Here is a 57,671-nt window from a genome sequence, read left to right as displayed (position 1 = left end):
AAGTCTCAGGGAAACGGATTTTGTTAGCACCCATTTCCTGTTGAAGGAACTGGATCACTTTTTTCACTTCTTCAGAACCTTCAGCATACTCGATTCCTGCATAGATATCTTCCGTATTCTCACGGAAAATGACCATGTCTACCAACTCAGGACGTTTAACCGGAGAAGGTACACCGTCGAAATAACGAACAGGACGCAAGCATGTGTACAGGTCAAGCTCTTGACGCAGGGCTACGTTCAGGGAACGGATACCGCCACCGATTGGCGTAGTCAATGGTCCTTTGATCGCTACGATATACTCGCGAATGGCTTCCAGTGTATCATTCGGCAACCACTCACCGTATGTATCGAATGCTTTTTGTCCAGCAAACACTTCATACCATGCGATTTTTTTGTTGCCATCATAAGCTTTTTCAACAGCTGCATCCAATACACGTTTGGAAGCTTTCCAGATATCACGGCCTGTACCGTCACCTTCGATAAATGGAATGATTGGATTACTAGGTACTTGAAGTGTACCGTTATCAATTTGGATTTTTTCGCCTTCAGTTGGGTGAGCAAATTTTTCTAATTTCATAGTTAAAATTCCTCCTAGGTTTCGTATATGCAGTATTCATCATACCACTAGTCTTGTTGAGAGAAGGGTCCTGAGAGCTTAAGCCAGTAAAGCCTCTGCTTTCCAACCCTTCACCTCGTCCATATTATTATACTGTTTTTGCGGCTATTAGCGAAGTTCAATAGAAACGTATTTCTGTTCTGTAGGACCAGTGTACTCCGCACGTGGACGAATGATGCGATTGTCCGCAAGCTGTTCCAAAATATGCGCAGTCCATCCAGACACCCGGCTGATGGCAAAGATCGGAGTGAATAATTCCTGTTCGATCTCCAGTTGGGTATATACAGAAGCAGAATAGAAGTCTACGTTAGGCTTCAGTCCTTTTTGTCCTGTTACCAGTTCCTCGATCTTCACAGACATATCATACAAACGCGTATCATTGTTCATCTCGCCAAGTTCCTTGGACATCTTCTGTAGATGTTTGGCGCGTGGATCACCGTTTTTGTACACCCGATGTCCAAAGCCCATGATTTTTTCACGATTATTCAGTTTTTCCTGAATTGCCGCTTCAAGACGATCTGGCGTACCGATCTCATTCAACATTTTCATAACGGCTTCATTAGCACCGCCATGCAGTGGTCCCTTCAGTGCGCCAATGGCGGAAGTTACACCGGAATAGATATCTGACAGCGTCGCAACCGTTACACGGGCTGCAAATGTCGACGCGTTTAACTCGTGATCCGCATGCAGGACAAGGGCTTGATCCAATGCTTTCACTGCGGTCTCGGATGGTTCTTCACCAGTCATCATATATAAAAAGTTCTCTGCGATGGAAGCGCCTTCTTTTGGAGCCACAGGTTCTTTGCCCTGACGGATACGGGCGATGGCTGCCACAATCGTTGGCAACTGTGCTTGCAACTTAACCGCTTTGTTCTCATTCGCTTCCGTTGTCATCTCATCCGCTTGCTCGTCGTACAGTGCAAGTGCAGAGACAGCGGAACGAAGTGCTGCCATGGTACTGACGTTTTTCGGATACAATTGGATTTGTGCAATCAACTCGCTCGGAATCGGCGCGTAATCGCTCAGGCTTTTACGAAGGGATTTCAGTTCATCCGTTGTTGGCAATTTACCGAACCACAACAAATAGGCAACTTCTTCAAAGCTGGCATGTTCAGCCAAATCGTCGATATCGTAACCACGGTATGTGAGCACACCGTCTACAATAGAACTGATCGAAGAGGTTGTCGCAACGATGCCTTCCAGACCTTTGGTAGCTGTCATATTACATCTCTCCTTTAATAAGCGAAATCAGGAACCATTCCAGAGTGTCATATAAGTGCCAAAATGCACCTATTCTCTTTTTGTAAACATTTTCATTTTAAAATTAACAAATATTTCAAACTACGGTTTTCCTATCTGTCAATCGGTATTTACTTATAACATCATACTGGATTTTGTCGTTTATGTGAACATGATGAGAGTTCATTCGCACATCAAACTTCTTTATCGGACTGATAAAGCATTTTTGAAAGCCTTTACAAAAACAAGGTTGACATTTAATGTTTTTTAACCAATCCTGTCGTATGAGAACTTTCTATTGCTATATTCTGTAATACTAAGGCATACTCTAGGCAAAAGAAAGAATCCCCATACATCTTGTTCAAAAATCCGCTTTTGAACAAGATCTGGTAACATCCCGGCGTTTCAAAACCTTGTAAATGCTCTATATTAATTAAGATAGCCATCTATTTTTAATACTGCTTCATGGATCATACATAGGTCGGCTTAATTGAAATAAGGAGAGTTGATGCTTGGATAGAATAATAATGAAACGCCTGCTCCGTGGCTTATGGGTTATCATTGCGGCCGTTCTGATCGCCGTTGCCATATACTTGCTGTTCCCGCTTTTGTACCCTTTTGCGATTGCTTGGATTATCGCCTATGCCATGAATCCTTTAGTGAAACTGCTTCAGCATCGAGCACGATTCCCGCGCTGGCTGGCTGTGACTCTTTCATTGATCCTTTATTTTGGAGCCATTGCGGTGGTGCTGTCTGCGGCGATTACCCGCATGGTAAAAGAAGTCATTTCACTTACGACAAGCTTTGATCTTCATGTTGATGAGATCAAGGACACGTTTGTGCGCTGGACCCAGAATGACACCATTCAAAGTTTGACTGCGCAGATCAATGAATTTTACAAGGAAAATCCCAACTACCAGGAAACCATCAACAGCAATATTAGTAAAACAACTGAAACGGTGGGTACAGCCGTCACAGATCTGGTCACCGGATTTTTCAACATGATTCTGAGTCTGCTGACTTCTCTGCCGAACATGGGCGCGGTATTAATCGTTGTTCTGTTGTCTACATTCTTCATTAGCAAAAGCTGGACCAGGCACAACATCACCGTATCGGGATGGGTACCCTCTTCCATTCGCAAGCCGATATCCGACATCTGGACCGACCTTAAGAAGGCACTGTTCGGATACGCAAGAGCACAATTGATCATGATCTCGATTACAGCACTATTCGTCATGATTGGACTGCTTATATTGCAAGTCAATTCAGCCTTCACCATCGCTCTGATGATTGGTTTGGTCGATCTGCTTCCTTATCTGGGTGTTGGCCTTATCATGGTGCCTTGGGCAGCGTACCTCTTTATGAATGGGGATCTGTATCTGGGTATTGGGATTAGTATTATCTATTTGATCTTATTGATCGCCCGTCAGATTATTGAACCGAAGGTACTTGCAAGCAGTGTAGGGCTCGACCCACTCGCCACGCTGGTTGGCATGTTTGTGGGTTTGAAGTTGTTTGGTGTTCTGGGCTTGATTATTGGCCCTGTCAGTCTCGTGATTCTCGATGCGTTCAATCGGGCTAACGTATTACGCGACCTCAGAACGTATATCATCAACGGACGTGTCCGATGAGGCATGACCTTATGAGCACGCAGGAAAAATAGAAAAAGGCTTCGTTCAACAGAAATCATCTGTTGAGCGGAGCCTTTTCATTATGCAAAACAACTGGTGTTTCATTTCGGACGACGATAAAACGTAATTTTGCCACTTTTCATTTTTTTCTCCAGCCACCCCAGGAAGAACAGACGGTACACCGGACGTGTTAATGGAAATACCAGTGTAAAGCCGATCAGATCCGTTACAAAGCCTGGAATCAAAAGCAAGAAACCACCGACAAAAATAAAAAGACCATCGACCATTTTTCTTCCTGGTACCTTGCCACGCTCCATCTCGGATTTGGCATCCACAAGTACTTTTCGCCCTTCAAACTGCAACATTGCTATACCAATCAAGGACGTGAGAATCATGAGAAGCAATGTCTTTCCGGCTCCGATCCAGTCACTCATCAGAACAAAACCAAATAATTCAATCACCGGAATGATTAAGAGTAAAGCCCACATCCATTTTCGCATTGACGTATTACCCCTTTCCCGAAAGCCACACCTTTTCAAGCGCGCTGTATAACTCAGAGGCTGCCTTATCCAGCCGAACTGGCTTCCAGTCCCCATTCACCCATACATGCTGGGTAGAACCTGTAACTAGCCGTTCACCGGGGAGTGATTCATCAGTTGACCATACCCGTTCTCCAATCGCCATATGCTCATCAGGTTCTTCAGACATGCGTCTTACGTCATACTCATAATTCAGTCGCAGACCACTAAATGCAGCAATACGGGTGAAAATGATAATCTCATCATCATATCGGGCAGGCTTGTGATACTTCACATCCAGTCCGGTTACGGGAATCAGTAACCCCTGTTCCTCCATTTTACGATATGTATACCCCATTTGGCGAATCATCTCAGTTCGACCGATTTCAAACCAATTCAAATAGTTCGCGTGGTAGACCACGCCCATCTGGTCACTTTCTTGATAGCGTACACGAAGACGTGCCGCATACCAGTTACCATTGCTCTGTTCTCGCACGTTATCGGCCTCCTTCGCTCTATCATTCATACGTGTTACATCGTTGTAAAGTGTCAATAAGATGGAAAAAAAGCAACGGGACAATAAAGCCCCATTGCTTCTTTCCTGTTGCTTCTCCATCCAAGACGCTATTAAGCGTTGTTTGGAATTTGGCTTACTTTAATCAGGTTGGTAGAACCGGAACGACCCAAAGGTACACCTGCTGTGATCACAACCAGGTCTCCTTCTTTAACAAGTCCGGATTTTACGCCGCCTTCAATTGCATTTTCGAACAAAGCATCCGTGGAATCAACCAGTCTTCCTTTGACAGGAGTTACACCCCAAGCCAGAGCCAAACGACGGGAAGTTCTATCTTCCGTTGTCACAGCAATGATTGGAGATTCTGGACGATACTTGGAAATCATGCGTGCAGTATGTCCTGATTCAGTCGAAGTAATGATCGCTTTTGCGTTCAAATCTTGAGCTTGAAGAGCAACCGATTGGCTGATTGCTTCTGTAACTGTTGTTTGTTGAGCAACACGTTGTTTCAGGTACAACTCTTGGTAAGGCAGAGCAGATTCTGCTTTTTCAGCAATACGGGACATGGTCAGAACAGATTCAACAGGGTATTTACCCGCAGCTGTCTCACCGGACAACATGATTGCGTCCGTACCGTCGAAGATCGCATTCGCCACGTCACTTGCTTCCGCACGTGTTGGACGCGGGTTACGCTGCATGGAATCCAGCATTTGTGTAGCTGTGATAACCGGTTTACCTGCAACGTTACATTTTTGGATCATGCGTTTTTGTACCAATGGTACTTCTTCCGCAGGAATCTCAACACCCAGGTCTCCACGAGCAACCATCAGGCCGTCAGACACTTCAAGGATTTCGTCGAGGTTATCGACACCTTGTTGGTTTTCGATTTTGGAGATGATTTGGATATGTCCAGCATTGTGTTTTTCAAGCAATTCACGAATCTCAAGTACGTCACTTGCTTTACGTACAAAAGAAGCCGCGATGAAATCGACACCTTGTTCGATACCAAATACGATATCGTTAGCGTCTTTTTCGGTGATACCCGGTAGAGAAATGGCAACGCCCGGAACGTTAACACCTTTTTTGCTTTTGATCGATCCGCCGTTAACGATACGGCATTTGATCTCGGTGCCTTGCACTTCCACCACAGTCAGTCCGATCAGACCGTCGTCGATCAGAATTGTAGATCCCGGTTCAACATCATTCGGAAGATCTGTATACGTAATGGAAAGACGTTCTTTGGTTCCCAGAATTTCTTCTGTTGTCAAAGTGATGTACTCGTCTTGAACCAATTCGATCGGTTCAACTTCGAGTTTACCTGTCCGAATTTCCGGTCCTTTGGTGTCCAGCAGGATCGCTACTGTTTTGTTCAATTCTTCGCATGCTTGGCGAATCGCAATGATCCGTCCGCCGTGCTCATCGAAATCACCGTGGGAGAAGTTCAGACGGGCCACATTCATACCGGCCATAATCAATTTTTTGGTGTTCTCCAGAGATTCACTGGATGGACCAATGGTACATACAATTTTCGTTTTACGCATTTTGGGTTTCCTCCGATTTTAAAGGTATTACTCTTTATCTATTTTCTTTTTCCAACTATTAAATTTACTATACTTTTGCTCATTTGTATAGGAAATTCGTCACATTATTCAGCATTTCCCGACAAATTACTCGCAACATCGACTTTTACAAGCTCTTGAGGGGCTTCAATGGATGCTTGAGGTTCAAACGTGACCGATCCAATTTTACGGAATTTCTCATAACGATCCTGTTTCAGTTGATCCCCGCTCCAACCCTTCATATCGTCGAGATGACGGACCAACGCTTCACTGATGAAAGCAGCAGACGCTTCATAATCCCGATGAGCACCGCCGCGTGGCTCAGGGACAATCTCTTCAATGACTTCCATCTCCAGCAGGTCTTTGGCTGTTATTTTCATTGCTTCAGCCGCCTGATCTGCCTTGGATGCATCCTTCCAGAGAATCGAAGCAGCGCCGTTCGGAGAGATTGCAGAATAGATCGCATGTTCCAGCATCAACACACGATTACCCACAGCCATAGCGAGGGCACCGCCGCTTCCACCTTCGCCGATGACCACAACAATAACAGGAACCGATAGCTTCGCCATTTCCATCAGGTTGCGAGCAATCGCTTCCGATTGACCTCTCTCTTCTGCAGTATTACCCGGATACGCCCCTTTAGTATCAATAAACGTAATAATAGGACGGCCAAATTTGTTCGCTTGTTTCATCAGACGCAGTCCTTTTCGGAAACCTTCTGGATGAGCGCTACCGAAAAAGCGGGCGATATTATCCTTCGTGTCTTTCCCCCGCTGTTGTCCGATTACCGTTACTGTCTTTCCATTCAACTTGGCAAGTCCGCCAACAACCGCAAGATCGTCTCCGAACATGCGATCACCGTGCAACTCAATGAAGTCCGTAAATATCAGTTGGATCAGGTCCAGCGCCGTTGGGCGCTGCTGATGACGGGCCAGATGCATCTTCTGAGCTGCTGTTATGCCAGTGTAGATCTCTTCTTCAAGTCTATGGTAACGTTCTTCCAGGCGGGCAATCTCGTCCGTGAAGTCGATCCCTTTTTCCTGTCCAAACTGTACGAGTTCATCAATCTTTTTGCGCATCTCAACCAGAGGCGCTTCATATGGCAACTCACCCGCCATTTAGACCCCTCCTTTTTCACTATGCATATCCAGAAGCTTGCCAAGAGTGGCCCGAAGCTCTTTCCGGTGCACAACCATGTCCAACTGACCATGTTGCATATTAAATTCAGCCGTCTGGAAATCATCAGGTAACTTCTGACGGATCGTCTGTTCGATAACGATTCTGCCGGCAAAACCAAATACAGCGCCAGGTTCGGCAATGTTAATATCGCCCAAGCTCGCAAAACTTGCCGAGACTCCACCTGTCGTTGGGTCCGTAATGACCGAAATGTACAGCCCGCCCTGTTCATCCAAACGGGATAAAGCTGCGCTTGTTTTAGCCATTTGCATGAGGCTAAGAATACTCTCTTGCATCCGGGCACCACCTGATGTTGAGAAAATAATCAATGGTAACCGTTTCTCTGTGGCATGCTCAATGGCACGGGTAATTTTCTCCCCTACAACAGAACCCATGCTGCCTGTGAAGAAATCAAAGCTCATGACAGCAACAACTACAGGCAGGCCATCAATGGTTCCTTCCCCTGTAATTACCGCTTCCTTCAGGCCCGATTTCAGACGCTGTTGTTCCAATTTGTTGCTATATCCAGGAAAGCCAAGTGGATCAACCGATATCATATCAGCATCAAACTCAACAAATCCTTGATCATCAAGTACCATAGCAATGCGCTCCATAGCGTTAAGACGCATATGGTAACCGCAGGCAGGACATACTTTCAGATTTTTCTCCAATTCCTTGCTATATTGAATGGTGCCGCATTTGCTGCACTTGTTCATAAGCCCTTCAGGTATTTCACGTTTTGGGCGTTCTAGGACTTCCTGGCCTTCGCCGGGAAGTGCACGCTCGGAAGGTATGGTAGCGTACTTCCGTTTCTTCTGGAATATATCTTTGAACACAACTACACCTCTCCAGCCGTTGATTTGATGGCCGCAACCTGCAGAGCGCTGCTTGTGGCAGCTTCATCCGCGTGTTACGGTAAACCGCTTACGACCCACACGCTGCCATGGGCCTTGTCCAGCATTCACAACAAAAAAATCCGCCGGTACAGGGCAAGGATCACCGGCTTCTGTCAGCACGATTGATGTTACCTGCAAAAACCGAAAGATTGTTGCGCCGATGTTTGAATCTATCTTGGTAGGGTCTCCGGGAGCAACCAGGTCGGTCCTTGTCCTAACAAAAAAAGAAGGAAGGACAGCAGCATACAATACATGCAAGTCGATTCCTCTCTCCGCTTACGCGATTAGTCCCTTATGTACCGATGGTACTTCTTCATCTGCCAAGGCACGTTGATGTCGAACAAATCAGGAATGCAGAATGGAATTCAACACTTCCTGGACCTCTTCCAATTCCCCAGAAGGGACGCGAATCTCAAATTGCTGCTTGGATAAACTGATGGGACGGGTCTGTACCAGAAAACCTTCTTCCGAAAGCTTGGTCTTGATCTTGTCCGCAACCTTTGCTGTCGGTGCAATGTAAATCACCGTCCACATGCCTTGTCCGCCCCCTAAGCTAATGTTCAGAGCCCGTATATTGGACTAATGATAACATACCTCACTTTTTTTCTGCAAGAAAGGGTTCGGGACCTTTGGGGAGAATTTGGGATCATGAGGGACATTAGTCCCCCACGAATAACTCATATGGTTGACGAAATCTTCTTGTTCATACCTCTTCCATAAGCAGCCGCAAGCTTATCAGGGCAGCGTCAGCCGCCCTTGAAGACCTTCATATGAGCCATTAGATTGACCATAACACACAAGCATGGGAATACAGGGGGTTAAAGGTCTGAGGGGTATTTTTTGGCTTTAATATTTTTGTGTGCAATCCGGGCAGAAGCCGCAGCAGCCACCCCTGCGACCAGATCATCCAAAAAGACATGAATGGCTGTTGTGTGTTCGTTCAAATCATGAATTACACCTATTTTTTCTTTATCCAGGTAACCAAAGCTGGTTAAACCAATCATACCATACACATGAGTAATGCCGAGGGCCAGAGTCTCGTCCACTCCATACAGGGATTCATCCGCTTCCATAATAGCCTGTAACGGTTGGGGCAAGAGTTTTTTCTCCGCAAGTTCGTCGAGAGCAATACCCGTATAGAGCGTATATTGCACCTCTCGTTTCTGCAGAACGGATTTCACGCTGGTTACACAGTCGTCCAAGGTCAGTTCGGGGTGGTACCCTTTTTGCAGACGGTATACAATTGCTGCGATTGCATCAATCCGTACACCCCGCCGGGCCAGCATGGCTTCTACGATTTCATATGACATATCTCGACCTCCCGCATCAATCCCCCGAGGACCACGAGGTCCTTCGGTGTTCTCAAGTGTATGCAACAACCTGTTAAAATGTTCATAAAATGTGCGGATGGTTAAGACCAGTCGCAGCCTAAACCTGTTTCAGGATTGTACATTCCGCTCTGGTCTGTAGCTGGCCTATAACAAGTCTGCAATTTGTTTGTTTAAACCCTGTCGTCAGGGAACCGAGCTCGCACCAAAATAATCAAAAAAAACCTGTTCAGCATTGAGCCAAACAGGTTTCATACTATGGATAAGTGCTATCACTTACGGGACAGCCTCTTATTTAATTTTGACCGTGCCTTCACCCAGCATTTTCTCCATCTCGGAGAACAAGGTTGGTGATGGCTTAATCCGGTAGGCATCACTCAGCGCAAGCAGCTTCTGCTGTTGCTCATAGAAGAGCACTGTCGCCACAGGTCCGGGATGCTCCTGAAGCAACTGCTTCAGACGTGCCAGAAGCTCAGGCTTCTCCGCATGCGGGGCAATCTTCACGAACACCCGCTGCTCCACAGCCCGCGGTTCACGGCTCTGCTCCGGGCTGCCTGCCGCCTCAGCGGCACCGCCAGGCCGGGAAGCCGCCGCCGTGGTTGCGCCCATACCCGCCGCATCGCTGCGCGTCGTTGCCGAGCCTTGGCTCCCGTTGCTACGCACAGCGGAAGCATCCCCGCCTGCGCTGCTGCGCTGCGCTTCGGCTCCTGCGCCCGCTGGTCGCCGCGGCGAAGCAGCCTGCGCCGGGCGCGAAGAGCTGCCGCTGCCGGGCTTGACGCGCCGGTCACGGCTGCGCAGCTGCTGCTCCAGTGCCGCCGGTGACAACGGCACCACTTCCTCAGCCAGCAGCTTAAACCCTTCGTCCTGCTGCTGCACTTTGGCACGCACGACGAGCAGTTCACCTTTCCCGACATGTTGCTGGCTACGCCGCCATACCTCGGGAAAGAGAACCACTTCACAGCGTTCAATCTGGTCTTCCAGCTCCATGAACGCCATAGCCTTGCCCTGTTTCGTCGTGATCGACTTCACAGACACAACCATACCCGCGGCGACGGTCATCGTGTCGTCTGCCGCCTCGGTCAGCTCCATGATCCGGTCAGCCCCACTCGATTCCAGCACATCTTCATAGTCATCCAGAGGATGCCCAGAGAGATACAAACCTAACAACTCTCGCTCTAGCTCCAGTTGCTGCCCTGAGGAATAAGGAGGAATTTCCGGATATTCAATCTCCCAGTTTGGCGTCTCAACAAAGTCGAACAATTGAATCTGCAGATCCTCACGTTCCTTGCGCCATTTCAACGCTGCTTCAACAGTCTCATCCAGCATCGCCAGCAATTGGGCACGGTGCCCAGGTAATGAGTCAAAAGCTCCGGCCTGGATCAGCGATTCAATCACACGTTTGTTGCATACACGCAAATCCACACGACGACAAAAATCGAGCAAACTGTCGAACGGTCTCTCCTGCCTTACGATCATAATGCTTTCCATTGCCTGGGTACCGACATTTTTCACAGCGGCCAGACCAAATCGTATTGCACCCGTTAATTTTTCCTCATCCGAATTATCATTAGACACTGCAACGTTCTTCTCCGCAGAAGAGAGTTCCCCTTGCTCCGCACGCGAAGAAGACGCTTCTTTCCCCTGGTCATTACCATTTTCCGTTGAAGCAGCCGTCACCAATCCCGGTTCCTTCCGGTTGTCGGATGCCTCAGGCATGGATGTTGTTGCCTGCCACTCATATCCGCCACTGTCTTCCGATCCAGGACCGGGATCATCCGGCAAAGGTGCTTCACCATATTCAGCTTGTCCCGAATCCCCATCATGCTCATGAACGCGATCTTCCCTGAAGGAACTCATGTTACCATTCGTGGCATGTTCTTCGGCAGGGCTTCCAGCGTCATTCTCTGCATCTGCTCCCGCAGTCTGCTGCGATGTATTGCTCTGATCCCCGGCTCCTGCGCTGCCGGACGGCACAAATACAGGTGTAAACAGAATACCGCTCTCATTCACATCCGGCGGAAGCACCTCCATGTCCATACGCCGACATTCCACTACGTACTCTGCCACTTTCCGATGACTGCCCATTACGGCTGTTAACATGGATGCCATAAAATGAACCGGATAATGCGCCTTCAGATAAGCCGTCTGGAACGCAAGCACACCATATGCCGCGGCATGAGCACGCGGGAAGCCATAGTTGGCAAACTTGACGATCATATCATAGACCAGATCTGCCTCTTCTTCGCTATACCCTTGTTTCAGGCTGCCTTGTACAAAGTGTCCACGCTCCAGATCCAGCACTTCCCGTTTCTTCTTGGAGACCGCTCTGCGGAGCAAATCTGCCTCACCCAGCGAGAAACCCGCCATCCGGGAGGCTATCTGCATGATCTGTTCCTGATACACGATGATCCCGTACGTATCTTTCAGGATAGGCTCCAGATCAACATGGGGGTAATCCACTTCAATCTGTCCATGCTTGCCCTGAATGTATTTGGATATGAACTCCATCGGACCCGGACGGTACAAGGCAAGTACAGAGATTACATCTTCAAAACTACTTGGCTTCATCTCTTTCAGCACACGGCGTACCCCGGCAGATTCCAGTTGGAATATGCCCATCGTGTCCCCTCGCCCAAGCATCTCGTACGTTAACGGATCATCATCGGGGATAAGGCGGAAATCCGGAATTTCTCCATGTTCCCCAATCCAGCGTACACACCGCTCAATGATTGAGAGGGTACGCAAACCAAGAAAGTCCATCTTAAGCAGCCCAATAGACTCCAGGTTTTCCATGGAATACTGGGTTAACGCTGTCCCTTCACTGCCCTCCTGAAGTGGCACCGCATCGGTCAGCGGGTCACGGGAGATAACCACTCCCGCAGCATGGGTCGAAGCATGACGTGGCATGCCCTCGACCTTCATCGCCATATCCAACAGCTCACGTGTCTTAGGCTTGGTTTCATACAGCGCCTTCAGCTCAGGTGTAGCTTCCATAGCCCGCTCGATGTTAATACCAAGTTGCGCCGGAATCAGCTTTGCAGCCTTGTCCACTTCGCCATAAGGCACATTCAGGGCCCGCCCAACATCACGTACGGCGGCACGGGCAGCCATCGTTCCAAACGTAATGATCTGGGCGACATGGGCTTTGCCATATTTATGCGCGACATAATCAATGACCTCATCCCGCCGCTCATCGCTGAAGTCAATATCAATATCCGGCATGGAGATCCGCTCGGGATTCAGGAATCGTTCGAAGAGCAGGTTGTATTTCATCGGATCAACATCGGTAATATGCAAAGTGTACGCTACCAGACTACCTGCCGAGGAGCCCCGGCCTGGTCCAGTAACAATGCCTTGTTTATGCGCATAGGCGATAAAATCCCAAACAATCAGGAAATAATCCGAGAATCCCATGCTGTCGATTATACCCAGCTCATACGCCAATCGTTGTTCGAGTTCGGATCGAAGCTCTGCATCTGTCCAACGTGTGGACTGGGCATAACGCTCCTTCATTCCTTCTTCGCACAGCTGACGCAGATACACCGAAGGGCTGAGTCCATCAGGAAGCGGTCTGTATTCCGGCAAAATCGATTTGCCGAATTCCAGCTTCAACTCACAGGAATCCGCAATGCGGACGGTGTTTGCCAGAGCTTCCGGTACATGAGGAAACAAACGAGCCATCTCTTCTTCACTTTTCAGATAGAGCTGATTGGTTCCAATTCGGAGCCGATTCTCATCATCCACGGTCTTGCCTGTTCCGATACAGATCAGTACATCCTGAAGCTCCGCGTCCTCTTCGGACAGATAATGTGCATCATTGGTGGCTACAAGCGGAATCTCCAGCTCGGCAGCCAGTTTGATCAACTGCGGATTTACCCTTTTTTGCTCCGACAGCCCGTGATCCTGAAGTTCCAGATAGAAGTCGTCACCAAAGATATTTTTGTAGCGTAACGCCGCACGTCTCGCCTCTTCTTCTCGTCCATGCAGTAAATGTTGTGGTACTTCACCACCAAGACACGCACTTAGACAGATAATGCCCTCGTGATGGGCAGCCAGACTTTCCATATCTACACGGGGTTTGTAATGAAAACCTTCGAGATGTCCAATCGAGCACAATTTCATCAGATTTCGGTAACCCGTCATATTTTTGGCTAGCAAAATCAAATGATGAATCGGTTGATCCTTGCGGCTTCCCCGCTCTTTGCGGGACCCTGCTGTCATGTATGCCTCGCACCCTATAATCGGCTTGATACCTCGTTCAACGCAGGCTTTATAAAAAGGAATTGCACCATACATCACGCCATGGTCGGTCAGCGCAAGTGTCGTCATTCCGAGATCTGCAGCCTTATTCACGAGATCCGGAATACGCGCAGCGCCGTCCAGCAAACTGTATTCGCTGTGAACGTGCAAATGCACAAAAGAACTCATGTTTTTTTCTTCCTTTCCCCACTAAAGACATTCCATTAAAAATCTATAAATAAAAGACGTATGCTAAACTTTGCAAAAACGTGTGACTGGGAACAAAAAAAAGAGAGGTAACAGATATATCATAATATCTGTACATCTCTTTTTACAAGTCTGTGTAACCTTCTTATCCCTCTTCATGACGAATCCAGGTAATGAGTTGCTCTGCCGGTTTTCTGCTTACAGGTCGTGAAACAGCATCTTCTCGAAGGTACCCAAGATGAAGTGTCCCCACCAACCGTTCGCCGGAATTCAGGCCTATTTTCGCGGCAAACGTATCCTCCCGGTTGTATTCGTTTGTTTTCCATACCAGTCCGATGCGTTCTTCCCAGGCGAGCAATTGCAAATTCTGAATCAGCCCAGCAGCTGCGAGCAAAGCCTCTTCATTTTTCCAACGATCCGTACCCTGTCGAACCACAACGCACACATGCACTGGCGTGTCTTCACAATAGTCCTTCGCTGCACTCTGCCCAAACTGTTCGAGTTCTTGTGGTGTATATGTCGATAGCACAGCATTGCTGAACATTTTACGACCCTCGTTCATAAAAACGATAAAGCGCCATGGTTCTTGTTTGGAATGATACGGAGCCCACACCGCAGCCTCAAGCAATTCAAGTAGCTTATCCTCAGATACGGGTCTGTTGCTGAATGACCGTACTGTTCTTCGCTCACGAATAACGCGCTCCACCGAATTAGATTGTGTATTCTTCATCTTAGTGATTTCTCTCCCTAATTACAGAAACAATATCCTCGACTGCATTCAAAGTAGCGACGGATGAGTACCCAAAGTTCATCCACTCCTTGTCCCCAACCAGATATACCTGATCTTCCTTGACTGCCTTCATTCCTTTCCAGATGTTACTTTCTTTCATTTCATCGTATAATTTCTGGGCATTCGTGTTGTCATCGCCACCATCAATTTGGAGAATGATGTGATCAGCCTGATATTCGGTAAGCAGTTCCAGCGAGACCGGCACACTCCCTTCATTTTTAGGATAGGCTGCTACCGTTTTCAATCCAAGCTCTTTATGAATCACCATACCTCTGTTGGACAGTTCACCCATAACATAGCTTTCTTTGGGCATGATTCTTAAGTAAATAAACGTCTCGTCTCCTACAAGAGCTTTTAGCTCATCGCGAGCAGTCGCAATTTTCTTATCATAATCCTGTATAGCCTGCTCCGCTTCCTTCTGCTTGCCCAGCGCCTCACCCATATCCTTCAATTCATCCCGCCAATTGTCCCTATCGGGAAGAAGAACTGTTTTGGCAATCTTGGCGTACTGGTCATATAATTTCTCATCCCGCCATTTCGGCGCGATAATGATATCCGGATCGGTTGCGAGAATGCCCTCCATGTTGGAACCATTACCTAACTTAGGCACGCTGTCGAATTTGCCTTCCAAATAATCCGGATAATCCGAATGATAGTTCTCTGCAGCCACAGGAGTCACACCAAGAACATACAAAAAATCAGGATATGTCACCGAAGTCGCAACCACGCGCTGTGCTTGTGTCTGAGGTTCGGTTCCCGCATTGGGTTCCGCCTTCTCTCCATTCGTCCACGCGCAAGCTGTAGCCAGTAGCAAGGTAAGGATCATTCCTAATCCAAACCATTTGTTCGAATGTTTCATCTGTTTATCCCCTTCGGTGTTTAAATAATAACGATTCTCATTCTCATTATATACACACCCAGATATTTATGAATGGATATTTGGGCGTCCCGATTTGGATTTTTGCGAAGTCGGCAAGTTCAGGTCATACGTCTTATCAGTCTCTTCCTCTTCAAAAGATCTAACATCTCATGAATGGCATATTGAGTGGCAAGTGGGGAAAACGAGAAATTATACCACTCCGTATTGCTAAGCACATACACCTGATGATTCTGCACAGCCAGAAGCCGATCCCACATCGGGTGATCATAAAGATGAAGCCGGGCATCTACCCCATCCTCCATCTGAAGCAGAATATGATCAGGCTGAATTTCAGCGAGATGTTCAACGGCAACCAGCGTTCCCTCCCCAGAAAAAAGAGATGCCTTGGGCATGTTCAAATCCAGCTCCCGGTACAGCATACTCCCCCTTGAAGACTGTTCCCCATAAAGCGTTATTCCCTCACGGGTCAGACGAATGTAGACGATAGTCTCACCAGGAATAAGCGTCTGTAACTGTTCTCTTGCCTGGTACAGCCCCTCATCAAAATTGCTGATCACTTGCAGCGCCTGTTTGCTTTTTCCTAATAATTCTCCCAGATCTCTTAGTTCCTCTCTCCAGTTGCTGCGCTCAGGTAGAAGCACCGTTGTTGCAATTCGGTTAAGTTGCTCATAATTCATGCTGTCCTGCCATGCGGACGCAATGATCAGATCGGGTTTCATCCTCCGAATTTCTTCCAGGTTGAGTACATGACTTCTCTCCCACTTGCGAACTTGCTTGAACGATTCTTTCAGGTAATGCGGAAATTCACAAAACGGCGCTTGGGCAGCTATTGGAGTCATCCCAAGTGTATATAACAGCTCAGGTGCAGTCATCGTGGTTCCTAAATATCGACGATTATGCAGATACAGACGGGGGGAACGTCCTACTTTTTGCTTGAATCTTCGGCTGAAATAATGCTCATCTTCATAACCGACCTTACGGGCAATCTCATAGACACTGTCTCCAGTAAGATTCAATAACTCCTTGGCCCGTTTCATGCGTAATTCGGTGATATAATCACTTGGATTTTGATTCGTGATTTCCCTGAACCTTACGGTGTACCATTTGCGGCTGACATTAGCCATCTGCGCCAGTTGCTGGACCGTGACAGGTTCGTCGTAATGTTCATCTAGGTAGTCAATCGTTCTTTGTACAGCCTGATCGGGCTGTTTCGAGTGAACTTCAGATTCAGCTTCCCTTCTTATATGCTCGACCACTGTACATATCCATTGTTGAAAAAGAAGATGACACCACATTGGATCATGCAAGTCAGTATGTTGAAATGCCTCCACGATCTTCTTAACATCCTCCACAGCAGCATGTTGAAGAGCAACGAAGTTGCTCTGCTCAAGCTCATGAACGTCCCCATCATGCTGCTTGTCCCATGGATCTTCCGTGGGCGCCAACTCCTGCGTCAGCCTAACCCTATGACATTGAATGATATAACAGACCAGTGGAGTTGAACCCCGGTTGACCAGAAAGGGCGACTGCCCTTTTTCGATTAAAAGCAAGTCATGGGGACGAATGGATTGGATGCCCTCTTCCAGTTCAACCTCTCCATCGCCGCTAACTCCAAGAACCAACTCCACGCCAGATACGGCAGCAGACCTCACAGCTACACCTGTGCCGAAGTTATACTTTTCCCCTGCGAGCAAGCTGACCTGCACGGCATCTTTCAGCACCATGGTCCAGTCTCTGAATAACAATCCGTATTTCGTCTCCAAGTTCATATCTTTATCTCCCCTGCCAGACTGTGAGTAACTTTAATCGCTCGATACATTTTTATCGACATTCTATCATAACGTTTGGGGGCACGCCCATACAATAGAAGTACAAGCCGCTCCCCCTGTGACAGACCGAAGACAGGAGGTGTGCTGCTAGGTCTGAAAGGGGTGTTGCCAGTGAGCACATTTTTGTCCAAAGCCATTCTTGATTTCTTTATTGCGTTTGGAATCGTGCTGGGCGGCGCGATGATCGGAGGTATTGGAGCAGTGATCTCTCTTCAGCCTCCGACACAGACGATGCTCGATATTTCTGGAAAAATAAAGATATGGGCACTCGCAGCCGCTGTCGGCGGCACAATAGATCCCATGCGTGTCATCGAGAGCAATTTCCTGGATGGTAACCTGTCTCCGGCGGTCAAACAAATCCTGTATTTGATCTCTGCTTTTATGGGCGCGCATATGGGAACCGAGCTGGTGAAATGGGTGTGCGGCGGAGGCCGGAGCTAATATGAGACAGGAACAGCGTTCATGAGAGTTCCGCCATTTTCTCGTTACCGCCCGCTGATGCGAATGACCGCTGTGTTTGTTCTGGGAATGATCGCTGGATGTGTCGTCTACAACGGCGTATTTCACCTGAGTTACAATGCGTTGTGGCTGAACAATCAGGAGCTGCAGCTTCAGCTGCATCAGAATGAGGAGGATATCAAAACGCTGAAAAAATACAGTAAACGCCAAACCGTTATCAAGGAAATCAAAGTCCGTGCAGAAGAATCGGACAAGGGGCCAGACGAGGCTTCTCTGAAAGTGATGTTACAGAAGCTCGGAGACGAACTTGAGGTACTTCGGGGCAGAGATGTATTCAACATCGATGAGTATAGCAAAATGACGCGAATCATGCTGAATCAGAAAGTGTACTCGGTCAGGGAAAAGGAGTACACCGTTCAGGTCAAAACGATGCTGGTTATGGAAGGCGTACTGCAAGTTTGGGTACAGATTCGCATGCACGTTCCTGCGTAACAGCAAAAAACTGCCCTTGTCTGCATCTCTGCATGGTACAATAAGGGCAGTAAATGCTTTCCAGAAAAGGAGCTGCGTCTTTGTGTTCATTGATGTACTCAAATATGCTCTAATCGCCATCTTTGCTGTTGCCATGGTTTTTGCAGCGTTGAACAGTATTCGTTCACACAGAAGCTCGGATGCTACCAGCGCCGGTCTGTACCGTTCGTGGACAAATATCTGGATGGGTGGCATGCTTGTTGTGCTTGCACTGATTCTGATGTTTGTCTTCACAGGTTCCACTTTATCTGTGATTGTGGAAGCGCTATTTCTGATTATGGGTGCGTATAATGTATTTGCCGGAATACGTAACCGCAGTTATTATGCGCGGCTTCAACAACGGTCCAGTAATGGATCAGGTAAAACCTCCGGACAATCTGCATGATTCGTTGAAGCTCTATCGTTGTGTCTGCAAAAAGAGAGTACTTCCCCTTCATTAAGCGAAGCCAGAACCGCGCGACAGCGCAACCCGGCAGAGCTTCTTGATCAGGGAGTACTCTCTTTGTCTATGCCCGAGGCAACGTACCCTGCTAGGCATGGTCAATCGACTGCAATGTCATTACCGCTTTGCATACCACACTGCCTTCACGGGTAACCACAATGTCCATTTTGCACGTTCGACGACTGGTTTCCAGAATTAACGGTCGAACCAGGATCTGATCCTCAATCTGTACCGGTCGAACAAAATAAGTTGTTACATTATCCACCACATGGTCGTTCCCTGTAACATCCCACGCTGCCCGCCGGCCAGCCTGTGTCATCACATTCAACAGAACACCTTCGGAGATCGTACCCAGATCCGTTGCCATCTGAGGAATGATGAATCCGTGAAATAACAATTCGTTCTGTTCACCGCGCTCCTCAGCAAACCCGTTCCAGATCAGATGATCAAACGTCTCTCCCAGTTGTGGCTGCTTCTGTGCATCCCGCATGGCCTGAAGCACTTCCTTGCGTGTGACGGACGCAATCAGTTTGCGATTCCGATCCACAATTGGCAGAAAATCGATGCCCTCCCAGGTCATAATCTGGGCAGCAGAAGCAAGAGATGTCTGCAATGAGGCCGTAATCGGGCGGCGTATCACACATTTCTCAATACTTTGATCTTCTTTCAGCTCACTAACATCCTTCAGACTCACAATCCCGATGACCCGGTTCCATTCATCCACCACCGGGAAGCGATGTTCACCCGTCTCTGAAACCAACATATGAAAATCTGCGGCTGAACTGGTCACCTTCAATACCTGCAAGCGAGGTTTCTGACCAATGATATCCTCAACAAGCATAATTTTTTTCTTAATCAGCCGGTCGAAGATCGCACGGTTAATCATTGAAGCCACCGTGAATGTATCATGTCTGGATGAAATAATCGGTAGCCCAAGCTCGTCAGCCATAATTCTTACTTCACGACTTGTCCCAAAACCACCCGTAATCAACACGCCCGCTCCCTGTTCGAGGGCAAGCGAGTGAGCATCTTCACGGTTACCTACAATCAGCAGACTCCCAGCGTCAATATAACGGGCCATTGCCTGTTCTTTCATCGCTCCAATCACATACTTGTGCAGCGGTTTGGCGAGACCTTCGTTCCCCCCCAGCACATGGCCCTCCACAATGGTCACGACATCAGCAAAGGTCAACTGTTCCGACATGCCCCGAGGTCTCTTCTCGATCCGCACCGTTCCAATTCGTTCCTTGGTCACGACCAGCCCGAAGTTCTCCGCCTCTTTCACCGCACGATACGCTGTCCCTTCACTTACACCCAGCTCCCGCGCAAGTCCACGTACTGATATTTTGCTGCCAACCTTCAGTTGTTCAATATGTTGAAGTAACTGTTCATGCTTCGTGACGTTCTCTTCCTGTCCGTCCAACTGTACCACCCCCGAAGATGCATCTGTACTATACTGTATCTATTATAACACGGCTTTAGGAAAATAACCCCACCCCTACCCATTCTCACAGGCAAGTTCGCCATCTGAATTTAATCATCCCATTAACCTCTAATTCTGTATGTACCAAAAAAGACCGGGGCCCCTTTGTACCAAGGGATTCCGGTCTTCCATGTTGGATCTCATACTGTACCTTATACAGACTCGCTCCGCTCCTGCTTGTCCAACAGTTTCATCTCCCACTGCCGCAGCTTCGCCCGGCGAACGGCTTCCAGTGCACGCTTCTTCTCTTCATCCACACCGAGAATAAAATGCAGATGTGCACCAACGATTAATAAGGAGAACAGCACCCATACGATGCCAAAAATATTAACCCAGTCCATTCCTCCAGCAAAGGAAATCCGCGGCAGTGCAATGACCAGCATCGACAACGCAATAAGCAGATAGATCACATGTTTTGCTTTTTTCAACCTCTTCACCATTCACAGCTCCTTCGTTCTTGATCGACTCTATATGTCTAGTCTATGAACGATAAGGAGCTAATATGAAAGGTTCAGGTAAAAAACAAGACAACCTTTTAGTACGTGTTCAAATAGATCAGTTTTCAGTACCGAGAAGATGGAATGAAGCTAGGCATCCTTCGTAATCAAAAGTGGACTTTTTGAACTACCTTTTTACGCTTCAGCGCCACCGTACAGATGACCCAGGCTGTCAGCAATAATTTTATTCACGTCTTCAATGATGACACTGAGGCGACGCTCCGCATCAAACAAACGACGGATGTTCAGATTCAAACTCAGTACTTCAAACAGCTTCTCCATTTTCTCCATCTCATCCGGAGCTGGCATATCCCCGCTCATCATACGTTGTTGCAATTCCATTTGTTGATCACGGAAGTTATCCAGCATTGCTTTTGCATCCGGATCAGCTTCAATCAGCTTCATCGCGGAAGTAATCTCTTCCACCTCGCTGCTTTCTCTCAGTGCTTTGGCCAAATCATTGGCTTTGTCATAAATGTTCACTATTATTCCTCCTCAGATTGGTTTGTTCATCCGTGTTAATACACGCTTTTCTCTCCTGTCAAACAAGGGCGCTCTGAAACAGGCCATCCATAACCTGCCTCGAAATCAAATGCATTTAATCCATATGGGTCAATCACCAAGGGTTATATGTCCTCATATGATGAAGCACATGCCATGTTCAGATGCCGTTCAACTTCGAGATCAGACATCAAGTTGCCGCCCGGAAGGAGATCCGTGATGTCCACTAAAAAAGTAACGATTCAGGTTACCGGCTCGGGCATCCTGCAGGACGACGTCATCATGCTGGGCGAAGGGGTGCTTAAGGCGCTTAAAATCCCTTCAGGAAGGCCGCTTCAGTTGCAATTTGGCTCTTTCCGCCGCGAAGTCACTGTTATTCCGGTACCAAGGTATGACGGGCTGCGCATCAATCAGACAGTTGCCAGCAAGACCGGTCTCGTTCCACGTTCGGTCCTGAGGGTATCCTATCGTTCAGCCAGCCGTACGCTTCGCCTTGGACCCTACATCAGTGTACTGGTTAGCCAGGATTATCCCGATCAGCCCGATCGGCCCTTTGGCTCCATCACGATGTTCTGTCAAGAACTGGTGAACGCCTGCCGTAAGCAAGGCGCCTATGTATCCTTTTTCACACCGGAGGATATTGGAGCGGTAACGGGTTATATGAAAGGCTGGGTGTATGATGACGGCTGGAAAAAGACTGTTCTGCCTGTAGCAGACGTCGTCAATAACCGGCTAACGTCCCGCAAGCTTGAGAACAAACCTAGCGTACAGCATTTTATGAAAGAAGTAAAATCGCTCTACGGCACGCAAACCTTCAATGAAAAGTTTCTGGACAAAAACGAAGTGTTTGACGCACTCAAGTCCATTTCAACGCTTAAACGAGTTCTTCCCGAGTCTCATTTGCTCAAGACGTCTGCCATGCTCAAGACGATGTGCAACCGACATCCGGTTGTATTTCTGAAGCCCGTCCGCGGTTCTTTGGGCAAAGGGATCATCCGGGTCTCACGTCAGATTGACGGAAGCTTTCTGACTCTTGCGACTGGCGTCGGGGGCACCCGGAAACAAACGTATACTTCTCTGGATAAACTGTATGCCAGTATGTCGGGGAAAATGAAAACAACGCGTTATCAGATCCAACAAGGGCTGACTCTCATTGACAACAGTGGCAGACCCGTGGATTTCCGTGCGCTCGTGCAAAAGAACCGTACAGGTAAATGGAGTGTAACCTCCATCGTCGCCCGGATTGCGGGCGGGAGTCACTACGTATCCAATCTGGCACGGGGTGGAAGTCTCAGCACCGTCAAGGATGCTGTTGCCAAAACACAGTTGACTGGATCAGCCAAAGCTTCCGCGTATGCAGGATTGCACACCGCAGCATTGGATATCGCCAAAGGGATCGAGAGTGCCATCCCTGCTCATTTTGGTGAACTTGGTATTGATCTGGCCTTGGACACCACTGGGCGCGTATGGCTGCTCGAAGTCAACTCCAAACCATCCAAGAATGATAATACACCACTGAGTGAGAGCAAGATCCGCCCTTCCGTCAAAGCCATGCTCGAATATTCTACGTACCTGGCGGGTTTTTGAAAAGTTATTCCCTATGGGAAACAAATCTGATAGAGGAGAGGTGCAGCGTAATGTTTCCAACATCTCAGACCAAGACACTGGCCATTCTGGTACGTGCAACCGAAGGCTCACCTCCCTTTACGGATGAACTTTTCTGCCGTCGTCTCAGTTTGGGGAGCATGAAATACGCCCTTCAGATTATTGTGATCCCGATATCAAATGATACAGTCCATCTCCCTCTTCAATGGGGATATGTCTATCATCAAGGGAAGTGGAATTCGGTACCTGTTCCTGCAGTCGATCTCATTATGGATCGTTGTCTTCGCCCTATCTCCAGGTACGTCAGACAACAGCTTAAGGAATGGATACCAACCAACGGCACAGATCAACACCGTTATTGGTCTGCTTCCCTTCCAGGAAAATGGGAGGTACATCGTGTGTTGTCCCGAAATCCTGAATTGAGGTCACAACTTGCTCCCACAACCCGGATCGGATCGCATATTCCTTGGGAAACATGGCTGGACCGTTGGCCCAAAGGACTGTTCTTCAAACCGGTATCCGGAACTCATGGCAAGAATACCTTTCGCCTGTCTCAGGGAGCGACTCCATCAACATGGGTCGTGGAGGGGCGTAACGAGGACAATGAAAACTTTTTTCTTACATTCAACCATACCCAGGCTGTATCTTCCTGGCTAGCATTACATCAGGCTGAGCGTAAGATGATCGTGCAGCCATATCTGGAGCTTAGCCATCATGGAAGAGCATTCGACATACGGGCTCTAATGCAAAAGAATGGGCAAGGTCGCTGGACGCTTACCGGATGTATGGTACGGGAAGGACCCGAAGGTTCACTCACGTCCAATCTTCACGGTGGGGGTAAAGCATATCCTGCCCACGCATATCTGCTCCAGCGATATGGAACGAACCGCACGGAAACTCTGCTGAAGAGCATCCGGCAGACTGCTACTCTTATCCCCACCCTGCTGGAAAGCCGTTTCGGCAGGTTAGCCGAATTGGGGCTTGATTTCGGAGCAGATGCAGAGGGCCAACTCTGGCTAATTGAAGTCAACTCCAAACCAGGCCGCACCTCATTTGCAGAAGCGGGCGACCGACGCATGCATACCCTGACTTATACCCGGCCGCTTGCCTATGCCCGTTATCTGTTGCAACAACATGTTCTCACGGACGTCTTTCGTCCAATGAAATTGCCGAATACATCCAGCAAAGCTGGCCTGAAACCCATCCCGATTCACGGCGGCTGAGGCCCGCAGCGCCCGCTTGCCATGGAGCCCAAGGATCTTTTCAGGATAGGAGGATAAATCATGAGTTTGACCTTTTGCAATCTGCATTTCACCAAGCAACCGGATAAAGTGGTTTATGTATCCAACGCTTTAATGAAGAGCCTCAACCTGTCCGGCAAAAAAACGGTGCACCTTCGCTTCGGGCGTGACCGGGTACCTGCAACGATCAAACCAATCAAAAAAGCAGGTAAACATCTGTATCTCGCTTCAGGTATCCGTAATATGATGAACGTTCCCAAACGGGGCAGTATTTATCTCCGGAATTTGCAAAATGATGAGGTCCAGTTAGGTCCACTGATCGGCGTACTCTCTGATGGGCCTGCGACGAGCACGAATCCATTCGGTTCCCGTACTGGTTTCATCAAACAGTTACTCCGTGAAGGCAGCCGTAAATCCTACATTTACGCATTTACTCCTCGGGATATCAATTGGCAGAACGAGACTGTATCGGGTTTTTTCCTGAATGATAACGGAAGCTTTACCCGCAGAACCGTACCTCTGCCCGATGTTGTCTACAACCGGTTACCAAGCCGTCGTTCAGACTTCTCACCAGCAATCAACCAGCTGCGGGAACGATTTGTTCGCCGAAAAATTCCGTTCTTCAACTGGAGCTTCTTCAACAAATCGGATATCTATACGTTGCTGGAGAACGAGCCGGCAGCAGGACGGTATATCCCTGAATCGATTACCAATCCTTCTGTTGAACAGATGAAGGAAATGTTGGAACGCCATCAGTTCGTCTACTATAAGCCTACTGCAGGAAGTCTGGGGAACGGGATCTACCGCCTGACTTATTCGCCCAAACGTGGATATTTCGCACGTTATCGCAAAAAAGGCGGTAATGCACTCCTGCGTTTTGGGTCCTTCAACAGTCTGATGCGCATGCTTCAGGGAAGACATGGTAAGCAGCTACGCGGATATGTAGTTCAGCAGGGAATACGCCTAATTGAGATTGATGAATGTCCAATTGATTTCCGTTTTCACATGCACAAAAATGGTAACAATCAATGGGTTGTTGTCGGAATTGGAGCCAAAAAGGCAGGACGTGGCAGCGTCACAACACACATCAAAAATGGCGGCTCCCTAATGACTCCTGAGCAGGCGCTCAGTCGCAACTTCGGCGATCGTGCGGGAGAAGTTCTTCAGCATGCCAAATCCGTCGCTATTACACTGGCCCAGGCGATTGAAACCCAGCACCAGCATCTGATTGGTGAGATTGGCTTTGATCTGGGCATTGATCAGGAGGAACATGTATGGATGTTCGAAGCGAACGCCAAACCCGGGCGCTCCATTTTCCGTCACCCTTCACTCCGGGTGGAGGGCAAATCGTCGGTGGAGCACATCTTGGAACACTGCCTGTATTTGAGCAAGTTCCGGAAGAAGGAAGAGATTTGATGACCCTTCATGATGATTTCAAACCTGTCATTGCTGTTTTGACCATGCATGATAAACAGCGTATGTTCAGGGGAAATCATCAAAATTTTCAGGATATCTTACAGACAGGCGAGAGCATGGGATACGTGGTGTACATTGTAACTGTACGGGATCTGAACGTGAGTGGCCCCACCGTGAAAGGATATACGTACAACAAGGGGAGTGGAAAGTGGGTTTCACAACCTTTCCCCCTTCCCCATGTTCTGTACAATCGTATTCCCAACCGGGAAGACGAAGGAAAACCTTCCGTGCAGCGTAAAATTGACGAATGCATGCAATCAGGAATCGAACTGTATAACCCATTCTTTTTCAACAAATGGGATCTGTTCGAATGGCTCAGGAAATCCAAATCGACTCAGCAACTGATCCCTTATACTCGGCGGATGAGAAGTGCTTCTTCTCTGGGTGCCGTTCTACGGGCGTATCCCTATCTGTACCTCAAGCCCGAGAGCGGCAAAGCTGGCAAAGGAATCATGATGCTTAAATTTCAGGAAAAAGAACGGCTTCCCTATCGTCTCAAAATACAAACCACACGTAGAAGCACGACCTATAAAGCATCTACACTTGCCAAGTTATGGGCACGAATTCGCAAAGAAACCGGACATACGCCTTATATCATGCAACAAGGCATTGAACTGGCATCCTCTCGTAAACGCCCCTTCGATTTGCGTGTTCTTGTACAAAAGAACACCAAGGGCCAATGGAGCGTAACCGGTGTAGGAGCGAGACTTGCTGGCTCCCGCAGCATTACAACTCATGTGCCGCGCGGCGGGAGCGTAGAAGACCCTGAGAAGCTGCTGACCGATCTTTTTGGCGAAGAAATGTCAACAACCCTGATGAAACGTGTGAAATCCACTTCATTAATGATCGCAAGACAGGTAGAACGGGGATCAGGTTACACGCTCGGAGAAATGTCCATGGATCTGGGCATTGATGACCTGGGGGAACTCTGGTTCTTCGAAGCCAATGCAAAGCCCATGAAGTTTGATGAACCACAGATCAGACGGCGGTCATTGGAACGTATATTTCACTACAGCGCTTATCTTGCCCGTCAGTCCAAACGATGATAGACAGGAATACTGCAAAAAGAAGGTGATTGTTTGTGTCCTCACCTGTTCTGGGCATTATGACGTTGTACTTAAATGAACATCGCGCTCTTGAAGAACGAAGCGTTTATCGCAGAATGATTCTTGAAGGGCGCAAGCGGGGACTCGATATCTATGTATTCACACCAGCCGACGTACACCCCGGCGGCAAACAAATTGAAGCCATGGTTTTTCATGAAGGAAAAGGCTGGTCCAGGGAGTGGCGATCATTCCCGGACCTGATCTTTGATCGTTGCCGGATTCAGCGTAACCGAAGGTTCCAGCAATTGCTTGCTTTTCGTGAGAAATATGGGCATCTGCTCTTTCTGAACAGGCCACTGCGCAATAAATGGACCATCCACCAGACCCTTTTGCAAAAAGCCAACTTTCGTGAACACCTGCCGGAAACCGCTCTATTTCAGGATATGTCCGATGTAAACCGGATGCTTAAAGTTTCTTCTCTGGTCTATCTCAAACCCATTAATGGAACAGGCGGACGTGGTATTCTGCGCATTGAACGCAGCAGTAGCGAGGCTAATACAGTGCTTGTTCAAGGGCGGGATCAGAAGCGTCGTATCATCACTCCACGTAAAGTTCATTTATCACGACTTGGCGCGTTGCTCCAGCACTGGAACATGAAAGACAAGTATCTTGTACAAAAGGGTATTCAACTTCAGCTTCCGAATGGACGTGTGCATGATTATCGCATGCTCGTTCAGAAGAACGGAGAAGGACAATGGGAGCTTACTGGATGTGCTGGACGCATGGGTGCAGAAAAAAGCGTAACCTCCAATCTGCATGGCGGCGGTCAGGCAATAGCGATGGACCGACTCATGAAGCAATGGATCGAAGATGACGACCTCCGGGCAGAAATTAACACAACTGCAGAGAAATTCGGCATTGATGTTGCTTCGTTTCTGGAAGATACGTATGGGGACCTATGTGAGTTGGCACTGGATTTGGCGATTGACAGAAGCGGGCGTATCTATCTGCTTGAAGTTAACCCCAAACCTGCACGTGAAGTATTCGCTCGCATCGGGGAGCGGGATATCTATTATAAAGCCATCACTCAGCCGCTGGAGTATGCCTTATGGGTATATCGCAACAGACCTCCCGGAACGGCCAGAAAGCCAGCCAGTCCCAAGCCCGTTACGCAAAAATCACCCAGAGTAAAAAGAAAAAATAAAGCCAAGTGAGTGAAGAAAAAGCAGGAGTCTATGTTCGCCAAGTGCGAGCATAGACTCCTGCTTCACTGTTTTTATTTCTGTTCTTTCGACCATTGCAGCGTGTCGTTGTCAATCACAATATACCCTTTTTCCTCACCTTGCACATAAGATAATGCCAATCTCATCAGGTCAGGTTCCAGTAGGCATGTGGTTACACGTGTAACCTGGTCTGTATGATCCGCGGGGAGGCACAACGTCAGAATACCCACTTTACCCGAGAAATCAGTCTTGCCCTGGATGACCGATGTTTCCGACTTGGAACCATACACCTCAGATACCCAGCCGGGCTGCTCTGTCAACGCGAAGGCTCCCTTCCCGATGCCTGCCGTAACCCATTGCATCGTCAGCGTTATGGAAGATGCCTCATAGCTCATATCCGCCGTCATTTCTCCAGCTTCATTCATTCTCAACGCAATATCCGCTTGCGGATGCAGGTGAAAACGTTGCTCCAGAGTATGCTCTGCTTCTGCCTCCAGCCAATCCACAATTAATAGTATAGGGATCTCCACCCCTGCCAGCATCCACCGACGATGTGTAACTGGATCTGGCAAATGTGTATATCCATCCTGTGAAGCATCAATGAAGTGATAGCTGTCATTGCTCTCCCAACGTAGCGTTGTGGCCTGAGCCTCCGGTTCACCCCATTGCTGTGTGGAGAGATAAGGTGTCTGATCCAGACCATCCACCGTGACGGTATTGTGCGCCCGCGTACTTTTGAAATACCGACGCCATTTCCCTTCTTCATACGTATAACGTCCGGTGTCCGTGAAGAAAAGCTGGTTCTTCCACATCCACTCCACATTCAGCGCATCCGCATGTCCGTGTGCTCCGCCCATGGCAGCCGCATCAAAAAAAAGATATTGATACTTGTCCCTCATGACATAATATCCAGTCTGCGGAAAGGCTCGGCTCGACAACACCGGAGAAGAAGAAGCCTGTAGTCTGAGGCATCGCTCATATTTTTCTACACCCAGCAACCAGAGACACTCCGAGCTATCCGTTCCGCGAGCCATCAAATCATCATCGTCCAGGATCGCTCCAAGCAGGGTCAGTCGTTGTCGTCCATCGCCAACCCAATCCGAATCACCAATACCGGTAGACTGATGATCTGGTCGGATCAGCGCCTCAGTAAATGCGGCCATTTGGCGTAGACAGCGGGCATACCATGCCGAGAAAGGATGTCCTGAAATCTCACCCAATCGATAAGGGGTGCCAAACATTTCGATGCTGGCATTGTGGTAATGTGTTGTCAGTTCAACCTGTATCCCTTCTTCACCCAACTGATGCAACAAACACAGCTCAAGACGTTCCATTGCCACTTGACGCCAGTATGGACTTCGCGGGTGCTGGTGGTAGAACGTAGCGATCATGAACAACCCTTGCATATGCATAATGGCATGATTTATTTCCGTGCTGCCGAGGTAACGGCTCAAAAACTCGGCGTGCTCGTCCAGACCTTGTCGAAACTCCGCCTGAAAGCCTTCGTCTATCAGTGAACTCGCTTCCATATATTTATATGCCGATATCCAGGACTGCACACGTAGTCCCGTCTCCAGCAGGCGCCACGGACCGGGTTTTTGAAAGAACACAGCCTCGTCGTAAACCAGATTTACAGGTACCGGGTTTTGCTGTCTCCAGCTACGGAAGTGGTCAATAAATGCTGTTACATATAGCGGATTGCCCTTCATCAGATACGCCTTGCCCAGATCGAGCATATGCCAGTGTCGATTGATGCCCCATGTGAACTCCAGATCATTGGTCGGGTTGTGAAGCCAGTCCACGGGTGTCCCCATCGGAATCCAGCGATTCAGATCGTTGGTATAAGGAACGATAAATTCATTCAGGATGGCACGATTGGCAATCGTGAGCGAATTTCGGGCTTCTTCCGGAAAATGTTTTTCATAATATTGGGCAGCCCGTTGCAGGTCCGTTGCCGAAAGGTAAAAATCGCTCATTGGGACGCCTCAAGAAAATCCTGACGGAACGGGGTAAACACATCCAGAATGACGGAGTCCTCCAGTGCCTTAACCCCATGCGGGACGTTAAAACCGGCATAAAAGCTGTCCCCTGCTTTTAAGATGCGAGTTTCTTCACCGACCTGAACCTCAAAGCTACCTTTGACGATATAACTGACCTGCTCGTGCGCATCATGGGAGTGAACTTCTCCAATACCACCTTTAGCAAAGGTAACCTCCACCATCATTAATGTACCGCCCATACCCAAGATCTTGCGGGAACTCGTTTCGTTCACGATATGTGCATCGATAGACGCATGATTAATAATCATTTTGCTTTTCCCCTTTCCTTGTGAATAAGCGACCGAAGTAGTTAAACCACGGCCGCTATGAACGTTTATTAGTCTTCTGTGGACAATTTACCCTGAAGTTTGGAAGAATCAAACGAAGGATCAGCAGTTATGTTGGTCAGCCCTGCCGCTTTGGTTTTCTCCAGAGCTACATTGTACCTTGTATCCAGATCCTTGATCACAGCATCGAGATCGCCACCCGTGAATACAAAGATTGAAAAAGCCTCACTCCATTTGGTGCCTTCCAGTGAACTCTCGGTCACTACACTTGGATTTGCAGGGAAAATGGCATCATATCGTTTGGGCAGGAAACCTTCAATGCCCGGAATGCTTGGTTTTTTGTCAGAGCTTAATACAGCAGGAATCAGTGAGATTCCGTATCCTTTTTCGTAATACTCACTCTGAAGATCTGTGCTGTACACATACTCCATAAACTTCCATGCCGCTTCCTTGTTGGCAGAATCTGCATTGATGCCGATGTAGGAGCCGCCGATGACTTGTGAAGCGCCCTTGATCGTTCCATCATTAGTTGGTACAGGAGCGGCTGCCCAATTTTCTTTTGTAGGAAACTGATCTTTATATACACCTGGTTCACCGGAGTGGTTAATGTACATTCCGATTTTGCCTTGAGCAAACTGGGCTCTGAGTGGATCGATATCCAGACTTTCAACCCCTGGCAGCATGCTGCCATCCTGATTCATCTGACGAAGCGCCATTGCGATATCCTTGTACATCCCAAAATCAAATTGACCAGTCTTGTAGTTGTAACCATCAATACCAACATTATTGCTTGCACCTGCAATCGTATTGGCTGCTCTCCAGAAACCGCTGCTGCTCTTGAATGGGCTGGCAAAGCCATAGATGCCTTCACTTTTACCAACTTCGGTAATTTTTTTGGCATCCGCAACCATCTCAGCCAACGTTTTTGGTGGACTCTCGATCCCTGCCTTTTTGAAAATATCTTTGTTATACACAAGCCGCCAGACCTGCCCTGTATTGGGGAGGGAATATATTTTTCCATCAATCGTGTTTTTATTTTCAATCAAGCTGTCTTTAAATACAGCCTTCATCTCATCACTCATGTATCCATCGATCGGGGCGAGATACCCCTTCTGATAATACGTCTGAAAATCATTAACTTGCAGCACATCGGGTGCCTGCTTGCTGGCAAAAGCAATATCGACCGCCTGTGGATAGTTGTCCCCCATCACGGTCATCTCCACTTCAATGTTGTCCTTGTTCGTCCGGTTGAACTCATCGATCTTGGATTTCATAAAATCAGCATCATGGCGGTCCGGTGTCCAATATATGATTTTGGTTTTCCCTCCGGCACTCTCCCCGCTGATCCCCGATTCGCTATTTGCCGAAGTACCACTGTCAGCAGAACAACCTGCCAAACTTAGCGCCAGCAATGCACTTAGCGTAGTCACCATCCACTTTTTAACCATTGATATGCCCCCTTATGCTTGTCTGGACAACCCGTTTGGTTATCCGTTAACGTAATGATAATCGCTACGCTTTCATGGAGGTGAGGGACATTCTGACTTTGCATGGTGGGAAAAATGACGATCCGTATCTGTTTTCAGTTCTCATACATTTGCCTGAAGCAGGTTGGCGTCATGCCGCAATATTTCTTGAACAAACCGCTGAAATAAGGCCTGTCCTCATAACCCAGCCTCTGGCAGATCTCTTGCACCTGTACACCTGCAACCAGCAATTCTTTGGCCTTTTCCATCCTCATCTTAGTAATATATTGAATTGGCGTTATGCCCGTTTCCTTTTTGAAGGCATTGGCAAAGTAACTTGGACTTAAATGTACGGATTGGGCACAGGCATGCAGCGTCAGATTTTCTGCAAGATTCAGACTGATATATTCCTGTGCTTTGCTAATGGCCTGTTTGACATCGGTGAGACGTTTTTTGTCCATAATCTCGCAACCCATACTGCTAAAATGTTTGATATATCCCCTCCAGCCCTCAAACGTCAAGGATCGCATCGCCTCAAGCACCGTCAGGTCGGCCTCCAGACGCAAGCGTTCCTCTGCTGTAATCTCATCACAAAAAGCACGGTAGATGGCAAAAGCCAGTCCAGACAGCAAACGAATCATCGTGAGCGGCTCGGGAAAACCTTCGGAAACCTGCCATTCTTCGAGAATTTCATCAATGATGCGGTGACAGGTGCTCTCATTACCACATTTCAGTGCGTAAAAAAGCTCTTTCTCCTTCTCCAAAGGATACACCGGAGCCACACATGCCTGATTCTCCAGTTCAGCATACTGGAGGATGCAATTTCCTTCACTGTAAAAACGATAGGATATCGCCTGATCTGCATGTGCGTAGGACGTCCAGATTTCCTGTGGTCTGTGGGCAATCGTACCCACACCAATCGAGACTGTTTTTTTGCTGAATCGCTCCACATTTTGGCGGCATTGCTCCAGTAGCTCGGAGACGTCGATCTGGCTTGGTGTGTTCAATATGGCTGCAAGCCGGTATCGGTTTTCCCGTAAAACAACGCCCTTGGTATAACGGTTTATGGTTTCTCCCACAATATTTTGGACCGCAAAAGGAACGATTTCGGCATCCAGATGCATCGTGTATCCATATCGCGTATAACCATCCACCTCAATGACCATGACGAGAAGATTGGAGGAATCGAGATCAATCTGCAGCTCATTCCAGCGACTTTCATTCAGGAAACCCCCGATTTCATGACGCAACAAGCCCAGTAGATAGCTGTGACGCTCATACTGGCTACTGCTCTCCACCTTCTGCTCCAACTGTTCCAACTGCTTGCACTGTGCCTGCTCTTCCGTAATTACCTGTCTTACCTTCAACACCGCACCGAGTATTTCTTCAGGGGTAAACGGTTTGAGTAAATAATCGGATGCACCCATCTTGATGGCTTCCTGTGCATATTGAAAATCCGAATAACCACTGATGAAAATAAATCTGGCTCGCAGTCCGGCATCCAATGCCCGCTTCATTAGCTCCAGCCCGCTCAACTTGGGCATCCTGATATCACTAATCACGATGTCGGGTTGCTGCTCCAGCAACAAGGACCAACCGCGCTCTCCATTACTCGCCGTGCCTACAATCCGAACCTGGTGATCTTCCCACGGAATAGTTGAAGATATGCCCTTTACAACTGCCTGGATATCATCCATAACACACATCGTCAATTGGCCCATACTGCCCCTCCTCAGGTGATCGGAATCGTGATAACAACCGTTGTTCCCACATCTGTACTGCTATGAAATACAATTGAGGCCACATCCCCGTAGTGCAGGCTTAATCTGCCATGGAGATTGGATAGGGCATAACCTTTGCGTCCCCCGTCAGGAACATCCTCAGCATAGATGCTGGCTACATCCATACCACATCCATTGTCAGCCACCTCCAGCCGTAGTGTGTCACCCTGACGATCAATGCGGATCAGAATAACGCCCAAATCTTCTTTGTCATTGAATCCATGCAGGATGGAATTCTCCACCAAGGGCTGGAGTAATATTTTTAAAATATCAACAGCGTAACAAGAGGGGTCCCCCACCTCAATCCGATAAACAAACAGATCCTCGTAACATTTTTGCTGAAGCTGCATGTATTGTTCGACATGTTTGATCTCCTGATCCACACTGGTGATGTCTTTCCCATCATTCAGTCCCAAACGGAATAATAAGGATAAGGAGACGATCATCTCACTTACATCCTTCTTCTCTCCGCTCTCACTCTTCCAGAACATCGTATTAAGGGTATTGTAGAGGAAATGAGGATCAACCTGCGCCTGAAGCGCCTTGACTTCAAACCGCCGTTTGTCTTGCTCCGTTGTCCGTACTTCTTCAAACAGAATCTGAATCTGGTCCAACATCCGATTGAAACGATGCCCTACAGCGCTAACTTCATCGTCATACTTGCTGCGAAACCGTACATCCAGGTCATTGGACTCCACCTCAACCATCAGGCGTCGCAGTTTGTTAAGTGGCTTCAGCAGAGCGGAGGCCACCAGGCTGGACAACCCGAGTGCAAGCAAAATGCAAAACAACATGATCAGGATAATCAGCCAGCGTATCTTTTGGAGGGGGGACAACAAGTCAGCCTTGGACTGTACACTTACCATGACCCAATCCTCGTTCATCGACAATGCCGAATAGTTAACAAGCATGTCCTCCCCCTGATCGTTCCTGTAGGTAAAATCCCCAGCATCGCCACGGCTAAACTGTTGGGTAAAGTCAGACTCCATAATGAAATCGTAATTTCGGGACCTGGGCCGAATGACTTCATTTCCGTTTTTGTGCAACAAAAACAGTTGAATCTGGTTATTCATGAGATCCTGCGTCAGAATGTCTCGCATCGCCTCTTCCTTCATATTGACGACCATATATACATTCGAATAGGTATGATTATCGATCACAATAGGTTTGAGCAACAGAGATAACACATTTCCTTGGGATTGGAACAATTGACTCTGATGTGAACCAAACCACATCGTATTCCAGCCTTGCAGCTTCACGTAGCGTCCGTATTCCCTGTCGAATGAGTTATTGCGATTCGGAAAGTCTTTGGTCGAGAAAAAATCACCGATGGGTGTTGTCAGATATGCAGTATCAATCAGTGGCTCTACGAGCTTCAATTGAGCAAACGATGTTTGCAACAGCGAGAGATTCTGATAATAATGAGATGTATTATTTTTTCCCACGTCCTTCATGACCTGGGTGAACGTTTCATTGAGCATAAAAGAAAAAGAGGATACAACAATGTGCCTTAGATGTTCATCCATAACCTGCACTGATTTGTTCAGAATGCTTTGTTTCAGTTCAAGTGCATTCTGCTCAATGCTTCGTGCAGCAAAGAGATAAGAGCATATCCCGGTCACACTGATGCATAAGACAACGAGAAAAATGTACAGCAGCTGTATTCTTTTTTTCAGGGACATTTTATAAAAGTCGAATATCATCGGCGTTCGCTCCTTGAACACGGCTTGGCCCGTCCGCTGTGAATTAAAATGAGTATAGCACAGTGGAATAACCCGTAAAACCGTTTCCATGATTGTGCTCACGCCTATCCTTTCACAGCTCCCAAGGTCACCTGCATGAATGATTTGTTGGCAAAAATATAAACGATGAGCAGCGGCAAAATGGACAGACAGGCTCCGGCCATCATCAGTTGGACCTCAGCTGCAGCTCCAATGCCATATCGCAGATTAGCCAGCCCAACCGGCAAAGTCTGCAAGTCCGGATTGCTCATAGTGAACACAAAAGGAAGAATATATTCATTCCATGAACTCTGAAATACACCCAGACCTGCAACGGCGAGTCCGGGGCGCAGGAGAGGAAGAATAATTCGCCAGTATATGGTGAAGAAATTACAGCCATCAATCATCGCCGCTTCATCCAGTTCGCGCGGAATGCTCTTGAAGAAACCAATCAGAATAAAGTATGTGGCAGCGTGTGCGCTGATCAGTATAATAATAACGCCCCACAACGTGGTATTCAGCCCCAGCTTGACCATGAGGTCAAATTGCGGACGCAGCACAACCGCGCCTATGGAAATAAACAGAGTAGATGCCATGAGCAGGGTGTACCCCTTTTTCCCTTTGAAATTCACTCGATCCACAGCGTAGGCAGACATCGAAGCTACCAGCAGTGTGCCAACTGTTGTACTGATGCTAACAAACACGCTGTTCATCGTAAAACCCGAAAAATTGGCGCTTTTCCAAGCCTGAGCATAGTTGGAGAACTGCCAAATCTTCGGCCAGATGGTAGCTCCTCCGGTCAATTCCTGGTTTGTTTTGAAGGAACCGAGCAATACAAGTATGATGGGGAACAGCGACAGCAGAGCGATTGCGATCAAAAACAACCAAAGTACCGTTCGTTTGGTCCAGCGAATGAGTTGGGGAGACCCTGAGGGCGCAAGTACGTTTTGAGTCATCATCGTTTCCTCCTGATTCATTTTATACGTGTTCAAAAAGGGTGGTTTTCAGTACCGAGAAGATGGAATGAAGCTAGAAATGGAGTAGCGGAGCGTAGGGAAAACTACGTGAGCAACGGACATTTCGGCTGAATTTCATATTCGATGCTGATCATGCTGCTAAGCATGATTCGTAATCAAAAGCGGACTTTTTGAACAACCTTTTAATAGACATCATTGAGTTTTTTGGATATCCGGAAATAAATGAGCGTCACAGCCCCTACGATGAGAGCCGTTGTAAAACCGACTGCACTGCCATAACCGAGCTGCTGGAGTGATTGTGTGTCAGCCGACACGGGAAACAACAGTTTGAACAAATACAGATACATCACCTCTGTTTTGCCATACGGCCCCCCTTCGGTCAGCACCATAATACTCTCGTAACCTTTCAGCGCCGTGGTAATTGCCAGCATGATGATCATCTGCAAGACAGGACCCAGCAACGGAATCGTTACATTTCGCAGTTTCTGAAACTCACTCGCTCCATCCAGCGATGCCGCCTCATATAACTCTTCAGGAATGCTCTGTAGACCGGCAATGAACAACAACATATAGTTGCCCACAGCCCCCCAGATGGCGATGATGATGGTTGTTAGCATGGCATGTTCAGCCCCCAGCCAGCTAATAGGTTCGGAGATCACATGATACTTAAGCAGCAATTGGTTCAATATTCCGTTATAGGAGTTGAAAATAATAAAGAATACAATCGCCATGACCGAAGCGCTAAAAATAGTGGGAAGATAATAGATCGCCCTAAAGAGGGATCGCCCTCTCCATTTGCGATTCAGAATAATCGCCAAAGTTAACGACAGTGGAATCGTAACGACGAGTTTGCCCAGGGCATACACACCCGTGTTGCCTACAGAATCCCAGAATTGCCCGTCACGCAAAATGCGTCCAAAATTATCAAGCCCGATAAAGACCGGCGTCCCGATGCCTTGATAATCATAGAACATGTAACGCAGCGCCCATAACAGCGGATAGATCCCGAATACAACAGTTAAAAAAAGACTTGGAAAGATGAACATATAGGCATGTATTTTGGATGGTTTCACCAGAATCGGACCCCCTATAGCTTTTGAATGAAGTATAGAGGGAATATGGAGGAAAGCGGGATAGGGAAATCAACTTTCTACAGGGGAGAATGTGACTGCATGATCATACAAAAAAACCTGTATTCAACGAATTTCCGTTGAGTCTACAGGTTCATATCATGCGGTTCGTAATCTTAAATCTCAGTAAACGTATACAGCGTAGAGGCTACTCTGCTTCATCATACAGACGCAGCAGTTCTGTAAAATCAGAGATGAGCACATCTGAGCCTGCAAGCTCCTCATCACGACCGAACCCGGCATAGGCACAGCCGATGACCGCCTGACCGTTCATTTTACCCGCTTCCACATCAGAAGAGCGATCCCCCACCATCCATGCGTCCTGAATACGATGTTTCTCAAGCAGGATCTGCACCAGATTAATCTTGGAAGGAGTCTTGTACTGGCCTGCACTGTATACCCCTTCAAAGAAAGGCATAATCTCGTGTGCAAACGCCACACCCTTCACATAGTCCTCCAGCCCGTTACTTGCGACAAAAAGACGCACTCCTTGTTGTTTTAATGATTGCAGTGTTTCTTTCACCCCAGGATACAATTGAGAACTTCCTTGATCAAGCCCCTCAATCTCCAGTTGAAGCAACAGTTCGTCTGCCCGGCGATGTGCCGCTTCCGACGCCTCAGGCATAACCACTTTCCATATATCTTCGAGCAACATGCCCAAACTTCCCAGCATCCGTTCCTCGGGTGGAGTTTCTCCTTCAAAGTGCCCTTCGGCACGCAATGTATCAAATAGTTGCTGGTAAGCTGGCAACAACAGGGTCTCTGTCTGGAACAGCGTACCATCCATGTCAAAAATCATCGCTTCCGGTTTGAGCAATACCTTCTCTTTATTCATGTCCAATGTTCCTTTCGGATTGGGATATTGTATATGTAATTGGAATCGTTCCCTTCCCATGATAAACATAACGTTTGAACGTGTAAACCAACGATTGTAAAACATCATCAACCCCAACCTTATACAGCATTAACCAAACGTTATATTGTAGTTAAACAAACTATATACAAAAGAAGTTTATTTACGTATAATACTAAAAAATAGTGCTTTAGACACCTAATCTAAAGACCTACAATTATCACATTTCCGTTTTTTTCGACAACTACATATACCCCATAGAGAGGAATAACAAACATGAAAAAGCGAAAGACCTTTAAGATTTTTTATAAGATCGGATTAGGATATTTACTCGTACTGGCTGTACTGGCTGGTTGCATCCTGCTGATTCAGAACAGCACAAGTCAGCTCCAACGGGAACTGGATTTTCTGGTCGATCACGATATGAGGGTACATGCCCTCACCTATGAACTCGAAAGAAACATGGTAGATATGGAAACAGGTCAACGCGGATACATCATCACGGGTCAGGACAACTATCTCGATCCCTACACCCAAGGAAAAGAGCAACTTATTACACTCAGAGATGAACTTGCTGCTTTAATTTCGGATAATCCGGCTCAACTTGCACTTTTGGAAGACATACATACTAATATGGAGAACTGGGTCCAGGTCGCTGGTGAACCTATGGTCGCCCTTCGCCAAGCCAATAATACACAGGCCATTCGAGATTTTTTCGCAGATGATCCAGGTAAAAGAGACATGGACCAGATTCGGACTGCTCTCGATACGTTTCGAACCAACGAGCATACGTTAACCGATAACCGTGCAAAAGCACTGAAGCAAAAAAACACAATACTGAACTTGGAACTGTATGGGGCACTTATCGTTGTGGCCATTATCTCGTTCATCACTGCTTTGGTCCTGTCACGTGCCATTGTTAGAAACATTCGTACCGTAAAGCAGGCATTAAATGACATCGGTTCTTCCAATGGCGACCTGACACTGAGAATCGCTACGCCAATGAAAGACGAAACTCGTGAACTCGCGGAGGCGGCCAATACAATGCTCACTGGTTTGCAGCAAATGATGCTGGACGTTCAGAGCAATGCCATGATTCTGAGCACAGCTTCGGATCGATTGGATAAAGGGGTGGCCGATAGCCATCTTGCAGGAAAAGAAGTTGCCACTGCCATGGAACGTGTCGCTGAAGGCGCTGATGAACAGGTTGCTCTTACGCAAACCATGGTAGCTGCGATGCAGCAATCCCTCAACGGGCTTAATCGTGTCGCCTCCTCGGCAAGTGATGTGGCAGGCCGTGCAGTTCGTACCGAATCCATTGCTGTGGATGGGCAACAGCGCATTGATAATGCTGTAGGTAAAATGAGTTCCATTGAGCAATCCTTCCTCTCTGTACAGGAAGCCATTAATGAAATTTCGAAGATGTCTGATCAAGTGATCAACATTGCAGATTCAATGTCGGGTATTGCGAGACAAACCAATCTGCTTGCACTTAACGCCGGAATCGAAGCTGCCCGCGCTGGGGATAATGGACGCGGCTTCGCTGTCGTTGCCGCGGAAATCCGTAATCTTGCAGACCAAAGTGCAACATCAGCCAAAGAGATTACAAGTATATTGGAAACCGTGGTAGCAGGTGTTCAAAGTACGGTGCAAGTGGTTGATGAGAGCACTCTGCATGTGAATGAAGGATTGCGGACCATTGAGGATGCAGGTAATGCTTTTTCAACCATTACTCAGCATATTCATAACCTCAGTGGTGAAGTTCTAGAGGTATCTGCTGTTGTCGAGGAGTTAACTTCCGGTAGTGAGGCTGTGATGAAGTCCATTAATGAAGTATCGGCTGTAGTGGAAGACACTGCATCAGCCACGGAAGAAGTATCTGCGATGACGGAGGAACAACTTGCTTCTCTGCAGGAAATGTCTGACACGTCCAAGCAGTTGAATGAAATGTCCGATGCACTTGATCAGCTGGTTAAGCGATTCAAGCTTAAGTAAAACTCTTGCTGATACGGCTGAGTTGAAAGAAAAAGATGATTTCTGTATTTACAGAAATCATCTTTTTTCATTCCATTTCAGAAGCATATAGAAACACCCTCAGAGTGAACGCTCCTCAACTCCAAGGGCGTATTTGAAGAGGAATGCTCGTTATTTTTATTTTTGCAAAACAAGAAAATCATTAAGCTTGTTATTCGTGGCTGAATCTGCAGGCTTCGTAATCCACTCGGATAACAACCCCTGTAAAGTTTCTACCTCTGACACAGTCAACCTATGCTGGTAGCGTGGATAATCTCTAAAAAATCGTTCAAGATTCATAGAAACATTGCGTACTAACGGCTGCTCACTGTAATAGGTTGTACCTGTAGCTACCGCATTTAATTTGGAAGCTTCCGCTTGATACTGGTATATTTCTTCCTCCAAACCCCGTTCAGCATTTTTTCGCAATTGATCCTGAATATTCTCCGCATACGTTGTGAAAGATTGATTCATTTTGTCCTGAAGTCGATCATATTGAGTGTTCGAATTCCAGAGCATATAGGTTACAGCCAGATTGGAGAGAATGAGTAGGATGATGATATAGAAAGGCCATTTTTTTGCCCCCATCTGCTTCACTCTCTTGAAAGTATATTATTTATATTGTAGTTGAGCGAAACTATCCACTTCTGAAAACTTATCTTGTTGATTTAATGACAAAGAACCTCCTATTGGAATGGAAACGCTAATGGAGTTAGTCACATTATTTAGTTTCGCAACGCTTCCAGTACCAATTGTGCCTGATACCCATCGTTAAAATCATATATCTTAGCTGGTTTGCCTTGTATACGGGCAATGACATGTTTAAGAACCGGCAATTCACTGGCGGATTCAAGCACTTCCACTGGAGAAAGTGGCTGTCCCACCAGGCCCGTCTTCAATTCTTCCCAATTTTCCAAGGCAATCGTGCCCTTCGCACCGTACACCACCATGGATACACGTTCTTCCCCCGCAAATTGAGAGATGCCATTTAGGTGAATTCGAGTCCCGTCTTCCAGTTCCATTGCAGCCTGTACTTCAAGTTCACATTCTCCATTCTCAGGATATTGAACCTGAGTACTTACTACCCGGACGGCACCAAACACCTTTTGAATCATATGAATCCAGTGAATCCCCACTTCAAGAATAAATCCACCCTGTTCCCGGCTCGTAATCCATGCATTCTGTTGCCATGATCGTGGCCACTGCGGGAATTGCAAAATGAGATCTATTTTGCGAATAGTCCCCACTGTACCCTGCTCAATCATCTCTTGCAACTTCAGCACGGAAGGTTCATGCGGCATCGAGAAATGGATGGCGTGAACTACGCCCGCCTGCTCTGCTGCATCCAGCATCTCTTTCGCTTCTTCTACACTATTGGCAAGCGGTTTCTCGCAGAAAACATGAATTTTGCGCTCCAGTGCTTCCATGACAACCGGGTAATGAAATTTCGGCGGAACTGCAATATACAGCAGATCAATCTGATGTTCATTCATCAATTGCTTGTAATCCGTATACGTCCTAACTCCCCGATGAGAAGCTGCAAAAGACGCCAAACCTTCCTCATTCGCATCACACACCGCTACAATCTCAATCTTAGTATCCATCTTTGTATTCTCGATTAGATGAACCATATGTAGTCCCATTTTACCCAGCCCAATCAGAGCCATCTTGATGACTGTCATTCCATCCCCTCCCAATTCCTTTCCAGTATAGCAGAAAGCAAATAATTGCGAATGCGATGCATTGATACGAAAAAAATAAACCTCTAGCTTTCAAGTCGCTATTAGAGGCTGAAATTCATCATTTACAGTCATTTTTTTACATTATTTGTAACTCCGTTGCGATTGGGTAATTCGTTGCAGGGATATATAACCAATTATTTTTGCTTTATCCAGCAATACTTAAAGCGTTACCAACTTAAGAATCAGGAATTTAGACTCACAAAAACAGGTTGACAAAAAACCACAAAAAAAGATACTCTTCCTAATAACAATGAATATTTCCTCTTACAACCTTAGACTGTAACTTGCAATCAATAAATGGAATATGCGCATGGTTCTAATAACCTATTTCATGAAGCGAGGTGTCCCGCATGAGAACAGTTGCGGACTATTTGGCAGAAACTCTGCATAATCTAGGCGTTACTCATGTCTTTGGTATTATTGGTAAATCCATCTGTCCTGCTGTACTGAAAATGGTGGATTACGGATTAGAGTTCATTCCAGGCCGTCATGAATCCAGCTCAGGTTTTGCCGCATCCGGTTATGCATTACAGACAGGTAAACTCGGCGTTGCCTTTGCCACATCCGGTCCAGGCGGAACCAATTTGCTTACTGCAGCAGCCCATGCAAAGGCCAACAATCTGCCTGTACTGTTTATTACGGGTCATCAATCCATTCAGGAACTGGGGCTACCCCAGTGTCAGGATTCCTCTTCCTATCTGGCTGATCTGGCTGAAATGTTCAGGCCTGCTACGCTATTCAGCAAACTGGTTGAGCGTGGAGATCACTTCGGCACACTGTTGAATCATGCCCTTTCCATTGCACTCGGCCCTAATAAAGGCCCTGTTCACCTCTGTATTCCTTTTGACGTACAGACCGAATTGTTATCCCAATGCCGGATTGTCATTCCCGAACCGGAACCTCTGCTTAGCGTATCTAATCTGAATCGCATTTTTCCTCTCATTCAACAATCCAACCGCCCTTTAATTATTGCTGGTAAAGGTGTAAGTCGCGCCAGAGCCCATGATGAATTGCTTCAATTGGCCGAATCGTTCAACATTCCCGTCATTACTACTCCTGGTGGAAAAGGAGCGATTGCGTGGGACCATCCCCTGTACCATGGACCTTGTGGTGTTGGAGGTTTCCCGCATGCAGACGACATGTTGAACCAAAGTGACCTTTATATCGTACTCGGTTCACGTCTAAGTGACATGACCCTCTGCAATCTGAAGCCTGAACATCACCCGGCACACCTCATTCAATTTGACGCTGATCCTACATTTGTAGGCAAGATTCTGAGCGCTCAAACCTTACATATCACCGGTGATTTGAAGGACAACCTGCAATATTTGCTGGGCACATTAGAAGACCTTCCTACTCCTGTGAGAACCACAGCACCCATGGATTACACTGTCCCTTTACCAGATCTCCCCCAACTGTCTCTGGCTTCTGTGCTAGATGGAATGAGCGATCTGCTTCCGTATGATCATAAGCTGTTTGTTGATGATGGCAGCCATGGATTTCATGCGGTTCAGCGATATAAAGTCAAGAAACCAGGCAGCTTTGTGTTTGACGCTTACTTTGCCTGCATGGGGAACGCCATTGGTATGGCGATAGGTGCAAAAGCCGCTTCACCCGGAGAGACCGTTGTATGCATCACCGGTGACGGATGTTTCATGATGCTTGGGACGGAGATCAATACTGCGGTATGCAACAATCTGAACGTCATTTTCATTGTCGTTAACAACAAACAACTGGACATGGCACTCAAAGGAATGGAAAAAACAACAGGCAGAATTGATGGCACATTATATGAAGTTCCTATGGATGCTGCCAAATTTGCCGAATCTCTCGGTGCGGTTGCGTTTCGAGCAGAAACCCTTGCTGAATTCTCATCTGCGCTGAACACCGCCCAGACGTTGAATCAGGTAACTGTTATTGAGCTTCTGACCGATCGAGATGAAATTCCACCCACAGCTCACCGCACCGTAAATTTGAATTAGGAGGAGCATATCATGAGTGAACATGTAGCTCAGGGACTAGACCGTTTCGCGAAACTATCTGGTGAGTACGGCGCAAGAGCTCTCGCACCCATCAAAGAACATTTTCCCGAATTGTCGGAATTTATTATGGGGACGGCGTACGGGGATATCTTTCAGCGCACCACGATTACGGATCAATGGAAGGAAGTTGCTATCATCTCTTCGTTGATCACCCAAGGACAGTATGAACAATTGGGCGTACATTACACGATGGCTCTGAGTGTCGGGGTAACTGTAGATCAGCTCAAGGGAATATTGCTACATCTGGCGCCATGTGTGGGTGCTCCACGCATTATAAGTGCATTTAATATTTTGCTTGCCACCTTGGACGAAATACAGTAATTCACTTTTCTACATTTTTATACATGATTCGACTTTTTTATTGATCTTTTTACATTCCTACCTTTATAATATGGTTAAATTATCCTTCGAACCAGCTCTCATCTTAGAAGCTTTCAGCAGAGGCCCTATGGGGCTGTGTATCCACTAACAGGATAGCCTTAACTCATTTAAAGGAGAGAGATCAAACATGGGAAATTTCATTCTGAAGACTGACGTTCCAAACAAGGTGTTAAACATTGAACTGGAGGGTTCTTTCTCTCAAGAAGACGGTTTGCGTTCCATCTCTGCCTATCAGGATACGATCGCTTCTATTAACACCAAGGAGTATGACCTGAACATCGATTGCAAAAAGTTGAATGTTACTGCTCCGGAGATTGTTCCTCTTCTGGAAGGCTGCCTTCAATTGTTCAAAAAAGATGAATATAAAAAAGTCGTGTTGACCCTCGAGAACAACGCGATTCTAAAAATGCAATTGTCCCGGCTCGGCCGATCAGTCGGTCTGGACAATCTCGAAATCATATCTACCGTTACCACTTAATAAACCAGGCGGACAAGCTGTGAATTCACCCTTCCGCTCAAGAGGAGAATGAAGATGGCCGGAATTCGTATTGTAGATATCGATATCTATCATCCAGCAACCAAGGTGCACAATGATTTTTATATTGAACATTTTGATGCAAGAGGTGTAGATATTCGTGGATTGTTACAGGCACTTGGTCGTGATACACGTTATAAAATTGACAACGATGACGAAAATTCACTAAGCATGGCCTATGAGGCAGCCAGTAACCTACTGGAGAAAACCGGACTCACCGGTGCAGATATTGATCTGATTGCTTATGCAAGCCAAACGCCAGAATACATCTTTCCTACGAATTCCCTGATGATCCATCGCCTGATTAACGGAGCTTCTCACACGATCTGTATTGACAGCAACGCCAACTGCGCGGGTATGACTGCTGCTTTCGAACAAGTTAGCCGGCAGATGCTGGGCAATCCTCGAATTCGCCGCGCATTAATCATCGGCTCTGATTACGTGGCTCCTCACGCCAGTCCCGATGATCCCGTATACTTCGCCAATTTCGGTGATGCAGCAGCGGCGGTTATTGTAGAGCGGGATGAACATGCTGTCGGTTTCATTGATTCAATCTATCAGACGGATACCTGCGTGTATGGTAATTCTCTTTTTCCTGCACAAGGCTTGGCAAAGCTGGGCAAAACGGGTGTAGATGCGGGTGCCTTTCATGTGAAATTCATCCCATTTGATGATTCCATCTGTGTGGATGCTGCTTCAGAGTCCATTCGTACCTTGCTGATACGTAACGAGATTGGACCAGACGAGATCAGAGCCGCCTGCTTCTCCCAGCTATCCATTAGTAACATTCGGGCTGTATCCGCGAACGTCGGCATTGGTGATGATATTGCCGTCTATATCGGAGATGAGTTCGGGTATACCTCAACCAGCAGTCCGTTCATCGCATTACATCGAGCGGTTACAACCGGTCAGATTCAGCGTGGTGACAAAGTGTTGTTCTGGACCGTTGGAGCCGGATGGCAAAATGTTGCCATGGTGGTTGAATATTAGGTATACACTTCAAAATCCAATAAAACCATCTCTGGTACCACTACTGGAGATGGTTTTTTGTTTCTTCATTTTCCACCTATAACGTTCATTGAAAATTTATTACCTTTTATTGTGAAAATAGTCACTTACATATTATTACACAAAAACTATGATTTAGAAGTAATTAAAACCCATAAAAGGAGATGTTTATGTTCAAATGCTATCTATTATCATGAGTTGCTGCTGCATTAAACGGAGTTAGAAATTGCATTGGTAATTATTCAACACACATTCCATTTAAGAGAGGGAGTTTTTAGATTGAAGATAAGAAAATCGCTAACTTCTTTATTATCCTTAGCTTTGTTATTAACTCCATTAAATCTTGTATTCGCAGATGGTAATATGGACACGATCACCATGAACAATGAACTAAAAAAAAGGATCGAAGTCAACATCGATTCATCAATCACGGGAAATGAGCGAGAAGTAATTGCTGACGTGATGGCCCGGCTTGACGAAGAAGATCGAGGAAATGTCATCTATGTCGCAGAAGACGGTGCCATTTACTCTAACAAGACGGAACTCAAAGAGACGACAGAAGTATATGATCTGGTTGAGAACAACATCTATCAAAGTGCATCCGGAAAAGAACTTATCGGTCCTGGAATATCCACGAATGATTTTTCAGCATCTGCCGTTAAAGATGATACACAAATTTCGCCCACTGCCGAAGTGCCTAATCCAAGCGGAGGTTCCGGTCCTTATCGAAGAGTTTTCTCAAATAATGGATATAACTGGTTAAGTACTTATGTAACCATTCCAGGTGCCCCATACGTAAAAGGTAATGTTTCGACGGATGTTCCTTATGTATACCTGGGAGGCTGGGGATCTAACGGAAATGGGATAGATGCAGGTTTGCAATACAGCACAGCGTTTGATAACTGGTCACCTACGACGTTGGCCAACGGAGCCATGGTACCTAGCAATACGCGCTATCGATCAGGTCAGGATATTTATATGAAATTTTATGTGACGAATCCCAATGAATGTACGTTGGCTGTATCAGGAATCACGACAACTGGCGAACAACTAACAACGACGATTGTAAGAAGCGGAGTAAGCGGCTGGGATAAAAGCGGTATAGGGATGAGAGTAAAACGAATGACCACCATTGGTCAAAAACCCGAGAACATGAACACAGGTTCAACCATTAAAAATGTTCGCTGGCATGATATCACTGTAGGCTATTATTCAGGAAGCAATCTTATATATAACAGTTGGGGCAGTGGACAAACCGGAGGATATCACTCTGTGCCTTCCAATAAAGTAAGTGTTAATTATATAAGCCCTGGTGAAGAAACCGTCAGCATTCAACTTTAGTATCCGTTAATCTGAAAGAGAAGCTCTAAAGTGAAAAGTAGCAGTTCCATCCACAGTATGATAACTAACCAACACCAGTTTACTTTAAAATTAATTATTTAATAATACTATCTTTTCAAAGCAAAAAGCAGCCCTATTGGACTGCTTTTTGCTTTATACCAAATGTTCAGAAAATCTTCTTTGTCTCCCGATCGTCTTTCAGGATCTCTACAGCCTCCCGAAAACGCAAGGAATGCACAATCTCGCGTTCCCTTAGAAACTTCAGACTATCCTGCAGATCCACGTCATCGGTCAGGTCGATCAACCATTGATATGTAGCCCGGGCTTTCTCTTCTGCTGCAATGTCCTCGTAAAGGTCCGCAATTGGATCACCCTTTGCAGCAATGTAGGCAGCTGTAAAGGGAACACCGGAGGAATTGGTATAAAACAAGGCAGAATCGCGTTGAGCATAGTTCGGCCCAAGTCCCGCTTCTTCCAGTTGATCCACCGACGCGTCCTTGGTCAACTTGTAGATCATGGTCGCAATCATCTCCAGATGAGAAAATTCCTCTGTAGCAATATCCGTCAGCAGACCGATAATCTTGTCTGGAATCGTATAACGCTGATTCAGATATCGAAGGGCAGCGGCCAACTCCCCATCGGCACCGCCATATTGTTCCATCAGCAATTTCGCCATACGAGGATCACATTTACTAACCCTTACGGGATATTGCAGTTTTTTCTCATACACCCACATGTAAGACGCCTCCCTCTACGTTATTAAAATACAGCCCTTCTTCTAACCCTCGGGCTTCCTGTCCCTAAAGTCCTGCAAGGAAGCCTGAGGCGATGTGTCACACTTGCCATGGCCAGGGCGTCTGAGACCATTCCCACGGATACTTGGAGAAAGCATGACCAAAGTTCATCAGTGGTCCATACAATTGTTGAAACTCCTGCGCCACCCGCGTACGTTCTTGCGTGAATTTGTTATATTGCTCTATGCTTTGATAATCCCCAGGATGGGTGTCCAGGTACAGATTCAGCTCCACTAATACAAAATCCAGAGCCTGAAGCTCCTCCAGCAGTTCATAGTATTGGGTATCGCACGCTTTTGCTCCTTCAGGTTCCATCCACATCCACCTTCCTTCCCTTCGATCTGGCTGGTGTATAAGGGCTGTATAATGCAGGCCATAACGTCCCCACTCTTAATGCTTCTGCCGGACTGTACTGTGGCCAGCCCATAGGCTGAAATGGAATAAATAATTGCGGAGGTACCAGATACGTCCGAATTGCTACTGGCGGACAAGGATCAAACGGCCCCACAAAAGGGGCGTAAGCACGAAGTTGCGGATCTTTCACAGAACAACGCCTCCTATAATACATCGTTGGTGCAACTGAATATTACTGAGGTCCTTCCAGTTTCCCGTCTCTATATCCATATGACGCTGTCCCCGAAGTTAATCCAAAATTCGTTTCAACTATGTGCAGAATTTCTCCAAATTCTTCTTTAAAATAAAAAAAGACCTTCGGTTCGTTCCCCTTTCAGGTAACTTCCAAAGGTCTTACATCCTGGCAGATCTTCGTAATCTGCATCATTTTATACTTTTGCTCGTCTTATCTTACTCCTGCAACGAGTTCTATTCTGCTGGTTTTTGTTCCGAATTCATGTCTTGAGGGACAGATTGTTTGTACACTCGAACACGGGTAATTCGCAAGCGAGTCGATTCTTCCACTTCAAAAACGTACCCATTCAGCTCCTGCGTTTTCCCCTTGGATGGATTGCCCCCGAGCTCTTTAAACAGCCATCCGCCGATGGTATCCACTTCTTCATCCTCAATGATGGCTCCGGTCCACTTATGAACTTCTTCAATAAGCGAACGACCATCAATGGAAAATGAATCTCCACTCCGTTCCATATGCGGACGCTCATCCTCAAACTCGTCATACAAGTCTCCAACGATCTCTTCCAGAATTTCTTCCGCAGTCAACAATCCAGCTGTGCCACCATATTCATCCACAACCAGCGTCATCTGTGAATGTTTCTTCTGCATGAGACGCAGCACATGGCTGATTTCCATGGATTCAGGAACGTTTAAGATTGGACGAACAAGTGAAGCCAGATCATGTTGTTGCTCCGGTTTAGCCAGTAACAGATCGGTGATGTGTATAAATCCAATGATCTCATCCTTGTCTTCTACTGCTACGGGATACCGGGAATGTTTGGTTGCATTAATGATCTCCAAGTTCTCTTCCAAAGACATATGCGTGTACAAACAATCCATGTCTGTACGTGGTAGCATCACTTCACGTGCCAGCATATCGGAGAAATCAAAGATGTTGTCCATCAGTTTGATCTCATCTTTATCGATGACACCACTTTTGGCACTCTGCTTCATCAGAATACGAAGTTCATCTTCCGAGTGAGCTTCGCCTTCACTGGCAGGTTCGATACCCGCCAGACGCAGCAATGCATTGGCCGATACATTCAGTACCCAGATGAACGGGAAGAAGATTTTGTAGAACAACAGCAAGGGCGCAGATAAAAACAATGCCACTCCGTCTGTTTTTTGAATTGCCAACGATTTAGGTGCAAGCTCACCCAGCACAATATGCAGAAACGTAATGATACAAAAACCGATAATGACCGACACGGTCGAAATAAGCCCTGTATCTCCTACACCAAGTTTAAACATGAGTGGCTCAACGAGCAATTCAGAGATGGCCGGTTCTCCCAGCCACCCGAGTCCAAGCGATGTCAGCGTAATCCCGAACTGAGTTGCCGATAGATAGGAATCCAGTTTACTATTCACCTTCAGTGCATAACCAGCCATACGATTTCCTTCACTCTGCAATTGAGTTAAGCGTGTCTGCCTTACTTTCACAAGGGAAAATTCCGCTGCGACAAATACGCCATTCAAAAATACGAGCAAAAAGACACAGACCAGATTAAATACCAGCTGCCCAAGATGAAATTCGGTATGAATATCCAAGTTGAAACTCCCCTTTTCTATCTATTTCAGGAATACACCTGGAATATCAACGTGTGATTGCCTTTCTCGATTTGAAATCCACACCCTTGTAATACATATCTGCCACCAGCAGGTTTGGTCCGCAACAGGATGCGATATCACAATGGCAGTTTACCGTTTGATTCAACGGATGTTCAGCTGACCATTCATGGAACACATCATCCAGTTTACGATCACGAATGTTGCCAAACGCCGGGATGTCCGCAAAATCGGTCACATACACATTACCCGTGAACATGTTGACGTTAACGCGGTTGCGTCCGTCCGGATCATTACGTACCGTCACATTTGGTTCGCTGTATAAACGGTTGATCAGTTCCCGATCCTGCTCTGCTGCACTGCACGCGAAGAATGGCAGAGTACCGAAGAGCATCCACATATCTTTGTCACGTGCATCAAGCAAACGATGAATCGCTGCTCTCATATGGTCCAGTGATAACACGGGCAACGACGAAGCAAAGTTCGAATTATACATTGGATGCACTTCGTGACGAACACAGCCCATCTCACGAATCAATTGATGAATACCATCCAGCTTGTCGTGTGTACGGAAGTTAATCATGGACTCGGCAGAGATAAACATGCCTGCTTCACTTAATTTGCGGGAATTTTCAATCATTTTCTCATACATCTTCACCGCGACTTCACGTTTCACAGGTCTGCCACTATTCGCAAATCCGACTTGATGGAAATCGTCAGCATTCAGGTAGTTGAATGAGATATGCATAACGTCCAGATACGGCAAAAGTTGCTCATATCGGCTGATATCCAGCGTTAAATTCGAATTGATCTGGGAACGAATTCCACGTTCCTTGGCATATTTGAGCAGCGGGATGATCATCTCATCCACTGTTTTCTGGCTAAAGCTTGGCTCGCCACCCGTCAGACTAATCGTCTGCAGATGCTCCACTTCATCCAATCGTTTCAGCATCAGCGGTAATGGAAGAGCCGGCGCTTCACGCATCGTAAGCATATCTCCTACGGCACAGTGCTCACACCGCATGTTGCACAGATGTGTCACAGTCATTTCTACACTGGTCAACACATGGCGTCCATATGTACGCAGAGAGCCAATCGGATCCCACGGATCATTCGTTGGCGATAAAGGCATCGGTTGTACCGATCCTGAGTTTAGCATGGTCATTGTTCTTCACCTTATTCCTTTTATTAACCTAAAAAGTTTTATTTACATCATACCTTGTGTTTCTCTTTTTGGAGTTATCTTTTATCATAGCACAATTTTGAATGCTCCGGCATACGTAGACCCTGTCCATTACATGACAAAAAACACTCAGGTAACTCCGGGCCGAATCACGAAACGGCCCCGATATTACGACATGAGCGCTAATCATTTCTAAGCTTGTTCAGCTTTCCAACCGTTCACTTTGGGCAGATGAAGGTGTATCCTCCACACCCTCTACACCTGTGATCATCACAGACAGTGCTGTAGACAGGTTAATTTCGTAGGGCGAAGATAAGGCCTGGCCGTCGGCATCCTTGAGCACCCGGATAAGTGGACGTTGAGGAACACGTGGATGAATCGCTGCGACCACCCCAACCTCTCCCGTACTGAGCGTGACCGATAGACCCACGGGGTAGATCGCTACACAATCCCTGAATCTCTCCAGCATTCGTTGTTCATAAAGCGTTCCTGAGCCCGTATACAGCACCTCTACGGCCTGATGTGGCAGCAAGGCTTGCTTGTAGACTCGATTCGTTGTCATGGCATCATACGAATCAGCAAGAGCAATCCACTTGGCATACTCATGAATCTCTTTATCCTTCAGCCCAAAGGGATATCCGCTGCCATCAATTCGCTCATGGTGCTGCAATGCACAATGTGCAGATAGAAGCGGTATACCTGGTTCGTCTTTGAGAATACGATGTCCATATGTAGTGTGCTGCTGAATGATTTTAAATTCCTCGTCACTTAATCTGGAAGGCTTATGCAGAATTTCTGGTGCAATCTGTGTCTTGCCAATATCATGCAATAAGGCACCCAGACCAATCTCCATTAATTGCTGGCGTGTGTAACCCGAAGCGACACCAAGAACCAGTGTATACACACATACATTCAGCGAATGATTATACAGGTCAAAATCACTGGAGTTCATGTCCATCAGCATAATCATGGCTTCCTTTTGGCTGCCGATGTCCTCCAGAATGGTATTCATCACACCACTAAGCGCTTTACCGAAATGAGGAATCCGATTCTTCGTTTTCATTCCCGACATGCTCTGAAATTGCTGTTTGATCTCGACCAGTGCTTTCCTTCGGGTCTCTTCCTGCAACATTTCAGGAACGATGATGTCCTCTGTCGCAGCATCTTTAATATACACATAACCGACTCCGAGATCCTTAAGGCGTCCAATCAATCGACTGGTTAGCTCTACATCTTCACTAAGTAATACAAGGCCTTCTTCACTATAAATACGTTTCCCCAGCTTCATGCCAGGCTGCAATAAGTTTATATGTACTAAACGCACAGCCTATCCTCTCCCGCTCCGTAGATGTAATTACCACTAGCCGCCGCTTCAGCAGAAGGCAAGTACTTTAAATTTAGCTTTGATGCCAGCGGGCTCGCAGGCTGTCGTCCAGAGCCCCTGGTCGTTTTATTTCCGTTTCCAGCAAATCGCGTATGAATTCCGGAAGATGATAGAGCGTACGGGTTCCATGAGCAAGAGGAGGATACCCCACATTGAACGTAAACATGTCCAGTGTCCCAACGATATACTCACATTGTTCGTCCATAGGCTCCCCATTGATGGATATGGTCTGGATCTTCTCATAGGCTGGCGCATCTGGATTGTATTGAACTTCCATTCCGTCCATACATAACGTGCCTAGAATATGACCACGAAAACCAAATCCCACAATGGGCTTACCTGAAAACTCGTCCAACAAGGACTGCTCAAGTGCTTCACGAATATGACTTCCACTCAAGCATATTGTACAAGCATTTATAGGAGATGGACATAGGGAATGCAACATTCCTTTTGTAATATTACCTTGTGGAAGATCTCCGAGAAGCTGACCTGCATTCACCAGAGACAGCTGTGCCCCCGTGAAATGACGAACAGCTTGTGCAAGCAAGGTAGCAAACGGGGATTCCCGGTCGTACGTGATGGGCAGCACCCGATCCGTTATCACTGCCGTCTGATTGAGTGTCCTTTCAGCCTCCGTACGATTCGTAGCGATTGCCAGCGCGACCTGATCATCTAGTAATATACTCTTGGCAGCCATACAACCGCTACTTACCAGTTGGAGAGGCTCTCCAACACTTGTTCGTTCCAGAACCACTTTCCCAAGCCATTGGCCAAATTTTCCAGCTGCACCCAACACGGTCTGACCAATGACTAAGGGTTCTTCGAGAACATGATGGGTATGTCCACCGAGAATAACATCAATTCCCGTAATCTGCTCTGCCAGTCTCCGATCTGTCGAAAGCCCCAGATGTGAAAGAATAACCACCACATCCACTTCATCACGTAATGCTTCCACTTGAGCTCTTAATGACTCCACAGGGTCCAGAACATCCCACCCGAGCAATTCGTAAAATGTGGTAAAAGGGGCCGTTGCCCCCAGCAGACCAACGCGAAATGGACCTTTCTCCACAATCAGAGAAGGTTTCATCCACACTGGCGCAAGTCCAGTATCTTGCTCCACAACATTGCTGCATACCACAGGACACAGAAGTCCAGCGTAGGACTGTGAGAGCTGATCTGGCGTAAAGGTTAGTCCTTCGTTGTTGCCGATTGTAATGGCATCGTAGCCCGTCAGGTTAATAACATCAACATTAGCCGTCCCCAGCGTCCCTTCTGTCTCAACGGCCATACGGTCCATATGATCGCCGATATCCAATACAAGGAAGTTGCCACCTTGGTCACGTTCCTCATTGATCATAGCGGCGATGGTGCTCATGGAGCCGAAGTGGCTATGAATGTCGTTGGTGTGCAGAATCGTTAACGTTTGGTTCTCCCTGGTGCTCATCACACCGCCTCCCCTGCTCTTCAATAAACGTTCATTCTTCTAATGGATAAGCATAACATTTTCCGCGTCGTTATGATATATTTATAGGGTTTAGAGATCAAAAAGAGGTGAGTCATATCCATGAAATTGACAATTCAACTATTTGCAGGCATTGCAGAACGTTTAAATACATCCCTTCTGGAGTTTGAGTACATTGGAGACATTCCAACCGCTGCCGATTTAAAAGAAAAACTGAGTCTGGCCTACCCAGAGGCAGCTTCTCAGATAAGGACATCCTTTTTGGCAGTTAACCAGCAGTACGCTCCTGCCGATACTATACTTAGCTCAGAAGATGAACTTGCGTTGATCCCTCCCGTCTCTGGAGGCGATGGTACGGATATATCCGATGAACAACTTCGCTCTACCGTTCCAGAGCATCGGACTGCAGATGGCTTATTTCTGATTACAGAGTCCACCTTGTCCGTGGAAGCAACAACGGCGCTAGTGATTACCCCGAATCACGGGGCAGCTCTTACTTTTGTAGGTACAACTCGTGAAATGACCGGTGAACAGCGCACCGTTCATCTTGAATACGAGGCCTATGTGCCGATGGCTCTTTCTCAGATGGCAACCATTGGTGTGGAAATCTCCGATCGCTGGCCTGGTGTGTTATGTGCAATCAGTCACCGAATCGGCAAAGTAGATGTGGCAGAGATTAGTGTAGTCATTGCCGTTTCCTCGCCTCATCGCAACGACTGTTATGATGCAAGCCGTTACGCCATAGAGAGACTGAAACAGACCGTTCCGATCTGGAAAAAGGAAATTTGGGAAGATGGATCTGAATGGAAGGGACATCAATTAGGACCATGGAACCCCATGGAGAACTAAATAATGAGCCTTTACACCTTTTAGATAGAGTGGGTTAATAGTAAATAAGTCGTTGTCAACCCATTTTTTTCTTGTTATTATAATTATATGTGTCGATATTAGTCGAGAAAAGGTGGTTTATACGTGAGAGTGCATGTTACTGATCTTAAACCGGGTGACCTGTTAAAAAATGATGTATACAACAGTTCGGGTCTCCACATGCTGATGAAAGGTTCCACCCTCAGTGAAGATGACCTATCCAAACTGTTGCAACATGGAATCGAGTACGCAGATGTAGAACACACAACATCCGACCTACACTCTGATGCACAAACCTTACCTTCCGATCAATCCCGTCTGTTAACTAACTTGTTTAACGATACGATCAAAGGTACTGAATCTCTATTTCAACAAGCGATGGAGAAGGGTTTTATTGATGAGACACAGGTCGATGAGATTTTGTTTACCCTAACAGAACAGTTGGAAAAACAAAAAGATGTTGTCTCCTTGTTGCTTATGCTGGACGGGGATAGCGATTATACGTACAACCATTCATTGCAAGTCGGAATGCTCGCTTTTTATATCGCCGGCTGGATGGGTTACAACCCCGAGGAATGTCTAACGGTAGCCAAAGCAGGATATCTTCATGATATCGGCAAGTCCAAGATTCCTTCTGAGATTTTACATAAACCTGGTAAATTGACTACGGAAGAATTTGACGAAATGAAGAAACACACATTCTATGGGTACGATATCATTAAAGAATCCACGCAGGATGAAATTCTGGCAACGGTTGCACTTCAACATCATGAGCGCGAGGATGGAAGTGGTTATCCTCATGGACTGCGAGGAGACGAGATCCACCCCTATTCCCGTATAACTGCTGTAGCAGACGTTTACAGCGCCATGACGACCAATCGGGTGTACCAGACCAAACAGGAACTGATCTCTGTTCTGTGTGAACTGTACAGCCTCAGCTTTGGTCAGTTAAATGCTGAAGCAACACAAGAACTGATCAAGCACATGCTACCTAATTTTATCGGTAAAAGGGTTCTGCTCACCACGGGTCAGACGGGACTCATTGTCATGAATAATCCTGCGGATTATTTCCGACCACTCGTTCAGACCTCTACGGCCTTTATCGATTTAGCGAAAGAAAGAGATATTGCTATCGTTGAGATTTATGTACAATAACTGTTCATTGTACACAGCATGTATACGAAGAACCCCATAGTAACTGAAATAACCAACTTATAGGTTGGCATATGACAAAAGGGAAGCCATAATCGGCTTCCCTTTTGTCTATTCCGATTCAATCATGTTGGATTACACGCAGAATGCTTTTGTGATGATAACCAACAGAATGAACAGTACCAAGATTGCACCAGTGTTTGTGAACATATTGTATCCACCAACGCCGCCTACTCCGCCTACATTGCCACCACAGCCATATCCTACTTCGCTCATGTGATTGCCTCCTCTTCATCAGGTATACCCTAACATATGACGTTTCCGTTGGAATGAACCGGGCGAACAGGCAACATTCGATAAATGGTTGTCTGTCTGCATCTACCTGAGTGGATTAGCCTTTTGTTACTCCCTGTCCTATGCAGGGATCTATATGTCGGAATCCGAATGAACTTGGATGCCTTTTTCCTTGCGGTACATGATAACAAGTAATCTCCAAAATTCATAACTGCCTTTGTCATTCATAATAAACGGTCGATAATAATCAAACGCTTGCTTGGCCCATGCGGGACAATCCATATTGGAAAGTTGCTCCTGTTGCTGAATCCATCCCCCTTGAATCTCCAGCGTTTTCTGCATGGCTTCAAACATTTTCTTCTGCTCAGTCGTCATCGGCGGAGCCTCCTGTTCCTGAGATGCAGTTCCGTATTCGGCCTGTAGATACGCACCCGGTTCTGTCACACCATCTTCGCTGGCAGTATATCCGTAAGATGGCGCGCTGGTTTTCCGGATCTCATAATGTACATGCGGGCCGGTACTCTGACCCGTGCTTCCCTGATTCCCGATAAGCTGGCCTCGCTTCACACGCTGCCCAACGTTTACGGCAATCCGCGAAAGGTGAGCATAACAATGCAAGTAACCGCGATGATCTTGAAGGGCAACTGTAAGCCCGTAACCGCCGAATCCGGAGCCTGTAACTCCTTCGGAAGCAAAACGTACCCTACCTTCCATAAAGGCATAGACGGGGCCATTCCAAGGCTCTGTCACGAGATCAATTCCGCGGTGAAATGTCTGTCCACCATGAATAGGATGAATTCGATAGCCGAATGAACTTGTAATCCGATATCCCTCGAAAGGGTTCACGCTCATACACTCACATCCTTTTCTATCATTAAATGCTTAAATCTATGAAATGGCTTGTGCTATTGGTCTTATTTTATTCCACAAAAATACCGCTCAGAATATCATTAGGGAAACCTTATGGTCTCTCTCCAACGTATATTCCAAGCGGCGCTGTGCTAATATGAACACTCTATGAGATGTATATATTATTATTTCATTTTAACCACTGCTCACTTCTAATTCAGAGGTCTGTATATGACGCCTAGCTGATCCAA

At 46.9% G+C, this 57,671-nt stretch carries 53 protein-coding genes (2 of these 53 running past the window's edge); 17 read left to right on the top strand and 36 right to left on the bottom strand.

What is annotated here, in order from left to right:
• On the bottom strand, positions 1-577 hold the beginning of the coding sequence (icd, locus tag MHI52_RS10010) for an NADP-dependent isocitrate dehydrogenase (protein ID WP_036609828.1). 716 nt of this gene lie to the left of the window's left edge; only the first 577 of its 1,293 coding nucleotides appear in the window; it begins with the start codon at positions 575-577; its stop codon lies off the left edge, out of view.
• 147 nt (positions 578-724) lie between these two features.
• A complete protein-coding gene (gene citZ / locus MHI52_RS10005) occupies positions 725-1,837 on the bottom strand; it encodes a citrate synthase (RefSeq protein ID WP_017689488.1) in 1,113 nt (370 codons plus the stop codon).
• Positions 1,838-2,367: 530 nt separating this feature from the next.
• Between citZ and ytvI the strand changes: the two genes are divergently transcribed.
• Complete coding sequence (gene ytvI / locus MHI52_RS10000) at positions 2,368-3,486, top strand: sporulation integral membrane protein YtvI (protein WP_036609832.1); 1,119 nt, start codon at positions 2,368-2,370, stop codon at positions 3,484-3,486.
• Positions 3,487-3,587: 101 nt separating this feature from the next.
• Here ytvI and MHI52_RS09995 read toward each other — a convergent pair whose 3' ends face one another.
• The 11 genes from MHI52_RS09995 to MHI52_RS09945 all read right to left on the bottom strand — a co-directional run bounded on the left by MHI52_RS09995 (position 3,588) and on the right by MHI52_RS09945 (position 17,362).
• The gene (locus MHI52_RS09995) at positions 3,588-3,986 is read right to left on the bottom strand and encodes an FxsA family protein (protein WP_036669966.1); all 399 of its coding nucleotides are present in this window, start codon (positions 3,984-3,986) and stop codon (positions 3,588-3,590) included.
• Between the two features lie 7 nt (positions 3,987-3,993).
• On the bottom strand, positions 3,994-4,530 hold the full coding sequence (locus tag MHI52_RS09990) for a thioesterase family protein (RefSeq protein ID WP_127544303.1): 537 nt from the start codon (positions 4,528-4,530) through the stop codon (positions 3,994-3,996).
• 101 nt (positions 4,531-4,631) lie between these two features.
• Positions 4,632-6,059 (bottom strand): pyruvate kinase, encoded by a 1,428-nt coding sequence (gene pyk / locus MHI52_RS09985; RefSeq protein ID WP_017689492.1) that lies wholly within the window; start codon positions 6,057-6,059, stop codon positions 4,632-4,634.
• Positions 6,060-6,163: 104 nt separating this feature from the next.
• On the bottom strand, positions 6,164-7,195 hold the full coding sequence (locus MHI52_RS09980) for an acetyl-CoA carboxylase carboxyltransferase subunit alpha (protein WP_036609840.1): 1,032 nt from the start codon (positions 7,193-7,195) through the stop codon (positions 6,164-6,166).
• The gene (gene accD / locus MHI52_RS09975; protein ID WP_036609844.1) at positions 7,196-8,089 is read right to left on the bottom strand and encodes an acetyl-CoA carboxylase, carboxyltransferase subunit beta; all 894 of its coding nucleotides are present in this window, start codon (positions 8,087-8,089) and stop codon (positions 7,196-7,198) included. It lies immediately after the preceding gene.
• A 405-nt stretch (positions 8,090-8,494) separates the two neighbouring features.
• Entirely contained in the window at positions 8,495-8,683 is a 189-nt protein-coding gene (locus MHI52_RS09970; protein ID WP_017689496.1) for a hypothetical protein, read from the bottom strand.
• 284 nt (positions 8,684-8,967) lie between these two features.
• Complete coding sequence (locus tag MHI52_RS09965; RefSeq protein ID WP_036609851.1) at positions 8,968-9,459, bottom strand: phosphatidylglycerophosphatase A; 492 nt, start codon at positions 9,457-9,459, stop codon at positions 8,968-8,970.
• Positions 9,460-9,768: 309 nt separating this feature from the next.
• Positions 9,769-13,905 carry a DNA polymerase III subunit alpha gene (locus MHI52_RS09960; RefSeq protein WP_405158949.1) on the bottom strand — a complete coding sequence of 1,379 codons (4,137 nt, stop codon included), beginning with the start codon at positions 13,903-13,905 and terminating at the stop codon, positions 9,769-9,771.
• A gap of 163 nt (positions 13,906-14,068) precedes the next feature.
• Positions 14,069-14,653, bottom strand: a complete 585-nt coding sequence (locus tag MHI52_RS09955; RefSeq protein ID WP_076252315.1) for a nitroreductase — start codon at positions 14,651-14,653, stop codon at positions 14,069-14,071.
• Between the two features lies 1 nt (position 14,654).
• The gene (locus MHI52_RS09950; RefSeq protein ID WP_405158948.1) at positions 14,655-15,572 is read right to left on the bottom strand and encodes an iron-siderophore ABC transporter substrate-binding protein; all 918 of its coding nucleotides are present in this window, start codon (positions 15,570-15,572) and stop codon (positions 14,655-14,657) included.
• Positions 15,573-15,691: 119 nt separating this feature from the next.
• Entirely contained in the window at positions 15,692-17,362 is a 1,671-nt protein-coding gene (locus tag MHI52_RS09945; protein ID WP_405158947.1) for an ABC transporter substrate-binding protein, read from the bottom strand.
• Between the two features lie 171 nt (positions 17,363-17,533).
• Here MHI52_RS09945 and MHI52_RS09940 point away from each other — a divergent pair, with 171 nt between their 5' ends.
• From MHI52_RS09940 to MHI52_RS09930, 3 genes are all read left to right on the top strand, one after another.
• The gene (locus tag MHI52_RS09940) at positions 17,534-17,863 is read left to right on the top strand and encodes a YtrH family sporulation protein (RefSeq protein WP_026081169.1); all 330 of its coding nucleotides are present in this window, start codon (positions 17,534-17,536) and stop codon (positions 17,861-17,863) included.
• Between the two features lie 21 nt (positions 17,864-17,884).
• The gene (locus tag MHI52_RS09935; protein WP_036609856.1) at positions 17,885-18,373 is read left to right on the top strand and encodes a hypothetical protein; all 489 of its coding nucleotides are present in this window, start codon (positions 17,885-17,887) and stop codon (positions 18,371-18,373) included.
• An 82-nt stretch (positions 18,374-18,455) separates the two neighbouring features.
• Positions 18,456-18,797 carry a YtpI family protein gene (locus MHI52_RS09930; RefSeq protein ID WP_036609858.1) on the top strand — a complete coding sequence of 114 codons (342 nt, stop codon included), beginning with the start codon at positions 18,456-18,458 and terminating at the stop codon, positions 18,795-18,797.
• 145 nt (positions 18,798-18,942) lie between these two features.
• Here MHI52_RS09930 and MHI52_RS09925 read toward each other — a convergent pair whose 3' ends face one another.
• The 3 genes from MHI52_RS09925 to MHI52_RS09915 all read right to left on the bottom strand — a co-directional run bounded on the left by MHI52_RS09925 (position 18,943) and on the right by MHI52_RS09915 (position 21,317).
• Positions 18,943-20,277, bottom strand: coding sequence for a DRTGG domain-containing protein (locus MHI52_RS09925; RefSeq protein WP_036609860.1), 1,335 nt, complete (start codon positions 20,275-20,277; stop codon positions 18,943-18,945).
• A gap of 212 nt (positions 20,278-20,489) precedes the next feature.
• Positions 20,490-20,774, bottom strand: a complete 285-nt coding sequence (locus MHI52_RS09920; RefSeq protein ID WP_085981456.1) for a hypothetical protein — start codon at positions 20,772-20,774, stop codon at positions 20,490-20,492.
• 195 nt (positions 20,775-20,969) lie between these two features.
• On the bottom strand, positions 20,970-21,317 hold the full coding sequence (locus tag MHI52_RS09915) for a YlbF family regulator (RefSeq protein ID WP_036609862.1): 348 nt from the start codon (positions 21,315-21,317) through the stop codon (positions 20,970-20,972).
• A gap of 237 nt (positions 21,318-21,554) precedes the next feature.
• Between MHI52_RS09915 and MHI52_RS09910 the strand changes: the two genes are divergently transcribed.
• Genes MHI52_RS09910 through MHI52_RS09890 form a run of 5 tightly spaced genes read left to right on the top strand, consistent with a single transcriptional unit; the run spans position 21,555 to position 27,917 of the window.
• Positions 21,555-22,922 (top strand): YheC/YheD family protein, encoded by a 1,368-nt coding sequence (locus tag MHI52_RS09910; RefSeq protein ID WP_076318368.1) that lies wholly within the window; start codon positions 21,555-21,557, stop codon positions 22,920-22,922.
• Between the two features lie 50 nt (positions 22,923-22,972).
• Positions 22,973-24,163: a YheC/YheD family protein gene (locus tag MHI52_RS09905; RefSeq protein ID WP_076318367.1), complete on the top strand. Its 1,191-nt coding sequence runs from the start codon at positions 22,973-22,975 to the stop codon at positions 24,161-24,163.
• 60 nt (positions 24,164-24,223) lie between these two features.
• The gene (locus MHI52_RS09900; protein WP_036609869.1) at positions 24,224-25,597 is read left to right on the top strand and encodes a YheC/YheD family protein; all 1,374 of its coding nucleotides are present in this window, start codon (positions 24,224-24,226) and stop codon (positions 25,595-25,597) included.
• On the top strand, positions 25,597-26,703 hold the full coding sequence (locus MHI52_RS09895) for a YheC/YheD family protein (protein WP_338708286.1): 1,107 nt from the start codon (positions 25,597-25,599) through the stop codon (positions 26,701-26,703). Before MHI52_RS09900 ends, MHI52_RS09895 begins: the two co-directional genes overlap by 1 nt.
• A 35-nt stretch (positions 26,704-26,738) precedes the next feature.
• Positions 26,739-27,917, top strand: coding sequence for a YheC/YheD family protein (locus MHI52_RS09890; protein ID WP_143781262.1), 1,179 nt, complete (start codon positions 26,739-26,741; stop codon positions 27,915-27,917).
• A gap of 62 nt (positions 27,918-27,979) precedes the next feature.
• Here the strand turns inward: MHI52_RS09890 and MHI52_RS09885 are convergent, their stop codons facing one another.
• The 8 genes from MHI52_RS09885 to MHI52_RS09850 form a co-directional block, all read right to left on the bottom strand.
• Positions 27,980-29,902, bottom strand: a complete 1,923-nt coding sequence (locus MHI52_RS09885; RefSeq protein ID WP_405158946.1) for an alginate lyase family protein — start codon at positions 29,900-29,902, stop codon at positions 27,980-27,982.
• The gene (locus tag MHI52_RS09880; RefSeq protein WP_036669940.1) at positions 29,899-30,234 is read right to left on the bottom strand and encodes a cupin domain-containing protein; all 336 of its coding nucleotides are present in this window, start codon (positions 30,232-30,234) and stop codon (positions 29,899-29,901) included. The genes MHI52_RS09885 and MHI52_RS09880 overlap by 4 nt, the downstream gene beginning before the upstream one ends.
• A 68-nt stretch (positions 30,235-30,302) precedes the next feature.
• Entirely contained in the window at positions 30,303-31,700 is a 1,398-nt protein-coding gene (locus tag MHI52_RS09875) for an ABC transporter substrate-binding protein (RefSeq protein WP_405158945.1), read from the bottom strand.
• Positions 31,701-31,834: 134 nt separating this feature from the next.
• Positions 31,835-33,439 (bottom strand): helix-turn-helix domain-containing protein, encoded by a 1,605-nt coding sequence (locus MHI52_RS09870; RefSeq protein ID WP_405158944.1) that lies wholly within the window; start codon positions 33,437-33,439, stop codon positions 31,835-31,837.
• Between the two features lie 11 nt (positions 33,440-33,450).
• Positions 33,451-35,292, bottom strand: a complete 1,842-nt coding sequence (locus tag MHI52_RS09865) for a sensor histidine kinase (protein WP_405158943.1) — start codon at positions 35,290-35,292, stop codon at positions 33,451-33,453.
• 14 nt (positions 35,293-35,306) lie between these two features.
• Positions 35,307-36,176 carry a carbohydrate ABC transporter permease gene (locus MHI52_RS09860; protein ID WP_101313340.1) on the bottom strand — a complete coding sequence of 290 codons (870 nt, stop codon included), beginning with the start codon at positions 36,174-36,176 and terminating at the stop codon, positions 35,307-35,309.
• Positions 36,177-36,379: 203 nt separating this feature from the next.
• On the bottom strand, positions 36,380-37,270 hold the full coding sequence (locus tag MHI52_RS09855; protein WP_036669926.1) for a carbohydrate ABC transporter permease: 891 nt from the start codon (positions 37,268-37,270) through the stop codon (positions 36,380-36,382).
• A gap of 205 nt (positions 37,271-37,475) precedes the next feature.
• On the bottom strand, positions 37,476-38,162 hold the full coding sequence (locus tag MHI52_RS09850) for an HAD family hydrolase (protein WP_076252725.1): 687 nt from the start codon (positions 38,160-38,162) through the stop codon (positions 37,476-37,478).
• A 294-nt stretch (positions 38,163-38,456) separates the two neighbouring features.
• Between MHI52_RS09850 and MHI52_RS09845 the strand changes: the two genes are divergently transcribed.
• Complete coding sequence (locus MHI52_RS09845; RefSeq protein WP_405158942.1) at positions 38,457-40,175, top strand: methyl-accepting chemotaxis protein; 1,719 nt, start codon at positions 38,457-38,459, stop codon at positions 40,173-40,175.
• Between the two features lie 156 nt (positions 40,176-40,331).
• Here the strand turns inward: MHI52_RS09845 and MHI52_RS09840 are convergent, their stop codons facing one another.
• On the bottom strand, positions 40,332-40,781 hold the full coding sequence (locus MHI52_RS09840) for a hypothetical protein (protein ID WP_405158941.1): 450 nt from the start codon (positions 40,779-40,781) through the stop codon (positions 40,332-40,334).
• A 137-nt stretch (positions 40,782-40,918) separates the two neighbouring features.
• Complete coding sequence (locus MHI52_RS09835; protein WP_405158940.1) at positions 40,919-41,875, bottom strand: Gfo/Idh/MocA family protein; 957 nt, start codon at positions 41,873-41,875, stop codon at positions 40,919-40,921.
• 410 nt (positions 41,876-42,285) lie between these two features.
• Between MHI52_RS09835 and MHI52_RS09830 the strand changes: the two genes are divergently transcribed.
• From MHI52_RS09830 to MHI52_RS09810, 5 genes are all read left to right on the top strand, one after another.
• On the top strand, positions 42,286-43,917 hold the full coding sequence (locus MHI52_RS09830; RefSeq protein WP_405158939.1) for a thiamine pyrophosphate-binding protein: 1,632 nt from the start codon (positions 42,286-42,288) through the stop codon (positions 43,915-43,917).
• Between the two features lie 12 nt (positions 43,918-43,929).
• Positions 43,930-44,298, top strand: coding sequence for a carboxymuconolactone decarboxylase family protein (locus tag MHI52_RS09825; RefSeq protein WP_017689521.1), 369 nt, complete (start codon positions 43,930-43,932; stop codon positions 44,296-44,298).
• 187 nt (positions 44,299-44,485) lie between these two features.
• Complete coding sequence (locus tag MHI52_RS09820) at positions 44,486-44,836, top strand: hypothetical protein (RefSeq protein ID WP_036609902.1); 351 nt, start codon at positions 44,486-44,488, stop codon at positions 44,834-44,836.
• A 54-nt stretch (positions 44,837-44,890) separates the two neighbouring features.
• Positions 44,891-45,883: a 3-oxoacyl-[acyl-carrier-protein] synthase III C-terminal domain-containing protein gene (locus tag MHI52_RS09815; protein ID WP_076252338.1), complete on the top strand. Its 993-nt coding sequence runs from the start codon at positions 44,891-44,893 to the stop codon at positions 45,881-45,883.
• Positions 45,884-46,180: 297 nt separating this feature from the next.
• Positions 46,181-47,242 (top strand): YrpD family protein, encoded by a 1,062-nt coding sequence (locus tag MHI52_RS09810; RefSeq protein WP_127544323.1) that lies wholly within the window; start codon positions 46,181-46,183, stop codon positions 47,240-47,242.
• A gap of 166 nt (positions 47,243-47,408) precedes the next feature.
• Here the strand turns inward: MHI52_RS09810 and MHI52_RS09805 are convergent, their stop codons facing one another.
• The 7 genes from MHI52_RS09805 to MHI52_RS09775 form a co-directional block, all read right to left on the bottom strand.
• Entirely contained in the window at positions 47,409-47,978 is a 570-nt protein-coding gene (locus MHI52_RS09805; RefSeq protein ID WP_036669914.1) for a manganese catalase family protein, read from the bottom strand.
• 97 nt (positions 47,979-48,075) lie between these two features.
• The gene (locus MHI52_RS09800) at positions 48,076-48,351 is read right to left on the bottom strand and encodes a spore coat protein CotJB (RefSeq protein ID WP_036669913.1); all 276 of its coding nucleotides are present in this window, start codon (positions 48,349-48,351) and stop codon (positions 48,076-48,078) included.
• A complete protein-coding gene (locus MHI52_RS09795) occupies positions 48,341-48,580 on the bottom strand; it encodes a spore coat associated protein CotJA (protein ID WP_047842304.1) in 240 nt (79 codons plus the stop codon). The genes MHI52_RS09800 and MHI52_RS09795 overlap by 11 nt, the downstream gene beginning before the upstream one ends.
• A 278-nt stretch (positions 48,581-48,858) precedes the next feature.
• Positions 48,859-50,211, bottom strand: a complete 1,353-nt coding sequence (locus MHI52_RS09790; RefSeq protein WP_315370728.1) for a hemolysin family protein — start codon at positions 50,209-50,211, stop codon at positions 48,859-48,861.
• A gap of 46 nt (positions 50,212-50,257) precedes the next feature.
• Positions 50,258-51,394, bottom strand: a complete 1,137-nt coding sequence (gene yfkAB, locus MHI52_RS09785) for a radical SAM/CxCxxxxC motif protein YfkAB (protein ID WP_155985059.1) — start codon at positions 51,392-51,394, stop codon at positions 50,258-50,260.
• A gap of 220 nt (positions 51,395-51,614) precedes the next feature.
• Positions 51,615-52,736 (bottom strand): HD-GYP domain-containing protein, encoded by a 1,122-nt coding sequence (locus tag MHI52_RS09780; RefSeq protein WP_315370729.1) that lies wholly within the window; start codon positions 52,734-52,736, stop codon positions 51,615-51,617.
• A 73-nt stretch (positions 52,737-52,809) separates the two neighbouring features.
• Positions 52,810-54,240 (bottom strand): bifunctional UDP-sugar hydrolase/5'-nucleotidase, encoded by a 1,431-nt coding sequence (locus MHI52_RS09775; RefSeq protein ID WP_076318354.1) that lies wholly within the window; start codon positions 54,238-54,240, stop codon positions 52,810-52,812.
• Positions 54,241-54,360: 120 nt separating this feature from the next.
• Between MHI52_RS09775 and MHI52_RS09770 the strand changes: the two genes are divergently transcribed.
• Both MHI52_RS09770 and MHI52_RS09765 read left to right on the top strand, forming a co-directional pair.
• On the top strand, positions 54,361-55,107 hold the full coding sequence (locus tag MHI52_RS09770) for a molybdenum cofactor biosynthesis protein (RefSeq protein ID WP_405158938.1): 747 nt from the start codon (positions 54,361-54,363) through the stop codon (positions 55,105-55,107).
• A gap of 123 nt (positions 55,108-55,230) precedes the next feature.
• Positions 55,231-56,280 (top strand): HD-GYP domain-containing protein, encoded by a 1,050-nt coding sequence (locus MHI52_RS09765; protein WP_076318352.1) that lies wholly within the window; start codon positions 55,231-55,233, stop codon positions 56,278-56,280.
• Between the two features lie 132 nt (positions 56,281-56,412).
• Here the strand turns inward: MHI52_RS09765 and MHI52_RS09760 are convergent, their stop codons facing one another.
• The 3 genes from MHI52_RS09760 to MHI52_RS09750 form a co-directional block, all read right to left on the bottom strand.
• Positions 56,413-56,553: a hypothetical protein gene (locus tag MHI52_RS09760; RefSeq protein WP_017689533.1), complete on the bottom strand. Its 141-nt coding sequence runs from the start codon at positions 56,551-56,553 to the stop codon at positions 56,413-56,415.
• A 150-nt stretch (positions 56,554-56,703) separates the two neighbouring features.
• A complete protein-coding gene (locus MHI52_RS09755; RefSeq protein WP_339286360.1) occupies positions 56,704-57,423 on the bottom strand; it encodes a M23 family metallopeptidase in 720 nt (239 codons plus the stop codon).
• Positions 57,424-57,632: 209 nt separating this feature from the next.
• Positions 57,633-57,671, bottom strand: partial view of a jacalin-like lectin gene (locus MHI52_RS09750; RefSeq protein WP_405158937.1) — the 3' end only. It continues 1,314 nt past the right edge of the window; 39 of the gene's 1,353 nt are visible here — the last part of the coding sequence; the start codon falls outside the window, past its right edge — the gene reads right to left on this strand; it ends in the stop codon at positions 57,633-57,635.

Origin of the sequence: Paenibacillus sp. FSL H8-0283 (assembly GCF_045040675.1) — a bacterium.
Lineage (GTDB): Bacteria > Bacillota > Bacilli > Paenibacillales > Paenibacillaceae > Paenibacillus > Paenibacillus amylolyticus.
Note: the sequence above shows the minus strand (reverse complement) of the source record. Positions and strands in the feature narration are given on the sequence as shown.

Coding starts and splice junctions, on each gene's coding strand:
- citZ (WP_017689488.1), bottom strand. CDS start 1,837: ATGACAGCTACCAAAGGTCTGGAAGGCATCGTTGCGACAACCTCTTCG.
- MHI52_RS09995 (WP_036669966.1), bottom strand. CDS start 3,986: ATGCGAAAATGGATGTGGGCTTTACTCTTAATCATTCCGGTGATTGAA.
- MHI52_RS09990 (WP_127544303.1), bottom strand. CDS start 4,530: ATGAATGATAGAGCGAAGGAGGCCGATAACGTGCGAGAACAGAGCAAT.
- pyk (WP_017689492.1), bottom strand. CDS start 6,059: ATGCGTAAAACGAAAATTGTATGTACCATTGGTCCATCCAGTGAATCT.
- MHI52_RS09980 (WP_036609840.1), bottom strand. CDS start 7,195: ATGGCGGGTGAGTTGCCATATGAAGCGCCTCTGGTTGAGATGCGCAAA.
- MHI52_RS09970 (WP_017689496.1), bottom strand. CDS start 8,683: ATGTGGACGGTGATTTACATTGCACCGACAGCAAAGGTTGCGGACAAG.
- MHI52_RS09965 (WP_036609851.1), bottom strand. CDS start 9,459: ATGTCATATGAAATCGTAGAAGCCATGCTGGCCCGGCGGGGTGTACGG.
- MHI52_RS09960 (WP_405158949.1), bottom strand. CDS start 13,905: ATGAGTTCTTTTGTGCATTTGCACGTTCACAGCGAATACAGTTTGCTG.
- MHI52_RS09955 (WP_076252315.1), bottom strand. CDS start 14,653: ATGAAGAATACACAATCTAATTCGGTGGAGCGCGTTATTCGTGAGCGA.
- MHI52_RS09950 (WP_405158948.1), bottom strand. CDS start 15,572: ATGAAACATTCGAACAAATGGTTTGGATTAGGAATGATCCTTACCTTG.
- MHI52_RS09945 (WP_405158947.1), bottom strand. CDS start 17,362: ATGAACTTGGAGACGAAATACGGATTGTTATTCAGAGACTGGACCATG.
- MHI52_RS09935 (WP_036609856.1), top strand. CDS start 17,885: ATGAGAGTTCCGCCATTTTCTCGTTACCGCCCGCTGATGCGAATGACC.
- MHI52_RS09910 (WP_076318368.1), top strand. CDS start 21,555: ATGTCCACTAAAAAAGTAACGATTCAGGTTACCGGCTCGGGCATCCTG.
- MHI52_RS09905 (WP_076318367.1), top strand. CDS start 22,973: ATGTTTCCAACATCTCAGACCAAGACACTGGCCATTCTGGTACGTGCA.
- MHI52_RS09900 (WP_036609869.1), top strand. CDS start 24,224: ATGAGTTTGACCTTTTGCAATCTGCATTTCACCAAGCAACCGGATAAA.
- MHI52_RS09895 (WP_338708286.1), top strand. CDS start 25,597: ATGACCCTTCATGATGATTTCAAACCTGTCATTGCTGTTTTGACCATG.
- MHI52_RS09885 (WP_405158946.1), bottom strand. CDS start 29,902: ATGAGCGATTTTTACCTTTCGGCAACGGACCTGCAACGGGCTGCCCAA.
- MHI52_RS09880 (WP_036669940.1), bottom strand. CDS start 30,234: ATGATTATTAATCATGCGTCTATCGATGCACATATCGTGAACGAAACG.
- MHI52_RS09875 (WP_405158945.1), bottom strand. CDS start 31,700: ATGGTTAAAAAGTGGATGGTGACTACGCTAAGTGCATTGCTGGCGCTA.
- MHI52_RS09870 (WP_405158944.1), bottom strand. CDS start 33,439: ATGGGCCAATTGACGATGTGTGTTATGGATGATATCCAGGCAGTTGTA.
- MHI52_RS09865 (WP_405158943.1), bottom strand. CDS start 35,292: ATGGAAACGGTTTTACGGGTTATTCCACTGTGCTATACTCATTTTAAT.
- MHI52_RS09860 (WP_101313340.1), bottom strand. CDS start 36,176: ATGACTCAAAACGTACTTGCGCCCTCAGGGTCTCCCCAACTCATTCGC.
- MHI52_RS09850 (WP_076252725.1), bottom strand. CDS start 38,162: ATGAATAAAGAGAAGGTATTGCTCAAACCGGAAGCGATGATTTTTGAC.
- MHI52_RS09845 (WP_405158942.1), top strand. CDS start 38,457: ATGAAAAAGCGAAAGACCTTTAAGATTTTTTATAAGATCGGATTAGGA.
- MHI52_RS09840 (WP_405158941.1), bottom strand. CDS start 40,781: ATGGGGGCAAAAAAATGGCCTTTCTATATCATCATCCTACTCATTCTC.
- MHI52_RS09835 (WP_405158940.1), bottom strand. CDS start 41,875: ATGACAGTCATCAAGATGGCTCTGATTGGGCTGGGTAAAATGGGACTA.
- MHI52_RS09830 (WP_405158939.1), top strand. CDS start 42,286: ATGAGAACAGTTGCGGACTATTTGGCAGAAACTCTGCATAATCTAGGC.
- MHI52_RS09825 (WP_017689521.1), top strand. CDS start 43,930: ATGAGTGAACATGTAGCTCAGGGACTAGACCGTTTCGCGAAACTATCT.
- MHI52_RS09820 (WP_036609902.1), top strand. CDS start 44,486: ATGGGAAATTTCATTCTGAAGACTGACGTTCCAAACAAGGTGTTAAAC.
- MHI52_RS09815 (WP_076252338.1), top strand. CDS start 44,891: ATGGCCGGAATTCGTATTGTAGATATCGATATCTATCATCCAGCAACC.
- MHI52_RS09805 (WP_036669914.1), bottom strand. CDS start 47,978: ATGTGGGTGTATGAGAAAAAACTGCAATATCCCGTAAGGGTTAGTAAA.
- MHI52_RS09800 (WP_036669913.1), bottom strand. CDS start 48,351: ATGGAACCTGAAGGAGCAAAAGCGTGCGATACCCAATACTATGAACTG.
- yfkAB (WP_155985059.1), bottom strand. CDS start 51,394: ATGACCATGCTAAACTCAGGATCGGTACAACCGATGCCTTTATCGCCA.
- MHI52_RS09775 (WP_076318354.1), bottom strand. CDS start 54,240: ATGAGCACCAGGGAGAACCAAACGTTAACGATTCTGCACACCAACGAC.
- MHI52_RS09770 (WP_405158938.1), top strand. CDS start 54,361: ATGAAATTGACAATTCAACTATTTGCAGGCATTGCAGAACGTTTAAAT.
- MHI52_RS09760 (WP_017689533.1), bottom strand. CDS start 56,553: ATGAGCGAAGTAGGATATGGCTGTGGTGGCAATGTAGGCGGAGTAGGC.
- MHI52_RS09755 (WP_339286360.1), bottom strand. CDS start 57,423: ATGAGCGTGAACCCTTTCGAGGGATATCGGATTACAAGTTCATTCGGC.